This window comes from Lysobacter luteus (assembly GCF_907164845.1).
Classification (GTDB): domain Bacteria; phylum Pseudomonadota; class Gammaproteobacteria; order Xanthomonadales; family Xanthomonadaceae; genus Novilysobacter; species Novilysobacter luteus.
This window is the reverse complement of the sequence record NZ_OU015430.1, coordinates 226082-283752: the sequence shown is the minus strand read 5'-3', so window position 1 is coordinate 283752 and position 57671 is coordinate 226082. Positions and strand designations below refer to the sequence as shown.

The window sequence follows — 57671 nt, the reverse complement described above, 5'->3', positions numbered from 1 at the left end:
CGCGAGCAAATCGATCTCGCCAATCGGATCAACTCGCCTTTCATCGCCAAGCGATGGATTGACCACGAGGCGGTCTCGTTCAATGAGGCGGAGGGTCGAGATACGACCGATGGCAACCGTGCTTTCGCAATCGACAAGAACAAACTCGCCAACCTGACCCGTTCCGAGCGCATGCCCGTACAGCGACGTTCCAGAACGAGCGGCTTCGTCACCGAGGTTGACGTGAGTTCGGCTTGGAAAGACAGACGAAATTACGCCTATACGGCGATTCGGATCAAGTACGTTCTCCCTAGCAGTGATCCCGGTCATGTAATGAGCTTCCTGAGCATTGCACGAAGCTTATCCTCCTCGGTTTCCGTGCCAAGGTCGGGTACAAGACGAACGAGATCCGGGAACGTCGCATCAACCAAGGCAATTCGTGAATCCCCCTGACTCAACAGCTTCTGCATAAGGTGAATCTTCGGACGATACGCCCAGTTGTTGGCATCGTTGCAATGTTGTTCGCAGTGAAGGGTGGCAACAACAACTTTCATCGAGAGGTTCCGCTTAATTGCGGAGAGAATCATCTCAGAAAGGTGGGCGTCAGCGAATCCAAAACCAAGCACTAATAGACCAATATTAGGCTGTCGTAGTGCCGACTGCAGCTGCGACATCATCTCGAGAAATGGCTGCCGATAGGAGAGCTCAAACTTATCGCTACGAGGATAGATCAAGACCGGCGCAGCGGGCTTCTCGCGTCGAACAATCCGGTTGTCTTCGGTCGCCCAGTCGACAGAGCCGTGCAGCTTTGCGAGATGCACAACGCCATCTAAGTACTCGGGGCTTTTTGACTCAATTCTTCGTCGCACGAAGTCAATGTCGAAGTTAATTCCATCGAAAACGGGCGTTGACTCTCTACCGAAGCCGTCGACAATATGCGCACCACTGTTTCCCGCGGCACGCTCGATACAAAGGTCGTAGTTTGTGGTAAAGATCCGCGTGCGAGGCTTACCTTGGGGGCGCCGCGCAAGGACACGTACCAAGTGCTCATGGTCGGAGAGGTCGGCGGTCGCAACGAAGTCACGGCACGCATCGGCAATTATTTTCTCTGCTTCCGAGATGAACGTTGCGACCGAAGGGTCTACACCAACGGGAAGATGTGCAAGCAGTTGGCATTTAGAAAGCAGTGCTTCGATATCCCCTGTCTCGCCCAGAGGCGTGGTGTCGCCAACCTTCGCTTGGATCGCTTCAAAACTCGCCTGATCCTTGTCCCGCACCTTCCGCCACAGGTCGCTCATTTTCGGCCCGCCCACCCCAGCGGACGGGCCTAGGCCCACTAGGACAACTAATTGCTCGCTACCCAGGACGGCTGCGAGTGCTTGCTTTACGCGTCGCCGGCCTTCCTGCTGTGCCTTTGCGTTTGCATCTGTTGCGTCCGTGTCGTCCGATCTAGCAACAATCGCCCATTTGCCACCAGTGGTAGCGGCCGCGTACTTGACGGGAGGAAGAGGGGGAAGCGCTATCGCTGGAGTCACCGGCGCGGATGCGGTAGGCGCTGCACCAGTCGACTTAGGCGGACTTGGAGTGCTCATCGATACCCCTTCTGTGGACGTTGAATTGATGCCATGGACCGCCGTAACCTCGCCGGCAGGCAAACGCCCCCCACGTGCGGTTGGGATGCCGTTGGCGCTCGTTGAGAAACTGACTATCTCTGCTCGCGGAAAATTGACCAAGGACGGAGGCAGAGGGGGGGGGGGGGAACTCCCCCGAACCTATCCGAGTGTAGCCCGAGCGAGATGTTTCAGATCAATACGGCTCATGGATGATGATTAAACCATTTGAGTGGTCTTGTTGAATCGGTGAACGCCAAAGCGCGGCGAACGTCTGCTCATTGTGGTCGCAGCTTGCGGACCACCGTCTGCTTCGGGTCGAAAGCCAACCTTTCTGCGCGAGGCCGGGCATTTTTGTGGGCGGTGCCATCTACGCGCCAAGCTTTGGTTGACAGACTCTTGACCCGGCCTGACGCTCGCCGCCATGAAGATAGATGTCGACAAGCTCAGCCTGCGCGAGCTCGATGCACTCTTGACCGCCGCCGAGCGACGGAAGAAGCTGCTGTCCAGTCGTCGTCCTGTTGCCGTCGTACGCAGAGAACTGATCGCGCTTGCTGTCTCCTACGGCTACGCGATCGATGAACTCGTCGATGTCAGGTCTGCTCCTGCAGCTGACAAAACCGCGAAGAGACGGAAACGAGTACGGGTGGCTGCGAAGTACCGCGATCCTGAGAACAAACGGCATACATGGTCTGGCCGTGGCCGGATGCCACGCTGGCTTATAGACAGGACGAAGCGAGGTCAGAGCGTCGCAGACTTCCTGATCCCTGGACTGGGCCGGCCGACGGCGAAAAATAGCAGCCGGATCGGCCAGCGCTCTGTGTACAAGCAAGACTGAATTTGGACCGCTCCCTCACCGAGTAGTCGGCCCCTTTAGGAAGGCTCGATGCGCGGTCATGGCACATGTCTGCTCTCGACGGCGGTTTCAACCGGTCAGTGCAACAGCTTGTCGATATCGCTCGATGGGTGTCTCAAAGTCCAGGGTCTTCCGTGGTCGCTCATTCAAGCTTCTTGCAACTTCATCCAGCTTGGCTTGGGAAAAGCCGGACAGGTCGATGCCCTTCGGAAAGTACTGCCGCAGAAGACCGTTGGTGTTCTCGTTCGAGCCGCGCTGCCAAGGGCTCTGCGGGTCGCAGAAATAGACTTGGATGTCGGTGGCCAAAGTGAAGCGGCGATGGTCCGCCATCTCTTTGCCGCGGTCCCAGGTCAGTGATTTGTAGAGCTCGTTCGGCAGCTGATGCGCAGTGCGGATCAGTGCGTCCACGACCGTCTTCGTGTCCTTGCGATCGACCTTCACCAGCATGACGTAGCGTGTGCTGCGCTCGACGAGTGTCGCAATCTGGCTGTTGCCGCTGCCGCACAGCAGGTCACTCTCCCAGTGCCCCGGAACGGCCCGATCCTCGATGTCGGCCGGGCGCTCGCGGATCGACACGGTGTCACTGATCCGGCCGTGGTCGGCCGTCTTCTGCGTGTGGTGGCGCGATCGACGCATCCCCCGCGTCCGCCGAAGGTGCTCCAGCAACTCCTTCTTCAGCGCGCCCCGCGACTGGATGAAGAGGGTGCGGTAGATCGTCTCGTGGGACACCTGGCAGGTCGCATCGTCTGGGTAGGTACGCATCAGCCAGCCGGCGATCTGCTGTGGCGACCACTGTTGTTGCAGCTTGTCCGCCACCCGTGCCGCCAGCGTGGGATGCAGCGCCAGCTTACAAGCCTTGGGGCGATGCGCCCGGTCCCAAGCCGCCTGATCCGCATGGCTTGCGCGATACCGTGCGGCGCCACCGTTACGCCGGATCTCGCGGCTGATCGTCGATGGCGACCGCTCCAGCGTTGCCGCGATCGAGCGGATTGAGTGTCCGGCGACCAGCGCCCGCGAAACGTCTTCCCGCTCTGCCAAACTCAATGCCCGTAACGATCGACGACGATCCGGCGGGCGAATGCCGCCCGTCTCGGCGAGGATCCGGCGAACCGACGAATGATGCCGATCAAACAGCCCTGCGATCTGGTGCAACGACTCGCCTTTCCGCCACCGGTCCCACATCAGGGCCTTCTGGCTGTCGGTGTACCGGATCCGGGTCCGTCGCTTCATACGCAACACTCCTGCTGCAAAGGCAGCTAGCTGTGTGCTGCATCGATCGTATGAAACCGCCGTCGAAGGCGGACATGAGCCGATCAGCCCCACCAGGCTAGTCAGACCGGCTTGGAAGACAGATGCCGCGTGATCGGGCACGCAAACTGTGGACCGACCGGGGGCTACGAGAGGAGCCAGTCTCTCGCCCCGGCGCACTCCACCTAGAACTAAGCGATCGTCTACGAGTCGGCGCGCGACTCGTCGAAGGACTTATGCGTCGCGATACCTGGCGTCCTACTGCGCTGCGGCATTGGTCCCCCTGAGGGTCCTCGCACTCAGAGAGTAGCCGCTCCACACCGCCGCGCTTGCAATAGATTCAATCCGTCGAAACATGCTTCCCCCTTCAAGCATGGCTCGTCATGAGAGCCTACCCTTCCCGACAATTTACTGCTGTGCGTCCTGCCTTCGCTGCCATCACCCTAGTGCCGGCCGGCGACTGCTTTGGGTCGATCCCGCCTATTCCTCAGGGCGCAGCCTGCCTGTTGGCCTCCAACTCAATTTCGCGACACTGATTCATCAGTACTTCGAATGGAAACGGCTCCTCCTCGAAGAGGCCGCTGCTGATCATTTCCTGATAGTCGCTCTTGAGGGCGTTGAGGGCATCGCCTTCCGGGACGAGTCTGAGATCACCTGAAACCGCTCTCCCATAGTCGATCACGCTTCCGTCCGACGCATTCTCGGCGAAGAACGCTTGCTTGTGATCCGCAACACGATTTGCGAGCTCTCGATCGACTATCGCTGCATTCGCGATACCTGCTGCCGCCAGCCGCACCATGTCATGCCAATGCCGTGCATAGCGCTCGCCGCGAAAATCGCCCTTGAGGCAGTAGACGTGCGCAGCCGTCGCCTTCTCCCAAAAGGTGCGCTCTGCTGCCATCACGCGGGGCATGGCTACGGGAAAAGCCAGCTCGGGCAATACGGGTGCTGCGTCGCACGTTACCTTCCTAGCAGACGCAGGCTCCCCGGTACTGCGGGCACCAAACTCCAGCAACACCTCCGGTCGGACATAGCTATTTCCTTCCGTGAGTTGCGCATACTGCAAACGCAGCTTTTCGCCCTCTTGGATGAGCGTCAGATCCAGGCCAGCTGTCTTGATCGCAGCACCAAGCACTGGCACGACTTCGTCTGAAATCCAGCTGGGTAGCTTCTTCCTAACGGCATCCGTCCACTTCCTGGCCTGGCTGCGAGAAACCGGGATCGGCTCATCGCCGGCGTCTGCCATGTCTGGAATCAGTTGCCTGATGTCGTGGGTAAGGTCGATGTCCTCGGAGAAGCGCTGCATTAAGCCGCCATAGGCCTTGGATAGCGAGGTGCCGCCCTTGAAAACCAGATGCTCCCCGAGCGCACTTTCGAAGAGCACGCCAAGTGTCCAGACGACCCAGACATCCTTTTCCAGAAGATAGACAGGACGCCCGATCCTGTCGGCGGCGACGAGTAGAGCCTCGCGTCGATCACCTTCTCTCAAGCCGAGCAAAGCCTCAGCCATGGGCTCTCAATCCCCGGAGTTCCTTGGCCAGCCAGGTAGGCATGTAATGGGTCGACGCGCCTGCCAGTTCGACAAGTTCCGCCTTGCTCAAGCGACGCCGCAACTCGCGAGCAACCACATGGGCATTCTTCGGACCTGCCCCGGCAATGGCGCGCAACGCCTGGCCAGCGGGCCGATTCGCGAGACGCAACTTCCACGCTGGGGCATGCTTGAACTCCAGCACCTGCTTGCCCAACTGCACCCGCCGCGACTTGCCGGAAGTTAGGTATGTCTGTCGCATCGGCACTTGGGTCGTCAATCCAAGGGCATTGGCAGAGGCCGCTTCATTGGGCACCACGACTTCACCCCCCAACCGTGCGATCGCTTCCGCCACCTTGGCAGGCTCCGGCGGGCGCGCCCCGAAACGGCTGGTCACCGGGCACAGGTAAACGCCACGGCTGCCCCGGATCAGTTGGCCGCGCTTGGCCAACCGGGAGAGCGATTGATCGATAGCGGCCCGATTGCCCAGATGCAGCAGTTCGCTGGCCACCAGAGGTGCGCCCTCGGGCAACTTGGCGGCGTGGGTCAGGATTTTTTGGCTCAGGGACGTCATGGGATGCTCCTCGTCAGAAGAATACATGCTTTTTCTGACACTTTCCTCTCCTAAGAACGCTCATCGATCGAGGAGCGACCCATTCAAAAAAAATAACTATCTAATTGATTTTACTTAACTATTTTATGATCATCGATCCATTAGAAGCTGAATGCCATTGTGCTTGGCTAGCGATCAAACCGCCCACACTCCCATTGCCGCCCCGGATCGAGGTCCACCTCTATGGCCACGCGCGAGGAACTCTACGCAGCCGTCTGGACCGAGCCGTTGCGCAAGCTTGCAAAGCGTTTTCAGGTTTCCGACAGCTACTTGGCACGCGTGTGCGACTCGCTCAATGTCCCGCGCCCGGATGCGGGCTACTGGGCGAAGAAGGACGCCGGCAAGGCCCCGCCACCGCCTGCTCTTCCGGCGGCCCGGGCCGGCGAGCCAACCAAGTGGCAGCCCGGAGGCAGCGTCCTCGTCCGCCGATCAATGCCACGCGCAAAGCCGGCAACCGAGCGCGCCCTCAGGAACGCATGCCCGAAAACACATGGCCTGATCCAGGGCGCGATGGGCGATTTTCTGAAGACACGCAAGCTTGAAGAGTGGTGGAGCTATCTCAAGCCCTACAAGCGGAACCTAGTGGACATCACAGCCAGCCGGACAGGCTTGGAGCATGCACTGACCTTCGCCAACGCCCTGTTCCTAGCGCTCGAAGCCAAAGGACACCGTGTCAGCCTGATCGACCGCAACTACGGGTCGGCACGCCGGCTCGCTTTCGGTACCGGGGAACAACCTGTCCAGCAGAAGGAATACGACCCGAACGACAGGTCTTGGGCGCCCAAGCGCTTGACCGTGGTCCATATCGACGGACATATAGTGGGCTTGGCGCTCGTCGAAGTAGCCGTGCCTACCTTGCTGCGCTATGTCGGCAACAACACCTACGTGCGCGATACTGACTACATCGCTCCGAAGGGTCGATTCCGCCATCCAGTCGATACATGGACAATCACCCGGGAGTGCCCGACCGGCCGACTGCGCCTGATGGCCTATGCGCCGCACTGCCGCGTTGATCTGGCCGAACACTGGCAGGAAAGTGGGAAGTCTCGACTGCTCGCGCGCCTGCCCGATATCGTCGCCGGCATCCAAGCCTTCGGGGCCAGAATGCCTGCTTTGGTCGCGCGGGGGGAGGCGCAGCTGGAGTGCGAACGCCGTCAGTACGAAGTCGAAGAACGGCAACGCGCGATCCGGGAGAACAGGCGACGCATCGAGGAATCCACCAGGCAAAGCCAAGATCAGCTGGACGCCCTCATCCACCATTGGTCCGAAATCAGAGCGCGATCGGAATTCCTTGAGCGTCTGGAACAGGACATCGCCGGCCTGCCGGCATCCGAACGTGGCCCCCTGTTGGCACGTCTGGCGCTGGCCCGCGAACTGATTGGCCCAACCGACCCAATGCCGCATTTCCGGGCGTGGCGGGCACCGGCTGAACGCTACACGCCCAAGCACTTCGAAGAGGATGAAATAAGCCCGTAGTGCTGCAGCTACGGGGGACACGGGACCGCGGCCCCGTATGGCCATTGTCGCCCGACTAACTGTAGTTACCCAGCTGCGAACACAACTTTGTGCGCTGCGACTACTTGCGGCCCGGAGCCGCCGGACATAACGGACTTCTAAGCGAAAGCGTCAGGCTGAGTGCAAAAGTTCACCCGCGACTGCATTGCGGCACCTAAGCGCGGGACGACTAGTCAACGACCGCGCACTACCGCCCATCCGTAATACGCAAGCTTTGATCATCGTTGTTGCTATCTCGGAATGTACCCGGAGACCATGCACGGTGAGACTGTTCCTGCCCTCTTACAGAGCGCCAGCGGATGGCGACCACACTAGGTGCTACTGTGAAGAATCTGTGGCTGCGCCATCACTGAGAATTTCGCGCCAAGGACAACTCCAGATCCATGCCACCAAAATCAGGCACGACGCGCAAACTGCGGAAAACCCAGCACGTTACAGCGGGCGGCGTCATCCAGCCATCGTCGCAAGTTCTTCTGCTGAGTCCCGATCAATGGGAAGAAGTCATTCTGGCCGCCGCACGCCAGCGAACTCTCCCAGGCGGCGTGCCCTATGCAGTTGTAAAGCGGCTGGGTGGCGCAGGCGACGGTGGCCGCGACATCGAGGCGCGCTATGGCCCGGCATTAGCGCGTGACGGCTGGGACCTGTACCAAGCCAAGCACTACAAACAGGGGCTGACGCAGAGCGATGCATTTCCCGAGATGGCGAAGTTCTTCAAGCAGTTGGCCTTGAAGACCTATCCGCGTCCGAGTTATTACTACTTCTGCTGCCCGCATGCTGTCGGCAACGAGCTTCACAACACGATGGCCTCGGGGGCTTCGGCCTTCAAGGCGAAGTTCGTCGACGCATGGAAGAACGAAAACACCGGGATGAAAGGCAAGGCTGCCGAGCTCACCCCTGACGTCCAGGCTGCTATCGACGATTTTGACTTCGATCGTTTCATCGAGTGCCCGGTACATGACCTACTGGCTTGGCACGCGCTCGACAAGGCTGCCCACTGTCACCTGTTCGGTATCGTGCCTGAACGCGGCGACGATGATCCGATGCCCGCCCAGCCGGCACTGCACGAGGGGAAGTATGTCGACGAGCTCTTGCGCGTCTACACCGAGCACAAAGCATCGCCTGTCGTCCTGGCCGACTTGCCGGGCAGCGAGTACGAAGACCACTTCGATTCGCATCGACAGATCTTCTATTGCGCAGAAGGCCTGCAGCGGTTCAGCCGGGACATCTACCCCAACGAACCGGAGTTTGATCGGCTGCTGGACATGGTCCTTGCGGGCATCCGCCCCACGATCGCGCAATTCCGCCTCCAGACGGGCATGGCACGGGTCGACGCGGCAGTAGAACGAGCGTCGACGCTGCAGGTCCAGGAGAGCCGCCTCTCGCCCCAGCTTCGCGGAGGTGACCTACCTGGCACCTGCCATCACTTAGTCGTTAGAGGTCGGCTGAAGTGGGTCAAATGAAAAAGTCCAAGCCCCCCCGCTTTCAACTCGCCGTTCGAATTGGGCGTTCGGATGGTGTATCTACTCAATTCGTTGCAGCCGGCTGGCGCCGACCTCCAAAAGCTGGTTCTGCTCGACTACGCCATCGTGTACTCCGACGATCTCGATGGGCCACCAAGTCTTCACACGCCGGTCCCCTATCGCGGCAGCGAATACTTGAGTCGCCGCGACCTCATCGCCCAAAGCCTGTACCTGATGAGCACCCGTGGCCTCGTCGCGGTGTCGATGGATGAAACCGGGATCACCTACTTCGCCGGCGAGACCGCCAGAAGCATGGTCGGCGCGCTGACCTCGCCTTACCTGCGCGAACTGGACAGGCGATGCCGCTGGGCAGCTGCTACCTTCGCCACCCTGAGCTCAAGAGAAATGACCGAGAGATTCGCTCAACAGGGCCACCTTTGGGGTGCGGAGTTTGAAGGCGCCGCCGCGAGGGGGAGCCAGTGGCAATAACGCTGAAGTACTTGTCGGTGCACGGTCCGGGCGTATTGCCCGCGAAGGTCATGTTCGACGGTCGTCGCACACTCATCCGCGGCCCTAGCGACACTGGCAAATCGCACATCTGGAAGTGCATCTGGTTCCTACTGGGCGGTACCGCAGCACTTGAACCGCCTCCGGAATCGCAGGGATACAATTCGCTGGAGCTCGCCTTCCTGCATGATGAGCATGAGTACCTCGTTCGCAAGGCGATGTCTGGCGGCGCGGCGCGCGTTCTGGTGCGGCTAGACGATCCTCGGGTTCCGGACGGTACGGCGAACCCGCTCGAAGAAGTCGATCAGGATCTTGGCGAGCTGCTCGTCAGGCTGTCTGGCGCCGCAGGCAAACAGGTGCTTCGCAACCGAAGTGAAAAAGGCCCCGTCACTGGTGACGACCTGCGGCATTGGGCCCTGCTCTCCCAGCCCGGCATGATTTCCGAGGACGCGACGAAGGGCAAGGGTCATGGCTCGGAAAAGCACGTCTCTTCCTACTCGCTGTTTCTGAGCGGCCTCGATGACTCCGCAGTCGAGCTTTACAAGACAGCGTCCCAAAAAGACCAGGCCAAGGGAAGATTGGCAGCGGCCGAGGCGGAATTGGCGCGTCTGCAGGGCGTGATTCCGGCTGACACAGATCGGGCATCCGTGGTTGCAGCCCTGGCGCAAGTCGATGAGCGGCTGGATATGTTCGCTACGCAGCTCCAGGCGCGCTCTGCGGTCCTAAAGGGACTGCGGCAGCAGATTTTTGCGGAGGGAGAAGCTCTCACTACCGCAACGACACAACTTGCCGGGGCCACGTCCATGCGGGAACGTTTCACGCTACTGGACCTGAAGTATGCAAGCGACCTTGCCCGCCTCGGAGCCACCGACGAAGGCATCGCATTCTTCCAGGCTTTGGCCGAGACGCCGTGCCCGCTCTGCGGCACGCCGGTTGAACAGCATGTCGATCCTAGTAGCCTGAAGCCCAAGGCGCCGACCAAGTACCGCGATGCGATTGCGGCCGAGGCGGAAAAAATCCTCGCACTCCGTCGCGGACTGCAGCCATCTTTGGCCCGAGAGCAGACGCGCCTGGCCACTGCTACTGCTGATGTGCAGCGGCTCACAGCGTCACTGAGGGTATTGGAGGAGCAGGAGAAGGCGGTGCTGCGTAGTGCGTCGCTGGAGTTCGACTCAGACCCGCGCGATCTCGCCGAGTCACATACGCGGTTTTCATCGCTCATCGACGCCTTTGATGAAACCGATCGACTGACGGGCGAGATCGCGCGGCTCAAGGAAGCAACGAAACAGAAGCAGACGGTCCTCGTACGCAACGTTGGACAGCACGGAGCGGATGTCGGAGCGATCGCACGCCAGATACTCAACGACTGGGGGTTCACGTCCATCCAGTCCGTGTACGTCGATCCGAAGGCCTGTGACTTGGTCATCGATGACCGCCGACGCCTCAGCTATGGCGCGGGGAAACGTGGCCTGTTCCTGTCCGCCATGACGATCGCCTTGATGCAGCATGCCTTAAGAAAGGGCCACCCTCACCTCGGCGTCGTCGTGCTGGATTCGCCGTTGAAAGCCTACGCGCAGAAAGAGACGCCAGACAACGACCGGGAGATCCCCACGGCCGCGGTGAACACGAGCTTCTACGCTTGGCTTTCTCGCTTCCAAGGCCCTGGCCAAATTGTCGTTCTGGAAAACGAAACGGTGGATCCGATCACGGCCCGCGCATTGCATGCCATCGAGTTCACCGACGACTACACTCGCGGACGGCAAGGGTTCTATCCACCCAAGCTGAAGAATGCGCCGCCGCCAGGGCCGAGCGACGGGGCCGAGTTCGACGATCTTGCGTAATGCGCCACTCGTGTTTCCGATCCAGGCCGCCAGCTGACAAGCGCGCACCGCTACGCGGCGTAGACCTGTTGAGGGCAGAGGATCCCCCGGGGGTGAAGTCGCGGCGCTTCTGACCCAAGAGCGTTCTGTATGGGGGGGGGGAAGCTAAACGGCTGCTTCCGGGGGCGCTGTTCGGCGAAACGACGGACTGCTATCAAAGCACAGCAGGCGTTGACCGAGACGCTACGAAACACTGCAGTGGGTCGAAAGCTGAAGGTCGCCCGATCAGACTGCCTTACGTATAGGCACAACGTTGGCGTTAAGTCTCAGACTATCCAGATAATCTGCCCACGCCTGCATCATCTTCTTGCGCTCCGCCAGATGTGCAGTCCTGTTGTAGGCGCGCCCAAGCGGATCGCGGACCGCATGTGCCAGCTGATGCTCGATGTAGTCAGGCCGGAAGCCCAACACTTCGTCCAAGACAGTTCTCGCCATGGCTCGGAAGCCATGCCCTGTAATCGTGTTTCCGTCGTAGCCCAAATAGCGCAAAGCAGCGTTGATGGTGTTCTCACTCATCGGCCGTTTTGCGCTTCTGACTCCCGGGAAGACGAACTCGCTTCGCCGCGTGAGAGGACCGAGCTCGGTCAATATCTCTACGGCCTGAGATGACAAAGGGACGATGTGCGGAGTGCCGGTTTTGCTCGCTGTAAAGCGCCATTCGGCAGCAGCCAAGTCAATGTCAGCCCACTGCGCCTTTCGAAGCTCTCCAGGTCGGACGAAAAGGAGCGGGGCAAGCCTCAGCGCTGCCGAGGTCACAGGAAACCCTTGGTAGGAATACATGGCTCGGAGCAGATCGCCAATCTTCGCGGGATCAGTGACGCTAGCCAGGTGCGTCGTCTGCGACTGCTCCAGCGCTCCGACGAGATCTTCAGCTGGGTTGTTATTTGCGCGTCCCGTCGCGATCGCATAGCGGAACACCCTCCCGGCCCATGACCGAGCTCGGTGCGCCGTCTCAATCACGCCTCGCTTCTCCAGCTTACGCAGCGATGCCAGCAACAACGGCGCGGTTACGTCCGTGATCGGCAGGCTGCTGATTGCGGCCATGTCCTTCTCTAGCAATCGCCGTTCGCGCTTCACTGATCCTGAGCCGAGGCCCTCTCTTGCACGCTTGGCAAGCAACTCAGTGGCGATAGCGCCGAATGTGGTCTCCGCAAGCTCAAGCTTTGCGGCTCTGGCGACGCGCGCAGCGTACGCTGGATTTCTGCCCGTTTTCACCAGAGCGCGCAGGCGCTCTCGCTCAGCGCGCGCCTCTGCCAGGCTCATCGTCGGGTACTCCGCGAGAGTGATGATGCTGGCCTTGCCGGCGTAGCGATAGCGATACCGCCAGACTTTCGCGCCACTGGGGCGCACCTCGACACACAGGCCATTCGCATCAGCGATGCGGTACGCGCCAGCGCGCGGCTTGAGTGTGCGCAGCTTGGTGTCAGTGAGCATGTGAGTCATCCACTTGTGAGTCAGCCTCCCCTGGCTGACTCCTTGACTCACACCGTGACACACTTTTTAGCTGGATTCCACTGGACGGCATCGGACGTTAGTGGCGCTTCAACCCATACACAGCAAGGTTTCAGGCTACTTCGATGGACTTTGCCGGACGGCAATGGACAATAGTTTGGTGGGCCCACCAGGACTCGAACCTGGAACCAAAGGATTATGAGTCCTCTGCTCTAACCATTGAGCTATAGGCCCGCGGGGCGGGAATTGTAGCCCCGAAACGACGAAGCCCCGCATTGTGCGGGGCTTCGTGCGTTGCTTCGCTACGTCGGATCAATCGATGTCGAGGAAGCTCCTGAGCTGTTCCGAGCGGCTCGGGTGGCGCAGCTTGCGGAGCGCCTTGGCCTCTATCTGGCGGATGCGCTCGCGGGTGACGTCGAACTGCTTGCCGACTTCCTCGAGGGTGTGGTCGGTGTTCATGTCGATGCCGAAGCGCATGCGCAGCACCTTGGCCTCGCGCGGGGTCAGCCCGGCGAGCACGTCGCGCACCGTCTCCATCAGGTTGATGTCGGTGGTGGCGTCGACCGGGGACATCACGTTGGTGTCCTCGATGAAGTCGCCCAGGTGGCTGTCCTCGTCGTCACCGATCGGCGTCTCCATGGAGATCGGCTCCTTGGCGATCTTCATGACCTTGCGGATCTTGTCCTCGGGCATGTCCATCTCTTTCGCCAGCTCTTCCGGCGTGGCCTCGCGGCCGTACTGCTGGAGCATCTGGCGGGAGATGCGGTTGAGCTTGTTGATCGTCTCGATCATGTGCACCGGGATGCGGATGGTGCGCGCCTGGTCGGCGATCGAGCGGGTGATCGCCTGGCGGATCCACCAGGTGGCGTAGGTCGAGAACTTGAAGCCGCGGCGGTGTTCGAACTTGTCGACCGCCTTCATCAGGCCGATGTTGCCCTCCTGGATGAGGTCGAGGAACTGCAGGCCACGGTTGGTGTACTTCTTGGCGATCGAGATCACCAGGCGCAGGTTGGCCTCGACCATCTCGCGCTTGGCCTTGCGGGCCCTGGCCTCGCCATAGGCCATGGTGCGGCTGATCTCGCGCAGGTCCGACAGCGACACGCGCATCGCCTGCTCCAGGGCCAGGGTGGCCTCCTGCTCGGCGATGATCTGGTCCTTGACGTCGCGCAGGCCCGACGCCCACTTCTGCTTGCGCTTGAGCAGCTCGTCGACCCACTCGACGTTGGTCTGGTTGCCGTCCCAGGAACGGATGAAGTCCTTGCGCGGCATCTTGGCGACGCGCGTGGCCAGCTCCAGGATGCGACGCTCGTGCAGCTTGATGCGGGCGACGGTGTCGCGCAGGTTGCGCACGAGGATGTCGGTCAGCGGCAGCGGCAGCTTGAAGGTGACGAAGATCTCCGCCATGTCCTCGCGAAGCTTGACCACCGACTTGTGGGCCGGGCCGTGCTTGGCGTAGGCCTTCTCGAACTTGGCGTACAGCGCGCTCAGCGCCTCGAAGCGGACCTCGACCTCGGCCGGGTCGGGGCCGGTCGGACCCTCGTCGGCGGCGGCGGTGTCGTCATCGTCCTCGTCGCTGTCATCGTCGGTCTCGGCTTCGGTGGTGGCGTCCTCGGCCTTGTCCTCGGTCTCGACGGTCACCGGCGAAGCGGCCACGGTCGGGTCCTCGAGCTGGTCCAGGAAGCCGACCAGCAGCTCGGCCAGGCGCTTCTTGCCGGCCTTGTGCAGCTCGTAGTCCTGCAGCACCAGGTCGATCGTGCCCGGGAACAGCGCCAGCGAGGCCTGGACCTGGTTCAGGCCCTCCTCGATGCGCTTGGCGATCGCGATCTCACCCTCGCGGGTCAGCAGCTCGACTGTGCCCATCTCGCGCATGTACATGCGCACCGGGTCGGTGGTGCGGCCACCCTCGGCATCCAGGCCGGTCAGGGCCGCGGCGGCCTCCTCGGCGGCGGTGTCGTCGACGTCACGGCCGCTGCCGCTCTCGCCGGCGAGCAGCAGGGTTTCGGCATCGGGCGCAACCTCGTGCACCTGGATGCCCATGCCGTTGATCATGCTGATGATGTCTTCGATCTGCTCCGGATCGACGATGTCGTCGGGGAGGTGATCGTTGACCTCGGCATAGGTCAGGTAGCCCTGCTCCAGGCCCTTGCTGATCAGCTGCTTGATGTCGGACTGGGGGGCCTGACGTTCGTTGGCCATACGGCTGCGCCACCACGTTATTGGGGGGAAATGAACCTTCTATTATACCAGCCGGCCGCCGCGGCCGCTGGCGCGGACGGGGATCGGGGCCGGCGCGGCCGGTCAGGACCGCAACAGGAAGGTCACCGGACCGTCGTTGGTCAGGCTGATCACCATATGGGCGCCAAAACGGCCGGTTTCCACCCCGCCCGCATGCAGTTGCCGGCACGTTCGCAGCAGATCGTTGAACAGCGGTTCAGCCTGCGCCGGTGGGGCCGCGGTGCTGAAACCCGGTCGCATGCCACTGGCGGTGTCGGCGGCGAGCGTGAACTGGCTGACCAGCAGCAGGCCACCGCCCGTCGCCGACAGCCCCAGGTTCATCCGCCCCTCGGCATCGGCGAACACGCGGTAGCCCAGCAGCCGACGGGCCATGCGTTCGACCTGCGCGGGGCCGTCGCCGGGTTCGACCCCGACCAGCGCGAGCAGGCCGGGCCCGATGGCGCCGACGGTCTCGCCGTCGATGCGGACGCTGGCTTCGGTGACGCGCTGGATCAATGCGAGCATCGGCGGCTCCCGGCGGGACCGGCAGCCTAGTCGGCCGCGCCGCCCGATGCCACTGGCCGCTGCCAACGGTCGATGCGCGCGCGTCGCTACACTGCCGCGATGACCCGACTTGCCGCGCGCCTGCTGTTCCTGTTCGCCACGCTGGTGGCACGCCTGCCGTGGCGCTGGCTCACCCGGCTGGCCGATGCCCTGGCCGACGCCGCGATCCGGCGGTCGAGCCGAGAGGCGCGCATCACCGCACGCAACCTCGAGCTGGTGCGGGCGGACGCATCGGCGGACGAGCACGCGGAGTTGCAGCGGGCGGTGATGCGCAGCACCACCCGGCAGGTGTTTGAAACCCTGCGCCTGTGGACCGGCCCGCGCGCGGGCAACCTGGCGATGATCCGCGAAGTCCACGGCGCCGCGCACCTTGACGCCGCGATGGCCGCTGGCAATGGTGTGATCGTGGCCGCCCCGCACTTCGGCAACTGGGAACTGCTCAACCAGTGGCTCGCCGCGCGCACGCCGCTGGCAATCCTCTATGCCCCGCCCGAATCCAGGGTCGGGGAGGCGTTCCTCAACCTCGCCCGCGCGGACGAGGACGCGGCACGGATCACCCAGGTGCGGGCCGATGGCGCCGGGGTGCGCCAGCTGTTCAAGCGCCTGGCCGCGGGTGGGGTGGTCGGCATCCTGCCCGACCAGCAGCCCAAGCGCGGCGATGGCGAGTTCGCTCCGTTCTTCGGTCTCCAGGCGCTGACGATGACGCTGCTGGGCCGACTGGCCACCCGCAGCGGCGCGACCGTGCTGATGGCGTGGTGCGAGCGGATCGACGACGAGGGGCGCGGTCCGGCGTTCGCACTGCACGTGGAGCCTGCACCGGCGGCGGTGTCCGACCCGGACCCGGCCACGAGCGCCGCCGCACTCAACGCCGCGGTCGAGCGCATCGCCCGGCGCGATCCCGCGCAGTACCAGTGGACCTACAAGCGCTTCTCCGTCCGTCCGCCCGGCAGCGGCGAGGAAAATCCGTACTGGCCCGGGTGCTACTGAGACCCTGCCGATCGCGCGATCGGGGATTACAGTCGCTGGTCGGGATGACGCGCGCGGCGCGGTCCGGGTCGAGATCGGAGGGGGAGCGACGATGGGATTGAGCAACCGGGGACCGACATGCACCTAATGCCACCCGCCGATGAAACGGCGGGATCCGTTGCCGCTACGTGGCAGCCGTTGCCGTCGCGGTCACGGCCGTTGTTCCTGATCGGCGCCGTCGTGCCGCTGGCGATTGCCGGCCTGGTGGCCGGTGGCTTCGTCGCCCTGATCGCCAGCACGGTGCTGGACCTCCCGCGCACGTTGGTCGTGGCGTGCATTGCCGGCCTGGCGGGCCTTGTGGGCGCGGCATTCGGCGTCTGGCTGGGAACCAGCCAATACCGGCACACCGCGTGGCGACTGGACGAGCAGGGACTGGCAGTGCGCCGTGGCCGGCTGTGGCAGCGCGAAACCCGGGTACCGGCCAACCGGGTCCAGCACCTCGACATCAAGCGCGGGCCACTGCAACGCGGGCGCGAGCTGTCCACCCTGGTCGTGCACACGGCCGGCACCCGCCACAGTTCGGTTACCGTGCCCAACCTCGATGCCGCCGACGCCGAACACCTGCGCGAGCGACTCGGTCGTGCCATCGACGCCGAAGATGACTGAGCCTTCGCCCCCAGCGCGGGTGGTCGCCGACACGGCCGGAGCCGCGCCGGAACGACGGCTGCACCCGATGTCCTGGTTGTTCGTGCTGGTCGCGCAGCTGCGCCAGTTCATCGTCCCGTTGCTCGCCCTGTTGGTGTTCGGCCAAGGCGATCGCAACGAGCTGTGGCCGCTGATCGGCGTCGGCGTGCTCGCGCTGTTCTCGCTGTGGCAGTACTTCACCTACCGCTACGGCGTGGCCGACGATGCGCTGGTGGTCCGCAGCGGACTGCTCGAGCGCAGCGTGCGGGTGATTCCGTTCGCAAGGATCCACAACGTGGCGCTGCAGCAGTCAGTGTTGCACCGGCTGTTCGACGTCGCCGAAGTCCGGCTGGAGTCGGCCGGTGGAAAGAAGCCCGAGGCCGAGATGCGCGTGCTGCGCCTGGACGACGCGCTCGCGCTGGAGGCGCTGGTGCGTCGCCGCGGACGGGACGCCGGCGCGGCCGTAGCCGGCGCGGAAGTCGACGCACCGACCCCGCTGCTGGAACTGTCCACCGCCGAGGTACTTAGGCTCGGGCTGGTCTCAAACCGCGGCCTGATCCTGGTCGGCGCCGCCTTCGCGGGCGTCTCGCAGTTCAATCGCGAACTCATTCCGCAGTTGTTCGACCGCTGGGGCGAGGCATTGTTCGGCTGGGCCGGGGAACACAGTTTCGGCCCGGCGCAGTACGTGCTTGCCGGCACCAGCCTGGTGCTGCTGGCGATCGTGCTGCTGCGCGTGCTTTCAGTGGTGCTGGCGCTGTTGCAGTACCACGGCTTCCGCCTGAGCGAACACGGCCGTCGATTGACCGTCGAGCGGGGACTGGCCGCGCGCTGGCGCACCAGTGCCTCGCGCCGGCGCATCCAGGCCTGGACCCTGCGGGAGGGGCTGATGCACCGCTGGCTGCGGCGACGCTCGCTCGATGTCGATACCGCCGTCGCCGAGGACCAGAACCAGCAGCGGGCCCTGCGTGAAGTCGCCCCGATCGCCACCCCCGACCGCTGCGCGGCGCTGATCGACCACCTGTTGCCACGTGCGCGCTGGGACGAACTGCAATGGCAGCCGCTGCCCCGGCGCAGCTGGTGGCGGCTGTGGCTGCCGTCGGTGCCGCTGGCGGTGCTGGCGACCGCCGTGCTGACGTGGCACTTCGGCAACCCCGGGCTATTGGCGCTGGCGTGGTTGCCGTGGTCGGCCTTCGTCGCCCGACGCCATGCGGCGCGCGCCGCGTGGGCGATCGGTCCGGCACTGGTGTCCGTGCGCGAGGGCTGGCTGACCCGACACTGGCGCTTCGCCGAGCTGGACAAGCTGCAGGCACTGCACCTGGTGCGCTCACCCCTTGATCGGCGATGCGGCACGGCGACGCTGTGGCTGGACACGGCCGGCGCCTCGCCGATGGCACCGCCGCTGAGGTTGCGCTTCCTGCCGGTCGCCGAGGTTGAAGCGGTCTACGAGCGGCTGTCCCGGGAGGTCGCGCGGCGTGCGCTGCGCTGGTGACGCCGGTAGCGCCTCAGCCGCCGCGCAAGCGCGTTAGCCCGGCCAGGTAGAACGCCTCGATCTGCTCGAGCTTCGATTCGATCCGGAACTGCTCCATCGGGTACGCCATCCGTCGCTGCCCGCCGGCGACCATCCGCTGCAGGGCGAGCGCAATCGCATCCGGGTCGTCGACCGGCACCAGCGGCGACTGCAATTGCGGCGCGAGGTGGCGCGCGCCATCAGTGGCGGTGGCCACGATCGGCAGTCCGGCCTGCATCGCTTCGAGCAGCACCAGCCCGAACGGCTCGCGGCGCGCGGCACTGACGAAACCGTCGAACGCGGCCAGCCAGTCGTGCGGACGTTCGGCGAAACCCGGCATGAGCACGTCGTTGCCGGCGCGCTTACGCAATGCATCCCACGCGCTGCCCTGCCCGACGATCGCCAGGCGCACTCCCGGCAACCGTGCGCGCTCGAACGCGTCGACCAGCACGTCCAGCCCCTTGCCCGGCTCGGCGCGCCCGAGGGCACCTATCAGGAACGTGTCGTCATCAATGCCGTGCTCGGCGCGCAACCGCGCCCGTGCGTCGGTCGTCGGCGTGCGCGGCAGGGTCCAGTTGTCGATCTGCACCGAGCGCTCGCGCAGGCCTGGCGGGATGTCGGCCATCTGCCACGGCGCGATCGCGATCAACCCGTCCAGCTTGGCGTGCTGGCGCGGCTTGTAGGCGATGTGTAGGGTCGCCACCCGCAGGCAGTCGCGCCCTTCCAGCCCGTGCAGCGCGCGACAGCCACCGCTGAGGTGGGCGTGGGCGACGTCCGGGCGGAGCCGCCGCAGCAAGCGGCGGGCCTGCCACGAGGCAGCCAGGTTGCCGACCACCTCCACCCGCACCTTCGGGTGCACCCGATGGGCGATCGCGTCGATGCGGTCGGCGGTGCCCGCGCGGCGCAGCACGAGGGTGACGTCGTGGCTGGCGGCCTGGGCGGCGGCCAGTTCAAGCGCATGCCGCTCGCTGCCGGCGAACCGGCTGGTCAGCAGCAGGTGGACGATGCGCATCAGGCGGGTCCCCAGTAGCGCAGGCGGCGGCGCAGCTTGAACTTGCGCCACGGGTCGAGCGGGCGGCGCTTCAGCGAGGCCACGCCGCCCTCGGCGATGAAGCGGTCGACCGCTTCCAGCGTACGTTCGCTCGAGCGACCGTCGCGGTAAGGATGGATGGCGTCGGCGAACGCCCGGATCGCGGCCATCAGCTCCGGCGGCCGCGACAGCGCGCGCTCGATCGCCGGCTCGAAGTCGGCCGCATCGTCGATGTCGATCAGCTGCGGACCCGGGCGACGGTTGCGGAACGTCACCACCGGCTTGCCGGTAAGCAGGAACTCGCTCAGCGCCGAGGAGGTGTCCGAGCACATCATGTCGACCTGGCCGAACAGGTCGAGGATGTTGTCGTCGTCGGCGAACCGCAGGTGTTCGTTCTCCAGCGCCCGGTACATCGCCACCACTTCCGGGTCGGTCTTCGGGTGCAGGGTGACGATCCACCGCCAGCGCCCGTCGCGGGAGAGCCGCCGGACCTCGTCGTGCAGGGTCCGCGCCGCGCTCCACGAGGGGGAGAACGTCGAGTGGTAGAGGATCACCGGCGGTTGCCGCACCGGCGGCAGCGTGTCGGGCAGCTGCGTCATGAACGGGTCGAGCTTGGGCCAGCCGGTCTCGATGACACGGAAGAAGCCGTGCCGGCGGGCGAGCGCCTCGAACGCGCGGGTGTCCTGCGGACCGGTGGTGCAATACAGGTCGAAGAACGGCCGGATGTAGATGTGCCTGGGCTTGCCGGCGTCGAAGCCGTGGAAGGTCTGCACCTTCACGCCCGGGAAGAAGTGCGGCAGCGCGTTGCTGGAGGTGAACACCGCGGTGGGGTTCCACTGGCGCACCTGCTCGACGGTCACAAGCCGGCGTTCGTCGGCCGTGAGCTCGTTCGGACCCTCGTCCTCGCGACCATCGAAGAACCACGCGACCTCGTCGCCGCGCGCGCGCGCGGCGTCCTGCAGCGGGCGCAGGATGCCCAGCGCGTAACGCACCGACCCGTACAGCAGATACCGGTTGTTTCCCATCATCACTCCATTGTCGCCGCCGCGAAGCCCGCGCGGAAAGCCGCGTCGCCGTCCTCGAACCGCGTGCGTGCACGCTGCCCGAGCGCGGCGCGTTCGGCCGGCGCCATCGCCAGCACCTGCTCAACCGCCTGCTCGACCGCTGCGGGCGCCACATGGAAGCTGCGCGCCAAGCCGAGCGTGCCGGTGCGCGCCGCCGTCACCAGCACGCCAGTGGTGGCATCGACCAGCTCGTTCATCGGTTCGCCATCGACGGTGATCACCACCGCGCCGACGCTCATCGCCTCCATCAGGCAATGGCCGAAGCCCTCGGCCTCCGACGGCGCGATGTGGAACCGGCAGGCGTTCTGCAGCCGCCGCAGCTCCGCGTCATCGATGCGCCCGATACGGTGGTCGATGTTGTCGGCGGGCGCCCCCGGCCGCGCGTACCGCGGCCCCTGCACCACCACCAGCGTGGGCCACTCGGGGTGTCGGCGCCACGCCTCCAACACCGCCTCGGTGCCCTTTACCGGACTGCGGCCGGCCAGGTGCAGGAAGGTGTCCGTGCGGGCCACGTCCGCGTCGAGCCGGTCCTCGCTGGTGAAGCCGACGAACCGGGTCGCACACCCGAGTGCACCGAAAATCCGCTCCGCGTGGCGGGTCTTGCACAGCACGCCGTCCAGCCGCGGCAACACCGGACGCCACTTGTCGCGGAACCACTCGGGGTTGGGCATCAGCAGGTTGCGCCGGCCCAGCCCGAGCGACAGCGGGTACAGGTGTTCCAGCGAGATCTGCACGTCGGCGCGACCGCGCCAGCCCCGGGCGATCCACATGCCGGCTTCGCGCAGCATGCGCACGCCCTTCTCGTTGCCAAAGCCCACCACCTCGACGTCGTGCCCGGCCCGCTCCACGAGCGAGGAGACCAGCTGCATGTCGCGGCTCAGCCCGGCACCGTTGTCCCGTCCGAGGATCCTGACCAGTGCCATGCAACGCCTGCCCGCAACGAAAAACGGTCGCCAGCATAGCCGCCGGCGCGCTTCACCGACGCGCCGGGCCGGCCGCGTTCACACTTTGCGCAGGCGCGCGTAGAAGAACCCGTCCATCCCCGCCTCGCCCGGCAAGCGCTGGCGTCCGGCGCCGCTGACGCGGCCGAAGCGGTCGTCCAGCGGCTCGGCGCGTGCATCGGGGGTGCGCGCGAGGAAGCGGCCCACCTGAGCCGCGTTCTCCTCGACCAGCACCGAGCAGGTCGCATAGAGCAGCACGCCACCGGGCGCCAGCGTGCGCCACAGGCTGTCGAGCAGGCCGGACTGGGTCGCGACCAGTTGCTCGAGGTCGGACGCCCGCCGGTGCAGCAGGATGTCGGGCTGGCGGCGGACGATGCCGGTCGCCGAGCACGGCGCATCCAGGAGGATCGCGTCGAACGGCGTGCCATCCCACCAAGCGTCGAGGTCGCACCCGTCGGCGGCGTGCAGCGACGCCCCCTCCAGTTGCAGCCGCCCGAGCGTCGCCGCGACCTGCCGCAACCGCCGGGGATCAATGTCGAGCGCGACCAGCCGGAGCGAGGGCGCGCGTTCGAGCAGGTGCGCGGCCTTCCCGCCGGGCGCGGCGCAGGCATCGAGCACGCGCGCACCGGGCGCTGGCGCGAGCGCATCGGCCACCCGCTGGGCGGCACCGTCCTGCACCGACACAAGGCCATCGGCGAAGCCCGGCAACAGGGCGACCGGAACGGGGGTGTCCAGCCGCAGGGTATCGGGCATGCCGTCCACCGTGTCGGCAGGCAGGCCGGCGTCGCGCAGGCGCCCGGCGTACTCGTCGCGCGACACGCGGCGTGCATTGACGCGAAGCCACAGCGGGGGCGGCTCGGCGGATGCGGCGAGGATGGCGTCGTGCTGGTCGGGCCAGTCCGCGGCGACTTGCGCACGCAACCAGTCCGGCCACTGCGCGCGCGGATCACCGGCCGGAAGCCCCTCGCGCTGCGCGCGGCGCAGCAGGGCGTTGACCATGCCGGCCTGGTGCTGGCGACCGAGCGCACGCGCGGTCTCGACGGTCGAGGCGACGGCGGCATGCGGCGGTAGCCCGAGCGGATCGAGCTGGGCGAAGCCGGCCAGCAGCAGCGCGCGCAGCTCGCGGTCCCGGCGGGCGAGCGGCCGCGGCAACCAGGCGGCCAGGGCGGCGTCGTAGCGCGCCGACTGGCGCAGCACGGCCAGGCAGATCGCCTCGACCAGGGCCCGGTCGCGCGGGTCGGCCAGTGCCTGCAGCGCGGTCGCCAGCTCGCCCTTGAGCGAACGCCCGTCGTGCAGCACCGCGTCCAGCACGCGCGCGGCGGCGACACGGGTGGCGACGCCGGGGACCGGCTTCATGCCTGCCCGGCCGACAGCAGCTCGCGGCGGCCGTTGAGGTAGTCGGCCGCAGCCATCGGCTTGCCACCGTCGCGTTGCAAGGTCCGGAGCCGAAGTGCGCCCTCGCCGCAGGCAATGTCGATGCCGTCGCGACCGGCCAGCAGGACCGTCCCCGGGGCCCGGCCGTGCGCCAGCGGCAGCGCGGTGGCGTCGTGCACGCGTACGCGCTCGCCGGCCAGCTGGGCTTCGGCGACCGGCCAGGGATTGAATGCGCGCACCGTGTTGCCCAACGCCGTCGCCGGTTGCGTCCAGTCCAGCCGCGCCTCGCCCTTGTCGAGCTTGTGGGCGTAGGTCACGCCCTCGGTCGGCTGCGGACGCGGCACCGGCCGTATGCCGGCGCGCATCAGGCCGAGGCCATCGAGGAGCACCTGGGCACCGAGCGCGGCCAGGCGGTCATGCAGCTCGCCGCCGGTTTCGGACGGCCCGATGTCGAGCGACTGGGAAAGCAGCACCGGACCGGTATCCAGGCCCTTCTCCATCTGCATGAGGCAGACGCCGGTCTGGGTGTCGCCGGCCTGGATCGCACGCTGGATCGGCGCGGCGCCCCGCCAGCGCGGCAGCAGCGAGGCGTGCACGTTCCAGCAACCCCAGGTCGGGATATCCAGCACGGACTGCGGAAGGATCAGGCCGTAGGCGACCACGACCATCAGGTCCGGCCGCAGTGCCGCCAGCGCGTCGCGACTGACCCGCGCCTTGAAATTCTCCGGCTGCAGCACCTCGATGCCCCGCGCGATCGCCTCGCGCTTGACCGGCGAGGCGGCCAGGCCGCGGCCGCGCCCGGCAGGACGGTCGGGCTGGGTGTAGACCGCGACGACCTCATCGTGGGCGGCCGCCGCGCGCAGGCAAGGCACGGCAAAATCGGGGGTACCGGCAAAGATAATCCTCATCGCGACATCTTACCGGCGCCGAAAACCCCGGACGGCCGCCGGCGCGCGATCAGGCGGCGTTGCGGCGCGCCTTGGCCAGCTTCTTGCGCACCATCTCGCGCTTGAGAGGCGAGAGGTAGTCGACGAACAACTTGCCCAGCAGGTGGTCCATCTCGTGCTGCACGCAGACCGCCAGCAGGCCCTCGGCCTCCATTTCGAACGGCTGGCCGTCGCGGCCTCTCGCCTTGACGGTGATGCGGTCGGCGCGGGTCACGTCGGCAAAGATGCCCGGCACCGACAGGCAGCCTTCCTGGTAGACCTGCTCGCCGTCGCGCGCGGTGATCTCCGGGTTGATGAACACCAGCGGCTGGTCGTGCTCCTCGCTGATGTCGATCACCATGAACCGCTGGTGCACGTCGACCTGGCTGGCGGCCAGCCCGATGCCGGGCGCGGCGTACATCGTCTCGAACATGTCGTCGAGCAAGCGCTGGAACTCCGGCGAGGAGATCCCGGCGGGGTCGACGGGCGCGGCGACGGTACGCAGGCGCGGATCGGGAAATTCGAGGATCGGGAGCAGGGACATGGCGGCAAAAATGGGGGCGTGGGTCACAACCACAAGCAGAGGTGCGATTGTAACGCCGTTATCGCCCCCCCGACCCTTGCAATGGCGCGGTTCATCTGGGCTATAGTGCCGACGCCCCCCGTCAGTTAACGACGCACGGGCGCACCTGCAAGGGGAATCAGGTACACCGCCATGTTGAAACCGATCCGCGCGGCATTGACCGTAGCGTTGCTGACCGTTGCCACGTATGCGCTGGCCGCCGAGATTCGAGGCGACCACCCGGATACCTACGTGGTCAAGAAGGGTGACACCCTGTGGGACATCGCCGGACGCTTCCTCGAGAAGCCCTGGTTGTGGCCGGAGATCTGGCAGGCCAACCCGCAGGTGCAGAACCCGCACCTGATCTACCCCGGCGACGTGCTGTCGCTGGCCTACCTCGACCGCGTGGTCGCCGATCCCGGTCCGCGCGAGGTCGCGCCGGTCACCGGCGTGCCGCTATCGGAGGTCGAACCGTTCCTGAAGGACCTGCGCGTGGTCGATGCGTTCGAGCATCTGCCGCACGTGGTCGCGCTGGAAGAAGGCCGCATCCGCGGCTCGCTGGGCCAGGTCGCCTATGTCGACGGCCTGGAGGGCGCACAGCCCGGCCAGCGCTACCAGGTGGTCCGCCCGATCCAGCGCTACACCCGGCTGGACCGCGAGGCGTGCTGCGACATCTTCCACAAGGACGACCTGGACTTCCGTGGCAAGCGCACGGTCGATTTCCAGCAGTTCTGGACCAATGCGGTGGTGTCCGACAACGGCCACGAGCTACTGGGCTACGAGCTGATGCGCCAGAACACCGGCACCGTCACCCGCGGCGAAGTGGGCGGGATCGAGGCCACCACGCTGGTGCTGGACGACAGCGGCCGCGAGGTGCGCGTCGGCGACCGGCTGATCCCGGTCGAGGCGCAGCCGTACGACCTGCAATTCTTCCCGCACGCGCCGCGACAGCAGTTCGAGTACGGCCGCGCCCGCGTGCTGGCGGTCTCGGACATGCTCACCACCGGCGGCAACCGTGACGTGGTCGCGCTGTCGGTCGGCGCCCGCGACGGCGTCGACAACGGCACCGTGTTCTCCAGCTGGTCGATTGGCGAGGCGGTTGTCGACCGCGTCGAGAACGGCCCGTGGGACCGCAGCGAGGACACCTTCGGGCGGTCCAGCAAGGTGCGCCTGCCCGACGAGTTCGCGGGCCACATGATGGTGTTCCGCACCTTCGACACGGTCAGCTACGCGCTGGTGATGGACACGATCCGCCCGGTCCGGGTGGGTCACGAGCTGAAGCATCCCGACGCGCCGTACTGATCGGCACCGGGTTTTCCTACAGCAGTACGCGACGGCGCCCGAGGGCGCCGTCGTCGTTTGTGGCCGACGCTTGCCGGATGCACCCATCCGACCTGTTCGCACCCGCTTTTCCCGCCCCGCCGGCTTTCGGGCAGGCCCGGACCGCGCGCACCGACTCCAGTGTGGACAGCGCCGCCGATATCGACGCGCTGCTCCGTTTGGTCGCCAGCGGCGGCCCGGCGGAACCCCGCCGGCGGTTGATTGCCGACGCCGCTCCCGCGGCCGCCCTCGCCGCAGGTCCTTCGCGGTGGCACCGGTGTGGCCTTGGGGCCTCGCAGCAGCGCGCCCTGCGCCAGCCCGACGGCCGCACGCTGGAGGCCGCGCACGCCTGGCTGGCGCAGCCGGGGCACCACCTGCTCGGCTGGCACCATCCCGACTACCCGCCGTTGCTGCGGCGCACCCCGCATCCGCCGCTGGCGCTGTTCGTGGCGGGCGACGCGGCCCTGGCCTGGCACCCGGCAGTGGCGATCGTCGGCAGTCGCTCCCCGACCCCGGCCGGCCGGGAGCATGCGGGGGCATTCGCACGGTCATTGGCCGCCGCCGGCCTGACGGTGACCAGCGGCCTCGCCGCCGGGGTGGATACCGCCGCGCACCACGCCACCCTGACCGCCGGGGGACGCACGGTCGCGGTCCTGGGCACTGGTCCCGACGTGCCGTATCCGCGCTCGAACAACGGCCTGCATGCTGCCATCGTCGCCGAAGGCGCGGTTATCAGCGAGCATCTTCCCGGAGCAGGACCCCGCCGCGAACATTTCCCGAGCCGTAACCGGATCCTCGCCGGGCTGAGCCTTGGGACCCTGGTGATCGAAGCCGCGCATCGCTCCGGTGCCCTGATCACCGCGCGCCTGGCCGCCGAGTGCGGGCGCGAGGTCATGGCCCTGCCGGGATCGATCGACAACCCGCTGGCGCGCGGCTGCCACCGGCTGATCCGCGACGGCGCGGCGCTGGTGGAGTCCCCCGAGGACGTGATGGAACTGCTTGCGCCGCTCGCAGCGCGGCTGGCCGGGGACTTGCGCACGCGGCTGGAGGCCCCCATCTCGGAACCCGGACCACCGCCCGGCACCGGCTCGGGCGCGTCCCCCGCCGCCCATCCTCCCGGCGACCCCGACCACAAGCGCTTGTGGCAGGCACTCGGTCACGACCCTACGGATATGGACCAGCTGGTCGCCCGGACCGGATTGACGCCTGCCCGGCTGTCATCCATCCTGCTGCTCATGGAGCTTGAGGGTCGCGTGGAGGCGCAGCACGGCCGGTACTACCGAAGCCGCTGAACCCGTCGCTGGCGGGCGTGGCGGCCACCACTCCTGACCCACCGCGCCGCCTGCGGCGCAGGCCGAGGGGAAATGAAAGAAAGCATCCTGGACGTCCTGCTGTACCTGTTCGAGCACTACCTCACCGACGACGCGGACCTCGTCCGCGACCGTGACAACCTGCAAAGCGGCCCGCTGTTCGAGGAACTCGGGCAGGCCGGTTTCAGCCCCGCCGAGATCAACAAGGCCTTCGAGTGGCTGGACGCGCTGGCACGCCAGCGGCCGTCCGCCTCGCCGGCGCGTGCCGACGGCCCGGTCCGGGTCTACGCCGGCCCCGAGCTGGACCGCCTGGACACCGACTGCCGCGGCTTCCTGCTGTTCCTGGAGCAGCACGGCGTGCTGGACGCCGGCCAGCGCGAGCTGGTGCTGGACCGCGCGATGGCGCTCGACCAGGACACCCTCGACCTCGACGACCTCAAGTGGGTCGTGCTGATGGTGCTGTTCAACCAGCCCGGCAGCGAGGCCGCCTACGCCTGGATGGAGACCCAGATGTTCGAGGACGAGCCCGAACCGGTGCACTGACCGTGCACCCGCGCCGCGGCGGGCCATAATGCCGCCGCGCCCGGACCTGTCCGCGGCGGGAATCTGCTTGACAGCGGCAGGCGCCGCGTGATTCCACTAATAAATGAATGCTCCGGCGCCCGTGGCACCTGCCGCGGGCGTCGTCTTCTCTCGCGCCCTCTCGCGTGGCCTTCACGGCCCGCCCGGAACCTGCCCCGCATGGCCAAGAACCTCCTCATCGTCGAATCGCCCGCCAAGGCCAAGACGATCAACAAGTACCTCGGCAAGGATTTCATCGTCCTCGCCTCGTATGGCCATGTGCGCGACCTGGTGCCGAAAGAGGGCGCGGTCGACCCCGAGCGCGGCTTCGCGATGCGCTACGACCTGATCGAGAAGAACGAGAAACACGTCGAGGCCATCGCCAAGGCGGCCAAGGGCGCCGAATCCATCTTCCTGGCGACCGACCCGGACCGCGAGGGCGAGGCGATCAGCTGGCACGTGGCCGAGATCCTCCGCGAGCGGGGGCTGCTGGACGGCAAGCCGCTGCAGCGGGTGGTGTTCACCGAGATCACCCCGCGTGCCATCAAGGAGGCGATGACCCACCCGCGCGACATCGCCGCACCGTTGGTCGACGCCCAGCAGGCGCGCCGGGCGCTGGACTACCTGGTCGGCTTCAACCTGTCGCCGGTGCTGTGGCGCAAGGTGCAGCGCGGCCTGTCGGCCGGCCGAGTGCAGTCGCCGGCGTTGCGGATGATCGTCGAGCGCGAGGAGGAGATCGAGGCGTTCCGGGCGCGCGAGTACTGGTCGATCGAGGCCGAATGCCAGCACCCGTCCCAGGCCTTCAGTGCGCGCCTGGTCAAGCTGGACGGGCAGAAGTTCGAGCAGTTCACGATCACCGACGGCGAGACCGCCGAGGCCGCCCGCCAGCGGCTGGTATCGGCCGCAAATGGCGCGCTGCAGGTCACCGACGTCACCAGCAAGCAGCGCAAGCGCCGCCCCGCGCCGCCGTTCACCACCTCGACCCTGCAGCAGGAGGCCGCGCGCAAGCTGGGCTTCACCACCAAACGCACCATGCAGGTCGCGCAGAAGCTGTACGAGGGCGTGGCGCTGGGGGACGAGGGCACCGTCGGCCTGATCAGCTACATGCGTACCGACTCGGTCGCGCTGTCGGTCGACGCGGTCGCCGAGATCCGCGACGTCATCGCGCGTGACTACGGCACCGGCGCCGTACCGGACCAGCCCAACGTCTACAAATCCAAGTCCAAGAACGCGCAGGAAGCCCACGAGGCGGTCCGCCCGACCTCGGCGCTACGCACGCCTGCGCAGGTCTCGCGCTTCCTGGAGGACGACGCCCGCCGCCTGTACGAGCTTGTCTGGAAGCGCGCGGTCGCCAGCCAGATGGTGCCGGCCACGCTCAATACCGTCAGCGTCGAGCTGGCCGCCGGCAGCGAGCACGGCTTCCGCGTCTCGGGCACCACCGTGCTCGACCCGGGTTTCCTGGCCGTCTACGAGGAAGGCAAGGACACCAAGGGCAAGGAAGAGGACGACGAGGGCCGCAAGCTGCCGCCGATGCAGCCGGGCGACCGGATCCCGCTGGATCGCATCCACGCCGACCAGCACTTCACCGAGCCGCCGCCGCGCTACTCCGAAGCCAGCCTGGTCAAGGCGCTCGAGGAATACGGCATCGGCCGCCCGTCGACCTACGCCTCGATCATCGCGACGCTGCTGTTCCGCAAGTACGTGGAGCTCGAGAGCCGGCGTTTCCACCCGTCCGACGTCGGCCGCGCGGTCAGCAAGTTCCTGTCCAGTCACTTCACCCGGTACGTCGACTACGACTTCACCGCCCGGCTCGAGGACGAGCTGGACGCGGTGTCGCGCGGCGAGGAAGCGTGGGTGCCGCTGATGGAGCGGTTCTGGAGCCCGTTCAAGGAGATGGTCGACGACAAGATGGAGTCGGTCGACCGCAGCGAGGCCACTGGCGCGCGCGAGCTCGGCACCGACCCCAAGACCGGCAAGCCGGTCAGCGTCCGGCTCGGCCGTTACGGACCGTATGCCGCGATCGGCAGCACCGCCGAGGACGCCGAGGACAAGCCGAAGTTCGCCTCGCTGCGTCCCGGCCAGAGCATGCACACGATTTCGCTGGAGGACGCGCTCGAGCTGTTCAAGATGCCGCGCGCACTGGGCGAGCACAACGGCGAGGAGGTCAGCGTCGGCATCGGCCGGTTCGGGCCGTTCGCCAAGCGCGGCAGCGTGTACGCCTCGCTCAAGAAGGAGGACGACCCGTACAAGGTCGACCTGGAGCGCGCGGTGTTCCTGATCGAGGAGAAGGAAGAAATCGCGCGCAACCGGATCATCAAGGAGTTCGAGGGCAGCGACATCCAGGTCCTCAATGGCCGCTACGGCCCGTACATCAGCAACGGCCAGCTCAACGGCAAGATCCCCAAGGACCGCGAGCCCGCCTCGCTGACGCTTGAGGAAGTAACCAAGCTGCTGGAGGAGACCGGCAAGCCCGCGCGCGGCCGCTTCGGCAAGAAGGCCGCGGTGAAGAAGGTCGCCGCGAAGAAGGCACCGGCCAAGAAGACGGCCAAAAAGGCCACCAAGAAGACTGCCAAGAAAACGACCAAAAAGACCGTTGCCAAGAAGGCCGCCGCAAAGAAGACCGCCGCGGCCAAGACCGACGCCTGACCGCTCCTCCGCAGGCGCGGCTTCAGCCGCGATCGGATGGCCGGCGCGCGTCGACTGCACTGTCGCGGCTGAAGCCGCTCCTACAAGAAGGTCGCCCCTTCGCCCGCCCATGAGCACCGACCTCGCCCCCGCCATTGCCGCCCTGCGAAGCGGCGGCATCATCGCTTACCCCACCGAGGCGGTCTGGGGCCTGGGCTGCGATCCGTTCGACGAGTCCGCCGTGCTGCGCCTGCTGTCCATCAAGCAGCGACCGGTCGACAAGGGGCTGATCCTCATCGCGGCCGGCACGGACCAGCTCGACGGCCTGCTCGACTGGTCCGCCCTGCCTGACGCGTGCCGCAAGGCCGTGCTCGCCTCGTGGCCGGGGCCGCATACCTGGATCGTCCCCGCCACCGCCGGCGTGCCGCGCTGGATTACCGGCAGTCACGCGGGGGTGGCGGTGCGGGTCAGCGCGCATCCGACCGTGGTCGAACTCTGCCGCGGGTTTGGCCGGCCGCTGGTATCGACCAGCGCCAACCTGTCCGGCCAGCCACCGGCGCGTCGAAGCGAGCAGCTCGATCCCGCCCTGCTGACCCAGCTGGATGCGGTCGTGGCGGGCGAAACCGGCAACCTGCAGTCGCCCACGACCATCCGCGACGCGCGCACCGGCGACGTGTTGCGAGGGTGATCGGCACGCGGCGGGGAGGCGTTCACGCGGGCCGGGGCACCATGGCCACCATGCCGCGCGTGCCTGCCCGTCGTCCCGCATTGCCCATCCTCGCCTTGCTGGCAGGGCTCTCGCCGGCGATGCCTGCGGTCACTGCCGCATCCGCTCCCGGGCAGGTCACCATCTACCGATGCGTCGGCGCCGACGGCCAGCTCACCCTGCGCGACACACCGTGCGCGGCGGGCGAGCACCAGCAGGCCCGCGGCATGCTGCGGCCGCAGGACCCGCCTCCCCAGCCGCCGGCGGCCGCACCCGCGTTGCCCGCTTCGTCGCCGGTCGGCCCCGCGCCGCCGCGGGTGGTGGTGGTGCACGCACCCACGCCAACCTACGAATGCACCACGCCCGACGGGGACCGCTACACCAGCCACAACCCCGCCGGGAACCCGCGCTGGGTGCCGCTGTGGACGCTCGGCTATCCGGCATGGACCTCCCCGCGGCGACCACACCAGCGACCCATGCCGCCGGTCCGCCCCGCTGCCGCGGGAACGTCGTACGGCAGCGGTCTCGTTTACGACGGAGTGGGTCGGCCGACCCCGTCGGCACCGGCCGACCACTCACGCCTCCCTGCGTTGCCGCCTCACGTCGGCCTGGCGGCGACACCGGGCACCTGGATCCGCGACGAGTGCCGGCCGCTGCCGCAGGCGGAGGTCTGCGAGCGGCTGCGCGATCGCCACTGGGAGCTTGGCCGCCGCTACAACAGCGCGCTGCAGGGCGAGCGCCACGCCATCGATGCCGAGCAGCGCCGGATCGACGCGCAACTGGCCGCGGAGTGCCCGCCATGAGGGCGATGTACCGTCCGCGCCGGGCCGCGCAGTGGTGTCTCGCACTGCTGCTGGTGTGCGCCACCGCCACGTCCGTCGCTGCGCAGGACGAAGTGGTGATCTACCGCTGCACCGCCGCCGATGGCGCGGTCACGGTGCAGAACGACGACCCCTGCCCCCGCGGCAGCCGCGAGCAGCGCCGCGTGGTCGAGACCACGCCGCCCCCGTCCGAGCCGTACATCCCCGTGCCGACGCCGGCCGCAACACCGGCCGCGCGGCCATCACTGATGCCGATGCCGGTGGAACCCCCACCGCCGGACACCCATGGCACGGTCCTGGTCGAGGTCGACAGCGACGTCCCGGTCGAACGCCGCCCGCCGCCACCGCTGTTCGCGTGCCGCACCTGGGAGCGCGAGGACTACCTGACCGACAGCGAGGTCCCCGCCGAGCGCTGTGCGGCGATGCGCACCACCGGTCTGGGCGGCGACCCGACCCGCGGCGCCGGGGCAGCCTGCATGGTCGTGGTCGACGCCTGCCAGCCCGTGCCCGAGGCGGACCGGTGCGCACGCTGGGAGGAGCTGCTGCAGGCGAGCGAGGCGACGGTCCAGTTCGCCCGCAGCGACGACCCGGTGGCGGCACGCGCCGAACTGGAGCGCGTGCGCGCGATCGTCGAGCGCAACCGCTGCGACGGCTGACTGCGAGCCGCGACCGCCCGGCTCAGAACCCGTAACGCAGGAACCCGCCGTCGACCGCGATGCACTCGCCGGTGACGTAGCCGGCGGCTGGGAGGCACAGGAACGCCACGGCCGCGGCCACTTCCTCCGGTTCGCCCACGCGCCCCATCGGCGTGCGCAGCAGCACCTCGTCGAGGTAGTCCGGGTCGGCCAGTTTGCCGGACGTGCGGCGGGTGCGGATGTACCACGGCGCCACCGCGTTGACCCGGATGCCGTCCCCGGCCCACTCGACCGCCAGGTTCCGGGTCAGCTGGTGCAACGCCGCCTTGCTCATGCCGTAGGGCGCGCCGGTGCGCACGTGGGTCAGGCCCGAGACGCTGCCGACGTTGACGATGCTCGATGCCGCATGGCGGGTCAGCAACGGGTGCAGGTAGCGCGACAGTTCGAACGCCGAAAACAGGTTGACCTCGAAGATCTCGCGCCATTCGGCGTCGCCGTAATCGGTGCTCGCCTTGCCGATGTTCATGCCGGCGTTGTTGACCAGCACGTGCAGGCCTTCGCCGAAGTCCTCGACCCAGTCGAGCAGCTCCCGGCGCTGCTCCTCGATGCCGACGTCGGCGGCGAAGCACTGCACCTCGCGCTCGGGGAAGTCCTCGAGCAGTTCGGTGCGGGCGGCGTCGAGGCCGGCGGCGTCACGCGCGGCCAGCAGCACGTCGGCGCCGAAGCCGAGCAGCTCTCGCGCGATCGCGCGGCCGATACCGGCGCTGCCGCCGGTGACGAGTGCGAGTTGGCCGTCGAGCCGCCAGCGCCTGGGATCCATGCCTGCTCCTATCGGGGTCCGCGCCGGGCGGGCGCGGTGTCACGACCGGCGTAGGATAAGCCGCGAGTCAACCGGAGGATGCCGCGATGTCGCCGACCACCCTGTTGCGGGTCGCCGCCGTGGCCGCCGTGGTACTGCTGGCGGCCTGCACCAAACCCGACGCGCCCGACCCGGAACGGCCGCCGGAGCCGCAGGCGGCCGAGGCCACGCACGGCTAGCCGGCGCCTACTCGCCGCAGAAGCAGTACGCCAGCGACTTCACCGGTACGCCGGCCACCGGCGTGATCGCGCCTTCCAGCAGCTTCAGGTCGGCCGCCGCCTGCGGCACCGCGCGCGCCAGCAGGCCGCGCGCGATGTCTGAATCCGACAGCATGGCCACGCCGATCCGGCTGCTGGCAAAGCCGGTGAACCAGCGCTCGAACGGGGTGGCGGCCTTCTCCAGGTAATGGACCGCGTAGTTGTCCTCCAGCCCGGCGAGCTTGGCGGCGGCGTCGATCGCGGTGTTGAGCCCGCCCAGTTCGTCGACCAGCCCGCGCGCCTTGGCCTGCGAGCCGCTCCACACGCGGCCACGCGCCACCTCGTCGATCGCGGCGACCGGCTGGTCGCGGGCCTGCGCGACCTTGCCGATGAAGTCGCGGTAGCCCTTCTCGATCACCGACTGGATCACCTGGCCAACGGCCGGGTCGAGCTCGCGGGTGATGTTGAACGCGCCCGCGAACGGCGTGGTGCCGACGCCGTCGGTGTTGACGCCGATGCGCTCGAGTGCGCGCGGAATGGTCGGGATCATGCCGAAGATGCCGATCGAACCGGTGATCGTCGACGGGTCGGCGTAGATGGTGTCGGCGTCCATGCTGATCCAGTAACCACCCGAGGCGGCCAGGTCGCCCATCGACACGACGACAGGCTTGCCGGCCTCCTTGAGCGCGACCACCTCGCGGCGGATCTGCTCGGAGGCGAACACTTCGCCGCCCGGGGAGTCGACGCGCAGTACCACCGCCTTGACGTTGCGGTCGTCGCGGGCGTCGCGCAGCAGGGCCGAGGTCGACTCACCGCCGATCGTGCCCGGCGGCTGCTTGCCGCCGGTGATGGAACCGGCCGCGACCACCACCGCGACATGCGGACGCACGTTGGTGACCTGGCCGAGCGCGTTGTCGACGTGGGCCAGGTAACCGGCCATCGAGACCTGGCGGAAGCCACCCTCGGCGTCGGCATCGGCCGCGCCGCGCTCGGCCAGCAGGTCGGCAACCTGCTCGCGGGTCTTCAGGGCGTCGACGAAGCCGTGCTCCAGCGCGTGGCGGGCAAGGTCGCCGTCGACCGCGGCAATCTGCTCGGGCAGCTGCGCGATGCCGGCCGCGATCGTCGCCGGCTCGATCCCGCGCGCCGCGCCGATCCGGGCCAGGTAACGGTTCCAGAGGTCGTTCATCCAGTACAGGTCGGCCTCCTTCGACTCCGGCGACGCCGCGTCGAGCACGAACGGCTCGGCCGCGGACTTGTACTCGCCCACCTTGAACAGGTGCACGTCGACGCCGAGCTTGTCCTGCAGGCCCTCGCGGTAGTACTGGCGGTAGCGGCCCAGGCCTTCGAGCAGCATCCCGCCCATCGGGTCGAGGTAGACCTCGTCGGCCTGGGCGGCGATCAGGTACTGCTCCTGCGACATCATTTCCGAGAAAGCGACCACCTGCTTGCCGCTTTCGCGCAGGCGCACCACCGCCGCGGCGACCTCGCCCCGGCTGGCCATGCCGCCGCCGGTGAGTCCGTCCAGGTCCAGCAGTACGCGCTCAATCCGGTCGTCCTGGCCCGCCTCGTCCAGCGCGCGCAGCAGGTCGCGCAGCTGCACTTCGCCGGCCTCCTCGCCCAGCGCGCGGGTCAGCGCGCGGGTGGCCGGGTCGACGCTGTACTGCTCGACCAGCGCGCCCGTCGGGGCGATCACCAGGGTGGTGCGGTCCAGCAGCGGCTCGGTCCGGTCGCCCGAACCCATCACCGCCAGCAGCAGGAACAGCAGCACGAAGAACAGCAGGTTGAGGATCAACCGGCGGGTGAAGTTCATCGCATCCCACAGGCCGATGAAGAAGCGGGCGATGGGGCCGCGCTGCGGAGTCTGGTTCATTGCGTCGTGGTTCTCATGTGGAACGGCCCGCGGAAATGCGGGCGATGGGCCAGCGTACCCGCTGCGCCGTCGTGGTTCATCGGTCGGAGGTCACCCGCGCCGCGTCCGGGGCGGGGTCCGGACCTGTCTCGTTCAGGATCAGCCGCAGCCGGGCCGGGTCGCTCGAGCGCACGAACCGCAGGGACAGCAGCACCGCCGCGACCAGCAGGCCCGCGATCAGCCCGAGCCACATGCCGCGCGGGCCCCAACCGGTGGTCAGGCCGCCGACGCCGAGCCCGAGCACCGCGCCCAGCGGCATGCCGACCGCCCAGTAGGCCAGTCCTGCCAGCAGCATCGGCACGCGCGTGTCGCCCAATCCGCGCAATGCGCCGGCAGACAGCACCTGCACGCCATCCGGGAACTGGAACGCGGCGGCGTACAGCAGCAGCGTCGCCGCCAGCGCCGCCACCGCGGCATCGTCGGTGTAGAACCCGACGATCCAATCGTTGCCCAGCAACAGCGCCAGCGCCGAGAACGTCTGGGTCGCCAGCACGATCAGGTAGCCGGCGCGCGCGGCGCGGCGCACGCCATCGACATCGGACCGGCCCAGCGCGTGGCCGACCCGCACCGTGGTCGCCTCGGCCAACCCCATCGGGATCATGAAACACAGGCTGGCGACATTGATCGCGATCTGGTGGGCGGCCGCGGGCAGCTCGCCGAGCCGGCCGATCAGCAGTGCGGTCGCAATGAACAGGCCGCCCTCCATCGCCACCGTCACCCCGATCGGCAGGCCGGTCGCGAGCAGCCCGCGGATCGTGTCCCAGCGCGGCGGGTCGAAGCGTGCAAACAGCCGGAGCCCGGCGAAGCGGCTGGAGCGACGCAGGTACAGGAAGAACGCGATCGCCTGCGCCCACATCATCACCGCCGAGGCGATGCCCGGCCCGCCGGCACCGAGCTCGGGAAAGCCGAACGCGCCATAGGTCAGTACGTAGCCGATCGGCACCAGCAGCACCAGGCCGCCGAAGCCGAGCACCATCGTCGGCAGGGTGAAATGCAGGCCGTCGCTGAGGTAGCGCATGCACAGGTACAACGTCAGCGCGGGCACGCCCCAGCGGATGCCGTGGATGAAGTCGATCGCGCCCGGCACGATCGTCGGGGCGATGCCCATCGGCACCAGGGCGTGCGCGGCGGCGGTCATGAAGCCGAACAGGATGATGCCCAGCACGGCCGCCAGCCACATCGCCTGGCGGAACAGCGCGCCGATCTCCGCCCGCCGGCCGGCGCCATCGAGTTGCGACACCGCCGGCGGCAGCGACATCAGCGTGCCCATCGGCACCATCATCGGCAGCCAGAACAGCGCCGTGCCCACCGACACCGCGGCCAGCGTCTCGGTGCCGTGGTGTCCGGCGATCACGCTGTCGACGAAACCGATCAGCCCGGTCGACAGGTGGCCCAGCACCAGGGGTGCGGCGAGCACGGCGCTGCGGCCGACTTCGGTCGACAGGCGCGGGCCGTGTGTCGGCAGGGAGGCATCGGAAGGCATGGGAGAACCGGTCGGGCGACGGCGGCCGCGCCGCCAGGCGGCAGTCGGGCGCTGGCGCCGGGTCGTGGCGGGCCGCTATCTTAGCGCCCGCCATCCACGGCCCCGGGGACAACGCGCATGACCGACCACACGACCGGCAACGCGTCGCACGCGCCGCTGACCCACTGCGAAAACTGCGCCACGGCGCTGCAGGGCGATTTCTGCCACCAGTGCGGGCAATCGGTGCACAACCCGATCCGCCACGCCGGCCACGCGATCGAGGAATTCTTCGAAGCCTTCTGGCACCTCGACGGTCGCCTGTGGCGGACCCTGCGCGACCTGGTCTCGCCCGGGCGCGTGGCCATCAACTACCTCGCCGGCCACCGCCAGCGCTATATCGCGCCGCTGCGGCTGTTCGTGGTGCTGAGCCTTCTGACGTTCTTCATCGGCGCGGCGGCGGTACATATCGACGAGCGCAATGCCAACTTCAACGACAGCCGTGCCCGGTTCGCCCAGGCTGACACGGTCGAGGAAGTGCGGGCACTGGAGGACGCCTTGATGGAGGAGATCCAGCAGGCGCGCATGGCATCCGGAGACGTGCCCGGCGTGGACATGGGACTGGTGGCGGCCGAGGCGGCCATTCGCGGCGCCGCAGCCAACCGGCGCGTCGAACTGGGCGAAGACGGCACCGGGACCGGCAACGCCGCCGCACCGACCACTCGCGACGCGACGACGGCTCCACGTCCGCGCGACAGCGGCCTGCAGCTCAACATGCTGGGCCACACCGGCGTTTGGGACGCCAAGACCAATCCGCTGGTGGTCAGCTGGTGGCCGGGCTTCGCGAACGACTGGCTCAACCGCAAGCTCGGCAACATCGAGCGCACCATGGAGAGCGAGAACTTCGCCTCGCCCGAGTTCTGGGTGCAGGGGCTGATGGCCTCGGCGCCGACCGCCCTGTTCCTGCTGGTACCGGTGTTCGCCGGACTGTTGAAGCTGGTTTACCTGTTCAGCGGGCGCCTGTACCTGGAGCACCTCGTGGTGGCGCTGTACAGCCATGCCTACCTGCTGCTGGCATTGGCGCTGATGTTCGTGGCTTCGCTCGTAGGGAGCTGGCTGGCGCCGTACACGGCGTGGGTGGGCATCGTGGTCGCGCTGGGGTGGTCGCTGGTGATGGTGTGGCTGCCGATCTACCTGCTGCTGATGCAACGCCGCGTCTACCGCCAGGCCTGGTGGCTGACGGCGATCAAGTACCTGGTTGTCGGGAACATCTATTTCCTGATGTTGCTTTTTGCGACGCTGGTGATGTTCATGGCACGGCTGGCGGAGGGCTGACCGCTCAGCGGTGCAGGCGGTCCCACAGCCAGTCGTCGCGGCGCGCGGCGGCGGTCGATACCAGCTCGCGCCGCAGCTGGGCGCGCTCCTGCGGGGGCGTGCGTTGCACCAGTACCGCAAGGTCCTTGCGCTGGCGGGCGGTCATGCCGCGCAGCACGCGCAGGATCTCGTCGTGCTCGGCCACCGGCACCTGCGCCAGCAGCGGTTGCAGCGCGGTGTAGTCGGCGCCCAGGTCGGGGCCGAGCAGCCAGCCGCGGCGCACGCTGGCATCCAGCGCCTGGAACTCGTCGCGCAAGGCCTGCTGCCGGTCGGGAGGCAGCGCCTCGAACCAGCGCGCGGCGGTCCGCACCCGGTCGCGGTCGCGCGCCGGCAGGGCGCTGGCGGCCCGGTACCGCTCGCGCAGGGCGCCGCGCTCGGCCGCCGGCAGCGCATCCCACTCGGCCGCACGCTGCTCGAACGCCGCGCGCTCGGATTCGGTCCATCCGGCCCAGCGCTCGGCGTGACGCTGCAGTCCGGCACGCCGCTCGGGCTGGAGCCGCGGCAACACGTCGTCGAAATCGTCGAGCACCGGCGGCGTGGCCACCGCGGCGGGTGCCAGTCCGGCGAGCACGACGGCCACGACCATCCGGCGCAGGCATGCCTCAACCCGGTTCATTGGCGGTCTCTCCGAGAGGCACCTCGACCATGCCGGCCGCGGCGCCGGCCCCATCGACGCCTCCCTGCAATCCATCTTCCGGCGGAGCCGTCGGTCCGTCTTCACGCACCGGGCCGGGTTCGGCCCCGGGCAGTGGGGTGTTGGCGCCCTGCGCGGCCAGCCAGCTGTGGAACGCGAGCTCGCGGGCGTCCTGCAAACCTTCGGGGTCGGCCAGCAGTTCGAAGTCACGGTGCGAGACCAGCGCGGCGTCGGCGCCGTACCTGGACGCGGGGCCCTGGTCGGCCAGCTGCGAGACGGTTCCGGGTTCGGCCCCGCCGAACCGTTCGGGCCACAGGAAGGTAGCCGCGAACAACAGGGCGGCCAACGCCAGCAGGCCCCTCAGCACCGTCAGTACGCCGCGCGGCGCCGGCCGTCCGGCGACGCCCGGCGCCGGGATCGGTGGCGCGGCATCGCCCGGGGCCGCGGCCACCGCAGCCTCGCGGGCGTGCCCGAGCCGGGCCAGCCGCACCGGCGGCAACGTCTTGATGCGCCGGTGGATGTGCTCGCGCAGGCGCTGCCAGGCGCCGGGGTCCGCGCGGCCGTCGGCCTGGCGCGGGAGCGCGCGTTGCAGCGCCAGTCGGTAGGTGGCCGGCGCGACATCGAGCACCGCCGCCGCTTCCGGCTCGTCCAGCCCTGCCGCGAGCCGCAGCAGCAGGGCGGCACGCGGCCCGCTGCCCAGCCGCGCCAGCTGGTCGCCGGCTTCGAGTTCGACCGCGACCCCGTGGTGTCGTCGCAGGCCGGGCTGCGACAGCAGCAGCGTCCAGAACCGGCGCGGCCACTGGCTCATGGGCTGGCCGGCGGCCTCCGCACGGAACCGGCGCATCGCCTGGGCCAGGGCCGCGTCGCCCGCATCCGCATCGCCGCATTGCAGCTCGGCCAACACCGCGCCACGCCGCTCCACTCCGCGCAGGAAGGCGGCAAGGGCCGGTGGGGCACCCTGCGGGCGGCCCTCGCGGGACGCATTCAACGGATCGGGGCTACTCATCTGACAGCGTCACCATGCACGGATCATAGCGACCGAACCGGCCACGCCGCGTGCTTGACAATCCCGGTAAACCTTCGCGAACGAAGCGTGACGAGGGTTACAGCCAAAACCGGTTGTACACAGACGGGCCAAGGCGCTTCTGAACGGCCCGTTCAGCATCGCCGGACGCCGCGTTGCAGCAATGTTTCACGGCCAAGTCGCTGATTTAACTATGTTTAGCCCGCTTGGCACTTTTTTCACCAACCTGTGTGAAGGGTCGGTGCCACCGGCATTTCGGTCCACCGCCGCCGATCCGTGCACAGACTTATCCACATCCGGTGTGGATAACGGCGAATCCCTTTGTAAAACCGGAACTTGCGCACACTTCATCAGATGACAGACAGTAATGCGGCGCAACTTGCCTGCTTGCAGAGGAGCCCTGCAGGGTGTTGAGCCTGCAGCGCCCAAGGGGTCCGTGCGTCGCTAGACTGATGGCATGTCCCCAGTCGACCCGGCGGCCGGCGTGCTCCTTGTGGCCCTGCCGGTGCCGCTGCCGCGCTTGTTCAGCTATTTCCCCGCCGTGGACGGTCCCGCCGCGGCGGTCGGCGCGCGGGTGCGGGTGCCGTTCGGCCCGCGCGAGCTGGTCGGGGTCGTCACCGCAATCCCTGATGCGCCGGGCGATCCGGGTCCGCTGAAGCCGGTCCACGCGGTCCTGGACTCCACCCCGCTGTTCGCCGGCGAGCTGCTGGCCTCGCTGCGCTGGCTGGCGCGCTACACCCACGCGCCGCTTGGCGAGGTGCTCGCGACCGCCCTGCCCGGCCCGCTCCGGCATGGCGAGCCACTGCCCGACACCGTCCAGCGCGGATGGCAGCTGACCGAGGCCGGCCGCACCGCGATCGATGCAATGCGACCCGGCCGCCCCCGGCAGTTGGCCGAGCGGCTGGCCGCCGACGCGCCGCTGCCAGAGGCGCGGCTCCACGACGATCCCGAGGCCACCGGCTGGCGCGCCGCCGCCCGCACCCTGGCCAGCCGCGGCCTCGCCGAGCAGGTCATCGTCGACCCCGCGCGGCCCCACTCCATCGTGCGGCCGGGACCGCGGCTCAACGAGGGCCAGCAGGCCGCCGTCGATGCGGTGCTGGCCGGCGCCGGGGCCTTCCACCCGGTGTTGCTGGACGGCGTCACCGGCAGCGGCAAGACCGAGGTCTACCTGCACGCGATCGCCGACTGCCTGTCGCGCGGGCGCCAGGCACTGGTACTGGTGCCGGAGATCGGCCTGACCCCGCAGCTGCTGGCGCGCTTTCGCGAGCGGCTCGGGATCACCGTGCACGTGCTGCATTCGGGACTGTCGGATGGTGAGCGCGCGCGTACCTGGGCGGCCTGCCTGCGGGGCGAGGCGCGGGTGGTGGTCGGCACGCGATCGGCGGTCTTCCTGCCGCTGCCCGAAGCCGGCCTGCTGGTGGTCGACGAGGAGCACGACGGCAGCTACAAGCAGCTCGACGGCATCCGCTACCACGCGCGCGACTTCGCCCTGGTGCGGGCGCAGGCGCTCGGGGTGCCGGTGGTGCTCGGCAGCGCGACACCCTCGCTGGAGTCGCTGCGCAACGCCCAGGCCGGCCGCTACGGCTGGCTGCGGTTGCGCCAGCGCGCCGGCAACGCACAGCCGCCGGCGGTGCGGGTGATCGACGTGCGCAAGCGCCCGCTACTGGCCGGGATGTCACCCGAGCTGCTCGACACGATCGACCGGGCGCTCGAGGCCGACGGCCAGGTGCTGGTGTTCCGCAACCGCCGCGGCTACGCGCCGGTGCTGCTGTGCCACGACTGCGGCTGGAGCGCCCAATGCCAGCGCTGCGACGCCGCGATGACGGTGCACGGCGGCGGGCGCCGGCTGCAATGCCACCACTGTGGCGCGCGACGGCCGGTCCCCAATGCCTGCCCCGATTGCGGCGGACTGGCGCTGCAGTCGCAGGGCGCAGGCACCGAACGGATCGAAGAGGCCCTGCGCGAGCGTTTCCCGGAGGTGCCGGTGATGCGCATCGACCGTGGCACGACCCAGCGCCGCGACGCGCTGGAGCGCCACCTGTCCGAGTTCGGCAGTGCGCGCGGGATCCTGGTCGGCACCCAGATGCTGGCCAAGGGCCACGACCTGCCCAACCTGACCCTGGTGGCGGTGGTCGGGATCGACGAGGGGCTGTTCTCGGCCGATTTCCGCGCGCCGGAGAAGCTCGCCCAGCTCCTGATCCAGGTCGCGGGACGGGCAGGGCGCGCCGACCGGCCGGGCGTCGTCGCCCTGCAGACCCACCACCCCGGGCACCCGCTGCTGGCCACCCTGCTGGCCGGCGGCTACGGTGCGTTCGCCACGATCGAACTGGAGCAGCGCGAGGCCGCCGGTTTCCCGCCGTACGCGCACCTGGCGCTGTTACGGGCAGAGGCAAAACAGGTCGAACACGCCGACGGGTTCCTGCAGGCGGCCCGCCGCTGCCTGGAGCAGGCGGCGGACGGATCGTTGGAGCTCAGTGGCCCGTTGCCGGCCCCGATGCCACGCCGCGCCGGCTACCAGCGCAGCCAGCTGCTGCTGTCGTCCGCGGGGCGCCGCGAGCTGCACGCCGCGTTGGACGCCGCACTCCCGGAGATCCATGCCCTGCCTGATGCGCGCCGCGTGCGCTGGTCACTGGACGTGGACCCGGTCGACCTCTACTGAGTGGCAGGGGGTGCCGGCTTGGCGGTCTTGCGCGGACGCTGCGCCGCCTTGCGTGCCTTCGGCTTGTCCCGCACCCAGACACTCTGCTCGTCGCGACGCACCTCGAACAGGTCCGATGCCTCGATCAGGTCGCTGAGCTTGCGGTAGCCGTAATTGCGCGAGTCGAACGAGGCCTGGTTGCCGATCTGCTGGCCCACCGCGCCCAGGTGGGCCCAGCCGTCCTCGCCGCTGGCGAACTCGACTGCGCCCCGCAACATCTGCAACAGCCGTGCGTCGCCGCGCAGCTCGGCCGCGGTGCGCGGCTGCTGGGTGGCGGTGGCCGCGCCACTGTCCTGCTGGCCCAGCGCCTCGACGTAGGTGAACACCGAGCAGGCGTTGACGAACGGGTCCGGCGTCTTCTTCTCGCCGAAGCCGTAGACCTTCACCCCGTCGGTCAGCAGCCGCATCACCAGCGGGGTGAAGTCGGCATCGCTGGAGACGATCGCGAACCCGTCGAGGTTGCGCGCGTACAGCAGGTCCATCGCGTCGATCACCATCGCCATGTCCGAGGCGTTCTTGCCACGGCTGTAGGCGAACTGCTGCACCGGCCGGATCGCGTACTGGTGCAGGCACGCCTCCCAGCTCTTGAGGTGCGGGTTCTTCCAGTCGCCGTAGGCCCGCCGCACGTTGGCAACACCGTGGCGCGCGACCTCCGCGAGGATCACGTCGAGCTTGGCCGCCGGCGCATTGTCGGCGTCGATCAGCAGGGCGATGCGTTTTTCGTCTTGCGCCACCGGCGTGCTCCGAGGGGACTGACCCGAGCCTAGCGCACCGCTGCGCACGGCAGGACAATGGCCGGACGCAACGGAGGGCAGCGATGCACGGGCAACCACACGTGGTGATCGTCGGCGGCGGGTTCGCCGGGCTATGGGCGACCCGGGCGCTCGCCCGCGACGCGGTGCGCATCACCCTGGTCGACCGCCGCAACCACCACCTGTTCCAGCCGCTGCTCTACCAGGTGGCTACCGCCGGCCTGTCGGCGCCCGATATCGCCGCACCGCTGCGGCACATCCTGCGCCGTCAGGGCAATGTCGAAGTGCGGCTGGGCGAGGTGACCGCCATCGATACCGCCGGGCGACAGGTGCGGCTGGCCGATGGCGGCGTGCTCGACTACGATTTCCTGCTGCTGGCCAGTGGCGCCACCCATGCCTACTTCGGCCACGACGACTGGGCCACCGCCGCGCCCGGCCTGAAGACGCTCGAGGATGCGTTGGCGATCCGCCGGCGGGTGCTGCTCGCGTTCGAGCGCGCGGAGGCGGCCAGCGATCCGGACCAGCGCGCGGCCTGGCTGGAGTTCGCTGTCGTCGGTGGCGGACCAACCGGGGTCGAGCTGGCCGGCACCCTGGCCGAGATCGCCCGGCACACCTTGCGCGACGAATTCCGCCGGATCGACCCGGCACAGGCGCGGGTGCGTCTGATCGAGGCCGGTCCGCGGGTGCTGTCATCTTTCCCCGAATCGCTGTCGGCCAAGGCCGCGACCCAGTTGCGACGGCTCGGGGTGGAGGTGGTGACCGGGCGGCCGGTCGCCCACATCGACGACCAGGGCTACACCCTGGAGCTCGGGGACGGGCGGCAGGAGCGCGTGCCGGCGCGCACGGTCCTGTGGGCCGCCGGCGTCGCCGCATCGCCACTGGGCGCGCTGCTGCAGGCCGAGCGCGACCATGCCGGACGGGTGCTGGTGGGGCCCGACCTGTCCATCCCGGGGCGGCCGGAAGTCTTCGTCGCCGGCGACCTGGCCAGCGTGCGGCAGGGCGACCGCGCGGTACCGGGGGTTGCCCCGGCCGCCAAGCAGATGGGTCGCCACGTCGGCGACGCCATCCGCGCGCGGCTCGCGTCGCGGCCCGCGCCTGGGTTCCGCTACCGCGACTTCGGCAACCTCGCCACCATCGGTCGGATGGCCGCGGTGGTCGACCTGCATGGACTGAAGCTGTCGGGCATCGTGGCCTGGTGGTTCTGGCTGGTCGCCCACGTGTTCTTCCTGATCGGCTTCCGCAACCGGCTGGCGGTGCTGACCAACTGGGCCTGGGCGTACTGGACTTACCAGCGCCATGCCCGGATCATCTTCGGCCCATCCCGGCCCCGCGGTGCGACCGGAGACACCGACGACACCGGCGACGCGCCCGCTGAGCGCAGGCGATGAATCACGGGCAATAAAAAGCCCCGCAGGCAGGGGGGGCCGGCGGGGCTGGTGGAACGGGACCTGGGGAGGGGTCTTCGTTCCGGGGGATCACTCCAGGGGAGGGAGAGATCGTCGACAGACGTTGCATCTGTCGAGGCGTAGTTGACCACCCCCGACATGGATGAATCGTGAAGATCCGGGTTAAGAAAATGTTGGGTTCAGGACGGATTCAGAGCGACAGATTCGGTCAAGCGGGAGGCGTCCGGAACCGCTTTGCCACGGGCCTTTCGACCGCGGCGCGGGGGCCTGGGGACCCTCTTTCGTTCAGGCTCGCGTGAAGGGCGGGGCGCCTCAGTGCGCCTCGTCCCAGTCCATGCCCACCCCGCTGTCGACCACCAGCGGCACCTTGAGCTCGGCCGCCGCGGCCATACGGGGGACCACCTCCGCCAACAGGGTATCGACGAACCCTGCCTCGACCTCGAACACCAGTTCGTCGTGCACCTGCATGATCATCAGCGCGGGGGCGTCGCCGCCGCCGCTGCGGTACCCCGCCAGCCAGCCGTCGATGTCGACCATCGCCCGCTTGATGATGTCGGCCGCGGTGCCCTGCATCGGCGCATTGATCGCCGCGCGCTCGGCACCGGCGCGCAGGCCCTGGTTGCGGGCGCTGATGTTCTCCAGGTACAGCCGGCGTCCGAACACGGTCTCCACGTAGCCCTGGTCGCGCGCCTGCTGGCGGGTGCGGTCCATGAACTCGCGCACGCCCGGATAGCGGCTGAAGTACAGGCCGATGTAGTCCTGCGCCTCGCCGCGCGACACGCCCAGCTGCTTGGCCAGGCCGAACGCGCTCATCCCGTACATCAGCCCGAAGTTGATCGCTTTGGCCGCGCGGCGCTCGCCCGGCTCGACCGTCTCCAGGGTTTTGCCGAACACCTCGGCGGCGGTCGCCTTGTGGATATCGGCGCCGGACGCGAACGCACGCAGAAGCGCAGGGTCCTCCGACAGGTGGGCCATGATCCGCAGCTCGATCTGCGAATAGTCGCAGGCGACGATCCGGCGGCCTTCCGGCGCGATGAACGCCTTGCGGATGCGGCGGCCATCGTCGGTGCGGATCGGGATGTTCTGCAGGTTCGGGTCCGACGACGACAGCCGGCCGGTCGCCGCGCCCGACTGGTGGTAGCTGGTGTGCACCCGGCCTGATTCGGCGTTGATCATCAACGGCAGCTTGTCGGTGTAGGTGCTGCGCAACTTGGCCAGGCTGCGGTAGTCCAGGATCACCCGGGGCAGCTCGTGCAGGTCGGCGATCGCCTCGAGCGCCTCCTCGTTGGCCGACGGCTGGCCCTTGGGCGTCTTTACCAGCGCCGGCAGCTTCAACTCCTCGAACAGGAGCGCGCAGACCTGCTTGGGCGAGTCGAGGTTGAACGTGCGCCCGGCCAGCTCGGTGGCGCGCTGCTGGGCGGCGAGCATCCGCGCCCCAAGGTCGGCCGACTGCCGCCGCAGCTCGGCGGCGTCGACCAGCACGCCGTTGGCTTCGACCCGCTCCAGCACCGGTACCAGCGGCACCTCGATCCCGCGGTACACGCGCTCCAGCGCCGGGTCGGCGGCCAGCCGCGGCGACAGCACCCGGTGCAGCCGCAGGGTGATGTCGGCATCCTCGGCGCCATAACGGGTCGCATCGTCGATCGCGACCTGGTTGAAGGTGATCTGCTTGGCGCCCTTGCCGGCCACGTCGGCGTACTTGACGGTTTCGTAACCCAGGTAGCGGCTGGCCAGCGAGTCCATGTCGTGGCGGCTGGCCGTGGCGTTGAACACGAAGCTTTCAAGCATGGTGTCGTCGGCGTAGCCGCGCACCTCGACGCCGTGGCAGCGCAGCACGTGCAGGTCGTACTTGCCGTTGTGGCCGACCTTGCGCCGGCCCGGATCGGCCAGCAGCGGCCGCAGCGCCGCCAGCACCACCTCGCGGTCCAGCTGCGCGGGCGCGCCGGGGTAGTCGTGCCCGAGCGGGATGTAGCACGCGCGGCCAGGCTCGACCGCCAGGCTCAGCCCCACCAGCCGCGCACACAGCGCGTCGAGCGAGTCGGTCTCGGTGTCGAAGGCGAACTCGTCAGCGGCCTCCAGGCGCGCGACCCATTCGCGCAGCTGCGATTGGTTGAGCACGGTCTCGTACTCGCCCGGCGCCGACAGCGCCGGGTCGACCGCGGCCGGCGCGGTGGCGGCGCGGGCATAGCCGGCGGCGGTGTTGCGCACGCCAGCGCGGTCGGCGGCGGCATCGCCGGCCACGGTGCCATTGCCGGCGTCGAGCTCTCGCAGCGCCTGCTTGAAGCCGTAGCGCGCGTACAGCACGCGCAGCGCGTCGGCGTCGCGTTCGCGCAGGGGCAGCTCGTCGTGATTGCGCTCCAGCTCAAGGTCCGTGCGGATGGTGGTGAGCGTGCGGTTGAGCGGCAGCCGGTCGAGCACCGCCCGCAGGTTGTCGCCGATCTTGCCCTTGATCGCGTCGGCGTTGGCGATGACCCCGTCGAGCGTGCCGTACTCGGCCAGCCACTTGGCGGCGGTTTTCGGACCGCACTTCTCGACACCGGGGATGTTGTCGATCTTGTCGCCCATCAGCGCGAGGTAATCGATGATCTGGTCGGCGCGCACCCCGAACTTGTCGATCACCGCCTGATCGCTGTCGAGCCGGCTGCCGCTCATCGTATTGACCATCACGATGCCGGCGCACTCGTCGCCGTCGACACTCACGCAGGGCCGCACGAGTTGGGCGAAGTCCTTGTCGCTGGTGGACACCGTCACATCGACACCGGCATTGGCGGCCTGCACCGCCAGCGTGCCGATGACATCGTCGGCCTCGACGTCGGGCACGCGGATGATGTCGATCCCCAGCGCCTGGACGATGTCGCACATCGGCTGCACCTGCGCACGCAGCTCGTCGGGCATCGGCGGGCGGTTGGCCTTGTACTGCGGGTCGAGGTCGTCGCGGAACGTCTTGCCCGGTGCGTCGACCACGTAGGCGATGTAGTCCGGCTGCTCCTTCAGGTGCGCGCGCAGCATGTTGACCACGCCGAACAGCGCACCGGTCGGCTCGCCTGCGTCGTTGGTCAGGGGAGGCAGCGCGTGGAAGGCGCGATAGAGGTAGCTGGAGCCGTCGATCAGGACTAGTCGTTTCATGACCCGGATTCTACGGGCGGCCGCCGGGGGCCGCTGGCGGCCCGGCTGCCCTTCGCGGCCCGGGGGTTATGCTGGATGCGCCAGCCCCACCCCGCCCTCGCGCGGACGTCCCGCTCCGTCGCCCACCACACCAGACGAGGCCCCCGCCATGCGCACCGCACTGCTCGCACCGCTCGCCCTGACCCTCGCGCTCGCCGCCTGCGCCACCACGCCCGCGGACCCCACCGCCGGGCTGCAGGACCCCGACGTCACCCGCACCGTTGCCGAGAACGGCGACGTGATCGAGCAGTACCGCGTCAATGGCCAGCTCAAGGTGGTCAAGGTCACGCCGTCGCGCGGGCCGGTGTACTACCTGATGGACCAGGACGGCGACGGGCGCCCCGACGACGAAGGCCCGGTGTCACCGGTATGGTGGAAGCTGTTCGACTGGAACTGACCGAGGGCTTCCCGTGAAAGGCTTTGTAGACGACATCGAGAAACTCACCACCGGAAACAGCGACTTCCGCCGCGTGCTGTACACCGGCAAGCACATGCAACTGGTCCTGATGGCGATCCCGCCCGGCGGGGAAATCGGCGCCGAGGTCCACGACACCCACGACCAGTTCCTGCGGGTCGAGGAAGGGCGCGGCGAGGTGGTCATCGACGGCACCACCTCCGCGATCGCCGACGACTTCGCGATCATCGTTCCGGCGGGCGCCCGCCACAACGTCATCAACACCGGGGACACGCCGCTCAAGCTGTACACGCTGTACGCGCCGCCCGAGCACCGCCTGGACGTGGTTCACCCGACCCAGCCCGACGCCGAGTCCGACGACGAGCATTTCGACGGCCGCACTACCGAGTAGCCGGCCCGGGACTCACGCAGACGGCCGGCCCTGCGCCGGCCGTCTGTCGTTGCGGACACGCCCGCTTCGCGTCGGCTTTACACCGCGCGCGGATAGTCGGGGGTCCCACCGTCATGGAGACAGCGATGCCGTACGACCGGATCTCCGACCTCCCCGACTCCGTCCGCGACAACGTGCCCAAGCACGCGCAGGAGATCTACAAGGAGGCGTTCAACAGCGCCTGGGACGAGTACAGCGATTCCGACGACCGCCGCGGCGACGCCTCTCGCGAAGAGACCGCGCACAAGGTCGCGTGGAACGCCGTCAAGCAGAAGTACGAGAAGGGTGATGACGACAAGTGGCACGCCAGGTAGGCGTCGCTTGCTTCCCGCACCGCGTTACCCCGGCTGCAGGTTGGCGTAGGCGAGCACCAGCCACTTGCTGCCGGCCTCGTCGAAGTTGACCTGCACCCGCGCATGCGCGCCGCTGCCTTCGAAGTCGGTGACCACGCCGGTCCCGAACGTCGCGTGGCGCACATTGGCCCCCAGTGGCAGCGCTGGCGCTTCGATCGCTGCATGTCCGAAGTTGCGGCGCGGCGCGGCACCGCCCATCGGCCGCGACACCTGCACTTTTGGCCGCACTTCGTGCAGCAGTGCCGGCGGGATCTCGCGCAGGAAGCGTGAGGGAATGCCGTACATCTCCTGCCCGTGGATGCGGCGCGCCTCGGCGTAGCTGAGTACCAGCTTCTCGCGGGCGCGGGTGATGCCCACATACGCCAGGCGACGCTCCTCCTCGAGCCGGCCCGATTCCTCGATCGACTTGGCGTTCGGGAACAGGCCCTCCTCCAGTCCGGCCAGGAACACCAGCGGGAACTCCAGCCCCTTGGCGCTGTGCAGCGTCATCAGCTGCACGCCGTCCTCACCGGCCTGGGCCTGGCCCTCGCCGGCCTCGAGCGAGGCGTAGCTGAGGAACGCAACCAGCTCGGGCATTGCTGCCGCGTCCTCCTCGTCATTGCGGGTGAAGCGCGACGCGACCGACACCAGTTCGTCCAGGTTCTCGGTACGTGAGTCGAGCTGTCCCTTGGACTCGCGCGCGTAATGCTCGCGAAGCCCTGATCGCGCCAGCACGTGGTCGATCTTCTCCGGCAGCGGCATCTCGGCGACGTCGGCCTCCAGGCCATCGATCAAGGCAATGAAACCGGCCAGCGCATTGCGCGCGCGCGCCGCCAGCACCGGCTCGGAGGCCAGCCAGCGGGCGGCGACCATCAGCGGCGCGCCGTCCGCGCGGGCGCGACGACGCACCTCGTCCAGCGTGCGTTCGCCGATGCCGCGCGTCGGCGTGTTGACCGCGCGCTCGAACGCGGCATCGTCGGCGCGGTTGGCGACCAGCCGCAGGTAGGCCAGAGTGTCCTTGATCTCGGCGCGCTCGAAGAAGCGCTGGCCGCCGTAGACGCGATAGGGCACCTGTTCGGAGAGCAATGCCTCTTCGAACGCACGCGATTGGGCATTGCTGCGATAGAGGATCGCGACCTCGCCGTGGCTGCCGCCGTCGCGCACCCACTGGCGCAGGCGCTCGACCACGAAGCGCGCCTCGTCGATCTCGTTGTAGGCCGCGTACAGGTCGACCGGCTCCCCGCTGCCGCTGTCGGTCCACAGCTTCTTGCCCAGGCGCTCGGGGTTGTGCGCGATGACCGCGTTGGCGGCATCGAGGATGTTGGCGCTGGAGCGGTAGTTCTGCTCGAGCTTGATCGTTTGCGCCCCCGGAAAATCCTTCAGGAAACGCTGCACGTTCTCGACCTTGGCCCCGCGCCAGCCGTAGATCGACTGGTCGTCGTCGCCGACCACGAACACCTTGCCGCCGTCACCCGCGAGCAGGCGCACGAACCCGTACTGGATCGCGTTGGTGTCCTGGAACTCGTCGACCAGGATCTCTCCGAACCGATGCCGGTAATGCGCCAGCAGCGCCGGGTTGTCGCGCAGCAACTCGTGCGCGCGCAGCAGCAACTCGGCGAAGTCGACCAGGCCGGCGCGGTCGCAACGCTCCTGGTAGGCGGCGTAGCAGCGGCGCATGACATCGGCCCACTGGTCGTTCGCATCGGGCTGCAGGTGCTCCGGCCGACGGCCCTCGTCCTTCTGCGCATTGATCCACCACGCGATCTGGCGTGGCGGGAAACGGCTGTCGTCCAGTTCCAGTGCCTGCACGACGCGCTTGACCAACCGCAGCTGGTCGTCCGAGTCGAGCACCTGGAAGCCTTCCGGCAGCCTGGCCTCCTGCCAGTGCAGCCGCAGCAGCCGGTGGGCCAGTCCGTGGAAGGTGCCGATCCACATGCCGCGGGTACCGCCGCCGAGCTGGGCGTCGACACGCTGGCGCATCTCGGCCGCGGCCTTGTTGGTGAAGGTGACCGCGAGGATGCCGTGGGTCGGCACCCCGAACACTTCGTGCAGCCAGGCGATCCGATGGGTCAGCACCCGGGTCTTGCCGGAGCCGGCGCCGGCGAGCACCAGGTAGTGGCCTGGAGGCGCGGAAACGGCCTCGCGCTGCGCCGGGTTCAGCGCGTCGAGCAGGTGGGAAACATCCATCCGCGCATTCTACCGGCGCGCGTCGCATGGCCTGCGCCACGCGACCTGGCAGGGGTCAGGACAGCACCCGCTCCCGTTCATCCCCGTCGGCGGCGAGCAGCCGCGCCGGCCGGGTCTGGTGCATCAGGCGGTGGAGGTCGGCTTCCAGCCGGTCGATACGTGCGCTGATGCCCGCCGTTTCCGCCGCATCCAGGTGGACCAGGCCTTCCAGCAGCATCGCCACGTTGTCCAGGCGCAGCTTCTGGTCATGCAATGCCTGCCGCTGGTAGCGGCCGTCGACATCCCGGGGGTCGCGGGCACGGGAGCGGCCGCGCTGTTCCCGCAACACGCGGTGCAGGCGCTCGGCGCCGCGGCGGTCGCTGCCGGACCATGGCCGGCCCCTGCCGGAAACGGTTTCCCGCCAGGTCGCGAAACTCTTGCGCGGGGCCAGCCGCTGGCCGTCGTCGGTGGCCACCAGCGCCTTGTGCGGTTGGCCGGCCCAGCTCACCTCCTCGACCTGTTCGACCCGGAACAGGAACAGCCATTCACCCGGCGCGCCCAGGTTGATCGCCAGCAGCCCGGCCAGGCCGGGCGCGGCGAGCGCGGGGGTGTTCCAGTCGTCGGCGCGGTCGGTCATCACCACCTCGTCCGGGCCGTGGCCCGCCGCCCACGCCAGCAGTGGCGCGGGATCACGCGACGCGGGCGCGCGGCCGCTGGCATGCCAGCGCCCGGCGACCGCGAGCCCGGCGCCATCGCATTCGAGCACCTCGCGGACGAGCTCGAGTTCATCGGCCAGCGCCTGGTCGAAATCGCGCGCCTGTGCCAGCCGCACCACCATCGCCTCGCGCAGCCGCTGGGCCCGGTCGAACCGCTCCATCGTGCGCTCCTGCTCGCGGGCGGCGACGCGCATCGAGACGAACATGCCAAACAGGTCGGCCGCCGCGCGTGCGCTGGCCGACACCCGTCGCGGCACGCGGTGGTGGCATGCGATCAGCCCCCACAGGCGGCCACCGCTGATGATCGAGATCGACATCGACGCCGCGACGCCCATGTTGCGCAGGTACTCCAGGTGGACCGGCGCCACGCTGCGCAGCACGTGCTGGCTGAGGTCGAGCGGCGCACCGGAGGCGTCGGCCCCCGGCACGACCGGCACCGCCTCGTACGACGCGTCAGGAATGATCCGGATGCGGTTGCGCAGGTACAGCGCGCGCGCCGGCGGCGGGATGTCGGTGGCCGGGTAACGCAGGCCCAGGTAGGGCTCCATGCCGTCGGCGGCGACCTCGGCAATGACCTCCCCGGAGTCGTCCTCGCGGAAGCGGTAGACCATGACGCGGTCGTAGCCGGTCAGCCCGGCCACCTGCGCCGCCACCTGCCGGAAGAAGTCGTGGCCGACATCGTCCTGTCCTAGCTGGGCGATCATCCGTTGCGCGATCGCCGTCGGAGCGCGCGTGTCGCCGCGCGTCGGCTGCGGCTCCAGTTCGATGTGCAGCAGGCCATCGACCGCATGCACGGTGACATCGCAGATCGTCATCAAGGCGCCGACGTTCGCGGTGCATACGCGCTGGGCCGTGGCGTCGCCGGTCGCGAGGGCCGCGATCGCGTCGGACACCTGCGACAGCACGTCCTCCTCGATGAACTCGTTGACCGGCTGGCCGACCAGCTCGCCGGGCAGCATGCCCAGCAGCGTTTCCACGTTTGCGGAGACGTGCCGGATGCGCCAGTCAGCCAACGAGCAACTCACCAGGTAGCCGTGCGGCTGGATTGCCCCCGACAGGTGCACCGGTGCCCGGAGACATGCGTCCAGGTCGAAGTTGCCGTTGGCTGCCGGGTCGATCATCGAAGCTCCTCCAGACCACCGAAGGCGGCCTCTGCGGTTGCGAATGTGGCCACCGCCGCGGCGCGGCAACGGTCGGTCTGGTGCGGATCGAGGCGGGCGGCGTCCAGGGACGCCAGCACGCCGTTCCACATGGAGCCCTGCGCGAAGACGTGCAGGAAAGACGCGGCACGGCCCGGGCCGAAGCCCAGTGCTTCGGCCTGGCGGGCCAGCTGGCGCGCGCCGACCGATGCACCGCCGACGACATAGGCCACGCCCAGACGGGACGGCTCATCCGTCGCCGGCAGCGGCGCCGCCAAGCTCGGTGTCGGCCCGACAGCCAGGGCCCGCATGTCGTCGGCGAGCAGGGCCTGCAGCGGGGCCATCGGCCACGCCGGCAGCAGCGCGTCCTCGCAGGCGGCGAGGAAGCGCTGCATTCCGCCCAGGTAGCGTTGGTAGGTTTCCAGGTCGGCGATGCCACCGCCGAGCAGTGCGTCGACACGGGCGTGCGCGTCGTGGGTGTCCTGGCGAAGCGTTGTCCGAAGCGGGGATGGCGTCATCCGGGAAACGATACGTCAGCCCCGATGAATTGGGCCTCCATGCCTGCCCGGCAGCTGAACCTGCCTGCCCCGGTCAATGCGCGGCGGCAGGCTTGGCCGGGTGCATGAGCTTGTCGGTCCAGGCGATGCCGATCGCCGACAGGATGAACACGCAGTGGATGACGGTCTGCCAGACCACGCCGTCGGCGGTCGTGCTGGTGCATACCTTCGTCGCCATTGCACCCGCATTGGCGGCGGCGAACTCGGCCGCCTGCACGGCGGCGACCAGCGCGTCCGGGGTGCCGCACAGCGGCAGGCCGCTGCCGACCGTACCCGCCTCGATGAAGGTCTTGAGCAGGTGGATCGAGCTGATGCCGATGATCGCCATCGCCAACTTGACCTTGAGCACGCTGGCGTTAACGTGGCTGAGCCACTCGGGCTGGTCCGGATGCCCTTCCAGTCGCAGCCGGGACACGAACGTCTCGTAGCCGCCGACGATCACCATCACCAGCAGGTTGGAGATCATCACCACGTCGATCAGCCCCAGCACGATCAGCATGATCCCCTGTTCGCTCAGGGTGTTGGCATCGGTGATCAGGTGCAGCAGTTCCTTGACGAACAGGAACACGTAGACGCACTGGGCGATGATCAGGCCCAGGTACAGCGGCAGCTGCAGCCAGCGCGAGCTGAAGATCAGCGTCGGCAGCGGGCCGAGCGGGCTGGGCAGTGTGGAGCGGGTGTCGGTCATTGGCGGGAGTCGTGAAAGGACGCGGAATAGTAAGCGGTCAGTCCCGGCCCGCACCCATCCGGTACTGCCTGGGCGGGGTGGCGCCCATCAGGTGCTCGACGAAGTAGTCCCAGCGGCGGCGGGTCATGTAGTCACTGTCCTCGCCGAAGCCGTGGCGCGCATGCGGGAAAAGCAACAGGTCGAAGTCCTTGTTGGCCTTGATCAGCGCATCGACCACCAGCAGCGTGTTCTGCGGCGGGACGTTGTCGTCCATCATCCCGTGCGCGAGCAGCAGCTTGCCCTTGAGGTTGCCGGCACGGGCCTGGTTGGCCTGGGCGTCGTAGTTGCTGTTGCCCTCGGCGTCGACCACTTCGAGCCCCTGCCACTTCTCGGCCCAGTCGTCCTCGTAGACCCGGTTGTCGTGGTTGCCGCTCTCGCTGATCCCGACCTTGTAGAAATCGGGGTAGGTGAACATCGCGTCCGCCGTCGCGTAACCGCCGCCGGAGTGGCCCCAGACGCCGACGCGATCGAGGTCCATCCAGGGATGGCGCTCGGCGAGCTGCTTCAGGCCGGCGACCTGGTCGGGCAGGGTGTTGTCGCCAATGTCGCCGTCGAACGCGTCGTGGAAACGCTTTGAACGCCACGGCGTGCCGAGGCCGTCGATCGCGACGACGACAAAACCGAGTTCCGCCAGCGCCTGGTGGTCGATCCGCGCGGCGGTGAAGCTGCGCCCGCGCACGGACCCGGTCTGTGGACCCGGGTAGATGTAGTTGACCACCGGGTACTTCTTCGACGGATCGAGGTCGGTCGGCGTGAACATCATCCCGTACAGCGTCGTGCGCCCATCCCGGGCGGTCACCGTGATGGGCGTGGGCGGCACCCAGCCGGTGGCGCGCAGCCGGCTGTCGTCGGCGCTGGCCACCGTGGCGATGGTGCGGCCGTCGTCGCTGGCGCGCAGCACGGTCACCGGTGGCACCGTCGGGGTGGAGTAACTGTCGACGAAGTAGGTGCCGTCCGGCGACAGGGTCACCGTATGGTTGGCGTCCTCGGGGGTCAGCAGCGTGGCGTCGCCGCCATCGAGCGACGCCTTGTAGAAATGCTGGTAGTACGGGTTTCGACCGTCTTCCATGCCGACGCCGCGGAACCAGACGGTGCGGCTGTCGGGGTCCACTCGCAGCACCTGGGTGACGTTGCCCTCGCCCGCGGTGATCGCATGCTTGAGCGTGCCGCTGGCCAGGTCGTACAGGTACAGGTGGCCCCAGTCGCTGCGCTCGGAGAACCAGATGAACTCGTTGGATCCGGGCAGGTACTTCCAGTTGACCCGGCCGTTGCCGGATTCGAAGTAGGTCGGCACGTGCTCGTGGTAGACCGTGCGGACGGCGCCGGTGGCGGCGTCGGCGACGCGCAGCCAGGTGTCCTTGTGGTCGCGCGACGTCGAGGCGAACGCGATCGACGCGCCATCCGGCGCCCACTGCACGTCCTCCCAGCCGCCGTAGCAGCTGACGTCGTCGCAAAGGGTCGAGCGGTGCTGCTCGGGCGGCAGGTCGAGACGCACCAGCTTGCGTGCCGGCACGTCGATGATGACCCGCTCGATCATGGTGACGTGCTCGTCGCCGACGAAGGGGTACTTCCAGCGCTCCACCTCGGGCGCACCGGCGCGGGTGCCAACCAGCACCATCTCGCTGGTGCGGCGCTGGTCTTGGCGGAAGGTGGCGATCCTGTTCGAGTCCGGCGACCACACCAGGATCGGCCGGTCGCTGTGGGTCCAGCCGGCGTTGTCGGTGGCGTAGCCGTAGTCGGTGGTTCCGTCGGTCGTCAGGGGCGTCTCGACGCCGGTGGCGGTGTCGCGCACCCACAGGTTCCAGTCGCGGATGAACGCGGCGAGCCGGCCGTCCGGGGACTCGACCACCGGGGCATTGCTGCCGGGCGCGTCGTCGCCGGCGGGCTTGCGGGTCGCGGTGCCGCTGGCGGCCTCGCAGACCGGTTCGCCCTGCAGGTCGCACAGGTAATGCTGCTTGCCCAGGGCGACGTCGAAGCGGCCGTCGTCGGTGATCTCCAGGCCGCTGACCGGCAGCTTGGCGGCGTCCATCGGCTTGCCGCTGGCGTCGGCCAGCGCACCGGCAAGTGCCTCGTGGTCGAACGCATCGGCGATCGTGCCGGTGGCGGCGTCGGCCCGGCGGAAGTGGTCGCCGGCGGCATCGTGGTCCTTGAACCAGAAATGGCGGTCGTCCAGCCAGACCACGGTACTGACGGCGTGGTCGAGCAGCGGCGTGGTGTTGTAGCCCATGAAGCGCTCGGCGCGGGCGTAGTCGGCATCGGTATAGACCTTGCCAGGCTCCTGCGCGGCGGCCGGCAGCGCGGCCAGCATCAGGCCACCGATGATTGCGCCGGTCAGGCGCGGCTTGCGGTTCATGACACCCATGCGGTTCCCCAGGTCGGACGGTTGCGGGCACCGGCCGTGCGCACGGTGCCGGACCAACCTTACCGGAACGACAGCGGGGCCTGCTGCGACCAGCCAGGTCACCCGCGACAGCATCCGGCGGTGGCCGATCAGCCGTGCCCAGCGGGTGCCGACGTCGCGCGTCCGCCTGTTCAGCCCGTGGGCGCTGGCATACTTCGTTGCGTCTCACGCCGGGCGGCCATGCTCGGCCGTCCACCGCCAGAACTCCATCGAACCAGGAAGCCCGAGTGCCGCCAGCGTCCCCGTATCCACCCATGGCCCCGATCGCGATCCGCGCGTTTACCGCGACGACCGCGCTGGGCCGCGGTGCCGGGGCGCAGCACCGCGCCCTGCTCGACCGCCGCAGCGGCCTGCGCCCCAACGATTTCGGCCCGTTGGGCGAGGACGGGGCACCGCTACCGTGCTGGATCGGCCGGGTCGAGGGAGTCGAAGATGTCGCGTTGCCGGCCGGCGCCGAACGCTGGGATTGCCGGAACAATCGGCTGGCGTGGCTGGCCCTGCAGCAGGACGGCCTGCCCGATGCGATTGCCGCGGTGGTCGCGCGCCATGGCGCCGAGCGCGTCGCGACCGTCATCGGCACCTCGACGTCGTCCATCGGCGAAACCGAGCAGGCCTACCGCCGCCTCGCCACCGGCAATGACGGCGCGCCGGCATTCCCCACCGACATCGCCCGGCCGATCGTCCACACGGTGCACGCCACCGGCGATTTCGTGCAGCACGTGACCGGGCTCCGGGGTCCGTGCGTGACGGTCGCCACCGCGTGTTCGTCCAGCGCCAAGGTCTTCGCCCAAGCCGCGCGCCTGATCGACGCCGGCCTCGCCGATGCGGCCCTCGTCGGCGGCGTCGATACCCT

At 68.3% G+C, this 57671-nt stretch carries 49 protein-coding genes and 1 tRNA gene (2 of these 50 running past the window's edge); 23 read left to right on the top strand and 27 right to left on the bottom strand.

What is annotated here, in order from left to right:
• Together KOD61_RS01335 and KOD61_RS01330 are read right to left on the bottom strand one after the other, a co-directional pair.
• On the bottom strand, positions 1–309 hold the 5' portion of the coding sequence (locus KOD61_RS01335; protein WP_215219297.1) for an ATP-binding protein. Its footprint begins 1440 nt before the window's first position; the window shows 309 of its 1749 coding nt (coding positions 1–309); it begins with the start codon at positions 307–309; the stop codon falls past the left edge of the window.
• Positions 306–1277, bottom strand: a complete 972-nt coding sequence (locus KOD61_RS01330; RefSeq protein ID WP_215219296.1) for an SIR2 family protein — start codon at positions 1275–1277, stop codon at positions 306–308. Before KOD61_RS01330 ends, KOD61_RS01335 begins: the two co-directional genes overlap by 4 nt.
• A 736-nt stretch (positions 1278–2013) precedes the next feature.
• Between KOD61_RS01330 and KOD61_RS01325 the strand changes: the two genes are divergently transcribed.
• On the top strand, positions 2014–2427 hold the full coding sequence (locus tag KOD61_RS01325; protein WP_215219295.1) for an H-NS histone family protein: 414 nt from the start codon (positions 2014–2016) through the stop codon (positions 2425–2427).
• Between the two features lie 87 nt (positions 2428–2514).
• On the opposite strand, the gene KOD61_RS01320 is transcribed toward KOD61_RS01325, so the two are convergent.
• The 3 genes from KOD61_RS01320 to KOD61_RS01310 form a co-directional block, all read right to left on the bottom strand.
• A complete protein-coding gene (locus KOD61_RS01320) occupies positions 2515–3675 on the bottom strand; it encodes an IS30 family transposase (protein ID WP_215219294.1) in 1161 nt (386 codons plus the stop codon).
• Between the two features lie 505 nt (positions 3676–4180).
• Positions 4181–5203, bottom strand: coding sequence for a nucleotidyl transferase AbiEii/AbiGii toxin family protein (locus KOD61_RS01315; RefSeq protein ID WP_215219293.1), 1023 nt, complete (start codon positions 5201–5203; stop codon positions 4181–4183).
• Positions 5196–5795 (bottom strand): DUF6088 family protein, encoded by a 600-nt coding sequence (locus tag KOD61_RS01310; protein WP_215219292.1) that lies wholly within the window; start codon positions 5793–5795, stop codon positions 5196–5198. The genes KOD61_RS01315 and KOD61_RS01310 overlap by 8 nt, the downstream gene beginning before the upstream one ends.
• A gap of 222 nt (positions 5796–6017) precedes the next feature.
• Here KOD61_RS01310 and KOD61_RS01305 point away from each other — a divergent pair, with 222 nt between their 5' ends.
• From KOD61_RS01305 to KOD61_RS01290, 4 genes are all read left to right on the top strand, one after another.
• Entirely contained in the window at positions 6018–7310 is a 1293-nt protein-coding gene (locus tag KOD61_RS01305; RefSeq protein WP_215219291.1) for a hypothetical protein, read from the top strand.
• A gap of 422 nt (positions 7311–7732) precedes the next feature.
• Positions 7733–8809, top strand: a complete 1077-nt coding sequence (locus KOD61_RS01300; RefSeq protein WP_215219290.1) for an ABC-three component system protein — start codon at positions 7733–7735, stop codon at positions 8807–8809.
• 51 nt (positions 8810–8860) lie between these two features.
• Entirely contained in the window at positions 8861–9298 is a 438-nt protein-coding gene (locus KOD61_RS01295; protein WP_215219289.1) for an ABC-three component system middle component 2, read from the top strand.
• A complete protein-coding gene (locus KOD61_RS01290; RefSeq protein ID WP_215219288.1) occupies positions 9289–11157 on the top strand; it encodes a hypothetical protein in 1869 nt (622 codons plus the stop codon). The genes KOD61_RS01295 and KOD61_RS01290 overlap by 10 nt, the downstream gene beginning before the upstream one ends.
• A 264-nt stretch (positions 11158–11421) precedes the next feature.
• Here the strand turns inward: KOD61_RS01290 and KOD61_RS01285 are convergent, their stop codons facing one another.
• The 4 genes from KOD61_RS01285 to dtd form a co-directional block, all read right to left on the bottom strand.
• On the bottom strand, positions 11422–12630 hold the full coding sequence (locus KOD61_RS01285) for a tyrosine-type recombinase/integrase (RefSeq protein ID WP_215219287.1): 1209 nt from the start codon (positions 12628–12630) through the stop codon (positions 11422–11424).
• 176 nt (positions 12631–12806) lie between these two features.
• Positions 12807–12882: transfer RNA gene (locus KOD61_RS01280), tRNA-Ile, on the bottom strand.
• A gap of 78 nt (positions 12883–12960) precedes the next feature.
• Complete coding sequence (gene rpoD, locus KOD61_RS01275) at positions 12961–14844, bottom strand: RNA polymerase sigma factor RpoD (protein ID WP_215219286.1); 1884 nt, start codon at positions 14842–14844, stop codon at positions 12961–12963.
• 102 nt (positions 14845–14946) lie between these two features.
• Positions 14947–15387, bottom strand: coding sequence for a D-aminoacyl-tRNA deacylase (dtd, locus tag KOD61_RS01270; RefSeq protein ID WP_215219285.1), 441 nt, complete (start codon positions 15385–15387; stop codon positions 14947–14949).
• A gap of 99 nt (positions 15388–15486) precedes the next feature.
• On the opposite strand from dtd, the gene KOD61_RS01265 reads away from it, so the two are divergent.
• The 3 genes from KOD61_RS01265 (at position 15487) to KOD61_RS01255 (ending at position 18565) form a co-directional block, all read left to right on the top strand.
• Complete coding sequence (locus KOD61_RS01265; RefSeq protein ID WP_215219284.1) at positions 15487–16413, top strand: lauroyl acyltransferase; 927 nt, start codon at positions 15487–15489, stop codon at positions 16411–16413.
• 198 nt (positions 16414–16611) lie between these two features.
• Positions 16612–17058 (top strand): PH domain-containing protein, encoded by a 447-nt coding sequence (locus tag KOD61_RS01260; protein WP_251370616.1) that lies wholly within the window; start codon positions 16612–16614, stop codon positions 17056–17058.
• Between the two features lie 67 nt (positions 17059–17125).
• A complete protein-coding gene (locus tag KOD61_RS01255) occupies positions 17126–18565 on the top strand; it encodes a PH domain-containing protein (protein WP_251370615.1) in 1440 nt (479 codons plus the stop codon).
• Between the two features lie 13 nt (positions 18566–18578).
• On the opposite strand, the gene KOD61_RS01250 is transcribed toward KOD61_RS01255, so the two are convergent.
• From KOD61_RS01250 to def, 6 genes are all read right to left on the bottom strand, one after another.
• Positions 18579–19595 carry a glycosyltransferase gene (locus KOD61_RS01250; RefSeq protein ID WP_215219282.1) on the bottom strand — a complete coding sequence of 339 codons (1017 nt, stop codon included), beginning with the start codon at positions 19593–19595 and terminating at the stop codon, positions 18579–18581.
• Positions 19595–20638: a CDP-glycerol glycerophosphotransferase family protein gene (locus tag KOD61_RS01245; RefSeq protein WP_215219281.1), complete on the bottom strand. Its 1044-nt coding sequence runs from the start codon at positions 20636–20638 to the stop codon at positions 19595–19597. The genes KOD61_RS01250 and KOD61_RS01245 overlap by 1 nt, the downstream gene beginning before the upstream one ends.
• 2 nt (positions 20639–20640) lie before the next feature.
• Positions 20641–21600 (bottom strand): glycosyltransferase, encoded by a 960-nt coding sequence (locus KOD61_RS01240; RefSeq protein ID WP_215219280.1) that lies wholly within the window; start codon positions 21598–21600, stop codon positions 20641–20643.
• 78 nt (positions 21601–21678) lie between these two features.
• Positions 21679–22974: a 16S rRNA (cytosine(967)-C(5))-methyltransferase RsmB gene (gene rsmB, locus KOD61_RS01235; protein ID WP_215219279.1), complete on the bottom strand. Its 1296-nt coding sequence runs from the start codon at positions 22972–22974 to the stop codon at positions 21679–21681.
• Entirely contained in the window at positions 22971–23900 is a 930-nt protein-coding gene (gene fmt / locus KOD61_RS01230) for a methionyl-tRNA formyltransferase (protein WP_215219278.1), read from the bottom strand. Before fmt ends, rsmB begins: the two co-directional genes overlap by 4 nt.
• Before the next feature lie 49 nt (positions 23901–23949).
• Positions 23950–24462 (bottom strand): peptide deformylase, encoded by a 513-nt coding sequence (gene def, locus KOD61_RS01225; RefSeq protein WP_215219277.1) that lies wholly within the window; start codon positions 24460–24462, stop codon positions 23950–23952.
• A gap of 171 nt (positions 24463–24633) precedes the next feature.
• On the opposite strand from def, the gene KOD61_RS01220 reads away from it, so the two are divergent.
• From KOD61_RS01220 to KOD61_RS01190, 7 genes are all read left to right on the top strand, one after another.
• Complete coding sequence (locus KOD61_RS01220) at positions 24634–25782, top strand: LysM peptidoglycan-binding domain-containing protein (protein WP_215219276.1); 1149 nt, start codon at positions 24634–24636, stop codon at positions 25780–25782.
• A 77-nt stretch (positions 25783–25859) separates the two neighbouring features.
• Complete coding sequence (gene dprA / locus KOD61_RS01215) at positions 25860–27092, top strand: DNA-processing protein DprA (protein WP_215219275.1); 1233 nt, start codon at positions 25860–25862, stop codon at positions 27090–27092.
• A gap of 72 nt (positions 27093–27164) precedes the next feature.
• A complete protein-coding gene (locus KOD61_RS01210; RefSeq protein WP_215219274.1) occupies positions 27165–27653 on the top strand; it encodes a DUF494 family protein in 489 nt (162 codons plus the stop codon).
• 198 nt (positions 27654–27851) lie between these two features.
• Positions 27852–30317: a DNA topoisomerase I gene (locus KOD61_RS01205; protein WP_215219273.1), complete on the top strand. Its 2466-nt coding sequence runs from the start codon at positions 27852–27854 to the stop codon at positions 30315–30317.
• 109 nt (positions 30318–30426) lie between these two features.
• Positions 30427–30984: an L-threonylcarbamoyladenylate synthase gene (locus KOD61_RS01200; protein WP_215219272.1), complete on the top strand. Its 558-nt coding sequence runs from the start codon at positions 30427–30429 to the stop codon at positions 30982–30984.
• A 41-nt stretch (positions 30985–31025) separates the two neighbouring features.
• A complete protein-coding gene (locus tag KOD61_RS01195; RefSeq protein ID WP_251370614.1) occupies positions 31026–31805 on the top strand; it encodes a DUF4124 domain-containing protein in 780 nt (259 codons plus the stop codon).
• Positions 31802–32479, top strand: coding sequence for a DUF4124 domain-containing protein (locus KOD61_RS01190; protein ID WP_215219271.1), 678 nt, complete (start codon positions 31802–31804; stop codon positions 32477–32479). Before KOD61_RS01195 ends, KOD61_RS01190 begins: the two co-directional genes overlap by 4 nt.
• A gap of 22 nt (positions 32480–32501) precedes the next feature.
• Here KOD61_RS01190 and KOD61_RS01185 read toward each other — a convergent pair whose 3' ends face one another.
• Complete coding sequence (locus KOD61_RS01185; protein WP_215219270.1) at positions 32502–33278, bottom strand: SDR family oxidoreductase; 777 nt, start codon at positions 33276–33278, stop codon at positions 32502–32504.
• Positions 33279–33364: 86 nt separating this feature from the next.
• On the opposite strand from KOD61_RS01185, the gene KOD61_RS13060 reads away from it, so the two are divergent.
• Positions 33365–33496, top strand: coding sequence for a hypothetical protein (locus KOD61_RS13060; protein WP_256441541.1), 132 nt, complete (start codon positions 33365–33367; stop codon positions 33494–33496).
• Positions 33497–33503: 7 nt separating this feature from the next.
• Here the strand turns inward: KOD61_RS13060 and sppA are convergent, their stop codons facing one another.
• Positions 33504–35384: a signal peptide peptidase SppA gene (gene sppA, locus KOD61_RS01180; protein ID WP_215219269.1), complete on the bottom strand. Its 1881-nt coding sequence runs from the start codon at positions 35382–35384 to the stop codon at positions 33504–33506.
• Between the two features lie 76 nt (positions 35385–35460).
• On the bottom strand, positions 35461–36906 hold the full coding sequence (locus KOD61_RS01175; protein ID WP_215219268.1) for an MATE family efflux transporter: 1446 nt from the start codon (positions 36904–36906) through the stop codon (positions 35461–35463).
• 117 nt (positions 36907–37023) lie between these two features.
• Between KOD61_RS01175 and KOD61_RS01170 the strand changes: the two genes are divergently transcribed.
• Positions 37024–38217 carry a DUF3667 domain-containing protein gene (locus KOD61_RS01170; RefSeq protein WP_215219267.1) on the top strand — a complete coding sequence of 398 codons (1194 nt, stop codon included), beginning with the start codon at positions 37024–37026 and terminating at the stop codon, positions 38215–38217.
• A gap of 4 nt (positions 38218–38221) precedes the next feature.
• Here KOD61_RS01170 and KOD61_RS01165 read toward each other — a convergent pair whose 3' ends face one another.
• Positions 38222–38872, bottom strand: a complete 651-nt coding sequence (locus KOD61_RS01165) for a DUF3106 domain-containing protein (protein WP_215219266.1) — start codon at positions 38870–38872, stop codon at positions 38222–38224.
• A complete protein-coding gene (locus tag KOD61_RS01160) occupies positions 38859–39896 on the bottom strand; it encodes a hypothetical protein (protein ID WP_215219265.1) in 1038 nt (345 codons plus the stop codon). Before KOD61_RS01160 ends, KOD61_RS01165 begins: the two co-directional genes overlap by 14 nt.
• A gap of 475 nt (positions 39897–40371) precedes the next feature.
• Between KOD61_RS01160 and KOD61_RS01155 the strand changes: the two genes are divergently transcribed.
• Complete coding sequence (locus KOD61_RS01155; RefSeq protein WP_215219264.1) at positions 40372–42573, top strand: primosomal protein N'; 2202 nt, start codon at positions 40372–40374, stop codon at positions 42571–42573.
• Here KOD61_RS01155 and KOD61_RS01150 read toward each other — a convergent pair.
• Entirely contained in the window at positions 42567–43346 is a 780-nt protein-coding gene (locus KOD61_RS01150; RefSeq protein ID WP_215219263.1) for an NYN domain-containing protein, read from the bottom strand. The two genes, KOD61_RS01155 and KOD61_RS01150, sit on opposite strands and share 7 nt — an antisense overlap.
• A gap of 83 nt (positions 43347–43429) precedes the next feature.
• Between KOD61_RS01150 and KOD61_RS01145 the strand changes: the two genes are divergently transcribed.
• Positions 43430–44752: an NAD(P)/FAD-dependent oxidoreductase gene (locus tag KOD61_RS01145; protein ID WP_215219262.1), complete on the top strand. Its 1323-nt coding sequence runs from the start codon at positions 43430–43432 to the stop codon at positions 44750–44752.
• Positions 44753–45082: 330 nt separating this feature from the next.
• Here KOD61_RS01145 and polA read toward each other — a convergent pair whose 3' ends face one another.
• Entirely contained in the window at positions 45083–47896 is a 2814-nt protein-coding gene (polA, locus tag KOD61_RS01140) for a DNA polymerase I (protein WP_215219261.1), read from the bottom strand.
• 148 nt (positions 47897–48044) lie between these two features.
• On the opposite strand from polA, the gene KOD61_RS01135 reads away from it, so the two are divergent.
• The 3 genes from KOD61_RS01135 (at position 48045) to chaB (ending at position 49094) form a co-directional block, all read left to right on the top strand.
• Entirely contained in the window at positions 48045–48332 is a 288-nt protein-coding gene (locus KOD61_RS01135; RefSeq protein ID WP_215219260.1) for a DUF2782 domain-containing protein, read from the top strand.
• Between the two features lie 13 nt (positions 48333–48345).
• Positions 48346–48741, top strand: coding sequence for a cupin domain-containing protein (locus KOD61_RS01130; protein ID WP_215219259.1), 396 nt, complete (start codon positions 48346–48348; stop codon positions 48739–48741).
• A 125-nt stretch (positions 48742–48866) separates the two neighbouring features.
• Positions 48867–49094, top strand: a complete 228-nt coding sequence (gene chaB / locus KOD61_RS01125) for a putative cation transport regulator ChaB (RefSeq protein ID WP_215219258.1) — start codon at positions 48867–48869, stop codon at positions 49092–49094.
• Between the two features lie 24 nt (positions 49095–49118).
• On the opposite strand, the gene uvrD is transcribed toward chaB, so the two are convergent.
• From uvrD to KOD61_RS01100, 5 genes are all read right to left on the bottom strand, one after another.
• The gene (uvrD, locus tag KOD61_RS01120; protein ID WP_215219257.1) at positions 49119–51299 is read right to left on the bottom strand and encodes a DNA helicase II; all 2181 of its coding nucleotides are present in this window, start codon (positions 51297–51299) and stop codon (positions 49119–49121) included.
• A 55-nt stretch (positions 51300–51354) separates the two neighbouring features.
• Positions 51355–53115: a GAF domain-containing protein gene (locus KOD61_RS01115; RefSeq protein ID WP_215219256.1), complete on the bottom strand. Its 1761-nt coding sequence runs from the start codon at positions 53113–53115 to the stop codon at positions 51355–51357.
• Complete coding sequence (locus KOD61_RS01110) at positions 53112–53651, bottom strand: biliverdin-producing heme oxygenase (protein WP_215219255.1); 540 nt, start codon at positions 53649–53651, stop codon at positions 53112–53114. Before KOD61_RS01110 ends, KOD61_RS01115 begins: the two co-directional genes overlap by 4 nt.
• Positions 53652–53724: 73 nt before the next feature.
• A complete protein-coding gene (locus KOD61_RS01105; protein WP_215219254.1) occupies positions 53725–54378 on the bottom strand; it encodes a TIGR00645 family protein in 654 nt (217 codons plus the stop codon).
• 37 nt (positions 54379–54415) lie between these two features.
• Complete coding sequence (locus KOD61_RS01100) at positions 54416–56779, bottom strand: S9 family peptidase (RefSeq protein WP_407074552.1); 2364 nt, start codon at positions 56777–56779, stop codon at positions 54416–54418.
• A 293-nt stretch (positions 56780–57072) separates the two neighbouring features.
• Here KOD61_RS01100 and KOD61_RS01095 point away from each other — a divergent pair, with 293 nt between their 5' ends.
• Positions 57073–57671, top strand: the start of a protein-coding gene (locus KOD61_RS01095; protein ID WP_215219252.1) for a beta-ketoacyl-[acyl-carrier-protein] synthase family protein. Its footprint extends 613 nt past the window's final position; the window shows 599 of its 1212 coding nt (coding positions 1–599); the start codon lies at positions 57073–57075; its stop codon lies beyond the right edge, outside the window.

Coding starts and splice junctions, on each gene's coding strand:
- KOD61_RS01330 (WP_215219296.1), bottom strand. CDS start 1,277: ATGAGCGACCTGTGGCGGAAGGTGCGGGACAAGGATCAGGCGAGTTTT.
- KOD61_RS01325 (WP_215219295.1), top strand. CDS start 2,014: ATGAAGATAGATGTCGACAAGCTCAGCCTGCGCGAGCTCGATGCACTC.
- KOD61_RS01320 (WP_215219294.1), bottom strand. CDS start 3,675: ATGAAGCGACGGACCCGGATCCGGTACACCGACAGCCAGAAGGCCCTG.
- KOD61_RS01315 (WP_215219293.1), bottom strand. CDS start 5,203: ATGGCTGAGGCTTTGCTCGGCTTGAGAGAAGGTGATCGACGCGAGGCT.
- KOD61_RS01310 (WP_215219292.1), bottom strand. CDS start 5,795: ATGACGTCCCTGAGCCAAAAAATCCTGACCCACGCCGCCAAGTTGCCC.
- KOD61_RS01305 (WP_215219291.1), top strand. CDS start 6,018: ATGGCCACGCGCGAGGAACTCTACGCAGCCGTCTGGACCGAGCCGTTG.
- KOD61_RS01300 (WP_215219290.1), top strand. CDS start 7,733: ATGCCACCAAAATCAGGCACGACGCGCAAACTGCGGAAAACCCAGCAC.
- KOD61_RS01295 (WP_215219289.1), top strand. CDS start 8,861: ATGGTGTATCTACTCAATTCGTTGCAGCCGGCTGGCGCCGACCTCCAA.
- KOD61_RS01285 (WP_215219287.1), bottom strand. CDS start 12,630: ATGCTCACTGACACCAAGCTGCGCACACTCAAGCCGCGCGCTGGCGCG.
- rpoD (WP_215219286.1), bottom strand. CDS start 14,844: ATGGCCAACGAACGTCAGGCCCCCCAGTCCGACATCAAGCAGCTGATC.
- dtd (WP_215219285.1), bottom strand. CDS start 15,387: ATGCTCGCATTGATCCAGCGCGTCACCGAAGCCAGCGTCCGCATCGAC.
- KOD61_RS01265 (WP_215219284.1), top strand. CDS start 15,487: ATGACCCGACTTGCCGCGCGCCTGCTGTTCCTGTTCGCCACGCTGGTG.
- KOD61_RS01255 (WP_251370615.1), top strand. CDS start 17,126: ATGTCCTGGTTGTTCGTGCTGGTCGCGCAGCTGCGCCAGTTCATCGTC.
- KOD61_RS01250 (WP_215219282.1), bottom strand. CDS start 19,595: ATGCGCATCGTCCACCTGCTGCTGACCAGCCGGTTCGCCGGCAGCGAG.
- KOD61_RS01245 (WP_215219281.1), bottom strand. CDS start 20,638: ATGGGAAACAACCGGTATCTGCTGTACGGGTCGGTGCGTTACGCGCTG.
- KOD61_RS01240 (WP_215219280.1), bottom strand. CDS start 21,600: ATGGCACTGGTCAGGATCCTCGGACGGGACAACGGTGCCGGGCTGAGC.
- rsmB (WP_215219279.1), bottom strand. CDS start 22,974: ATGAAGCCGGTCCCCGGCGTCGCCACCCGTGTCGCCGCCGCGCGCGTG.
- fmt (WP_215219278.1), bottom strand. CDS start 23,900: ATGAGGATTATCTTTGCCGGTACCCCCGATTTTGCCGTGCCTTGCCTG.
- def (WP_215219277.1), bottom strand. CDS start 24,462: ATGTCCCTGCTCCCGATCCTCGAATTTCCCGATCCGCGCCTGCGTACC.
- KOD61_RS01220 (WP_215219276.1), top strand. CDS start 24,634: ATGTTGAAACCGATCCGCGCGGCATTGACCGTAGCGTTGCTGACCGTT.
- dprA (WP_215219275.1), top strand. CDS start 25,860: ATGCACCCATCCGACCTGTTCGCACCCGCTTTTCCCGCCCCGCCGGCT.
- KOD61_RS01210 (WP_215219274.1), top strand. CDS start 27,165: ATGAAAGAAAGCATCCTGGACGTCCTGCTGTACCTGTTCGAGCACTAC.
- KOD61_RS01205 (WP_215219273.1), top strand. CDS start 27,852: ATGGCCAAGAACCTCCTCATCGTCGAATCGCCCGCCAAGGCCAAGACG.
- KOD61_RS01200 (WP_215219272.1), top strand. CDS start 30,427: ATGAGCACCGACCTCGCCCCCGCCATTGCCGCCCTGCGAAGCGGCGGC.
- KOD61_RS01195 (WP_251370614.1), top strand. CDS start 31,026: ATGGCCACCATGCCGCGCGTGCCTGCCCGTCGTCCCGCATTGCCCATC.
- KOD61_RS01190 (WP_215219271.1), top strand. CDS start 31,802: ATGAGGGCGATGTACCGTCCGCGCCGGGCCGCGCAGTGGTGTCTCGCA.
- KOD61_RS01185 (WP_215219270.1), bottom strand. CDS start 33,278: ATGGATCCCAGGCGCTGGCGGCTCGACGGCCAACTCGCACTCGTCACC.
- KOD61_RS13060 (WP_256441541.1), top strand. CDS start 33,365: ATGTCGCCGACCACCCTGTTGCGGGTCGCCGCCGTGGCCGCCGTGGTA.
- sppA (WP_215219269.1), bottom strand. CDS start 35,384: ATGAACCAGACTCCGCAGCGCGGCCCCATCGCCCGCTTCTTCATCGGC.
- KOD61_RS01175 (WP_215219268.1), bottom strand. CDS start 36,906: ATGCCTTCCGATGCCTCCCTGCCGACACACGGCCCGCGCCTGTCGACC.
- KOD61_RS01170 (WP_215219267.1), top strand. CDS start 37,024: ATGACCGACCACACGACCGGCAACGCGTCGCACGCGCCGCTGACCCAC.
- KOD61_RS01165 (WP_215219266.1), bottom strand. CDS start 38,872: ATGAACCGGGTTGAGGCATGCCTGCGCCGGATGGTCGTGGCCGTCGTG.
- KOD61_RS01160 (WP_215219265.1), bottom strand. CDS start 39,896: ATGAGTAGCCCCGATCCGTTGAATGCGTCCCGCGAGGGCCGCCCGCAG.
- KOD61_RS01155 (WP_215219264.1), top strand. CDS start 40,372: ATGTCCCCAGTCGACCCGGCGGCCGGCGTGCTCCTTGTGGCCCTGCCG.
- KOD61_RS01145 (WP_215219262.1), top strand. CDS start 43,430: ATGCACGGGCAACCACACGTGGTGATCGTCGGCGGCGGGTTCGCCGGG.
- polA (WP_215219261.1), bottom strand. CDS start 47,896: ATGAAACGACTAGTCCTGATCGACGGCTCCAGCTACCTCTATCGCGCC.
- KOD61_RS01135 (WP_215219260.1), top strand. CDS start 48,045: ATGCGCACCGCACTGCTCGCACCGCTCGCCCTGACCCTCGCGCTCGCC.
- chaB (WP_215219258.1), top strand. CDS start 48,867: ATGCCGTACGACCGGATCTCCGACCTCCCCGACTCCGTCCGCGACAAC.
- uvrD (WP_215219257.1), bottom strand. CDS start 51,299: ATGGATGTTTCCCACCTGCTCGACGCGCTGAACCCGGCGCAGCGCGAG.
- KOD61_RS01115 (WP_215219256.1), bottom strand. CDS start 53,115: ATGATCGACCCGGCAGCCAACGGCAACTTCGACCTGGACGCATGTCTC.
- KOD61_RS01110 (WP_215219255.1), bottom strand. CDS start 53,651: ATGACGCCATCCCCGCTTCGGACAACGCTTCGCCAGGACACCCACGAC.
- KOD61_RS01105 (WP_215219254.1), bottom strand. CDS start 54,378: ATGACCGACACCCGCTCCACACTGCCCAGCCCGCTCGGCCCGCTGCCG.
- KOD61_RS01100 (WP_407074552.1), bottom strand. CDS start 56,779: ATGGGTGTCATGAACCGCAAGCCGCGCCTGACCGGCGCAATCATCGGT.